Below are 41,656 nucleotides of genomic sequence, written 5' to 3'. Positions count from 1 at the left end.
CTCTCCCCCTTGTGGGGAGAGGTCAGGAGTGGGGGTGGTGCCGCGTGCCTCCGTAAGCTGAGGGTCGCCCAACCACCCCCACCTCCGGCTCCTCCCCGCAAGGGGGAGGAGAGACCCGCGATACGACGACGAAGAGATATCCCGTGCCCCATACCCACGTCACGCAGGCCATCGAGGCCTATGCCCGCGGCGAGATCGTCGTCGTCACCGATGACGACGATCGCGAGAACGAGGGCGACCTCGTCGTCGCGGCCTCGCTCTGCACGCCGGAGAAGATGGCTTTCATCGTCCGCAACACCTGCGGCATCGTCTGCGCGCCTCTCACCCGCGCCGAAGCACGGCGTCTGCGGCTCGACCCGATGGTGGCTTCCAACGATGCGCCGCTCGGCACCGCCTTCACGGTGACGGTGGATGTGAAGCATGGGCTGACCACCGGCATCTCGGCCGAGCAGCGCTGCAACACGGTTCGGGCGCTCGCCAACGGCAATATGGGTGAGTCCGATTTCGTCCGCCCCGGCCACGTCTTCCCGCTCATCGCCAAGGATGGCGGCGTTCTCATGCGCTCCGGCCACACGGAAGCGGCGGTGGACCTGTGCAAGCTCGCCGGGCTGCCGCCCGTGGGCGTGATCTGCGAACTGGCCAACGATGACGGCACGGTGATGAAGGGGCCGCAGATCACGGCCTTTTCGGAACTGCACGGCCTCAAGCGCGTCTCGGTGGCCGACCTCATCGCCTACCGCCAGGCGCGCGAGAAGCTGGTGGAGCGGGTCGGGACCTTCCCGGTGAAGTCGGAATTCGGCGAGCTCACCGGCTTCGCCTACACGACCCCGTTCGAGACGGTTCAGCAATTCGCCTTCGTCCAGGGCGATATCGGCGACGGACGCGACGTGCTCGTCCGCCTGCATCGCTCCAACGTGGTGGCCGACGTGATCGGCGGGGGCAAGTCGATCGACTGCGTCCTGCGCCGTTTCGCCAAGGAAGGACGCGGCGTCCTCGTCTACCTGCGCGACGGCACCGCCGGCGTGCCGCTCTCGTCCTATGCGGAGGAGGGGGCGGAGGCCCAGCGTGTGCGGCAATGGCGCGAGGTCGGGCTCGGCGCCCAGATCCTACGCGACCTCGGCATCGTCTCGATCCGCAACCTCTCGACCTCGTCCCGCTCCTATGTCGGCCTGTCGGGCTTCGGCATCGAACTGCTGGGCGAGGTGCCGCTGGACGGGTGAGGCATCCTCACCGTCCCATCAGCGCATCCATATGGGCGGTGACCGAACGGGCGAGACCGTCCAGGCTGTAGCCGCCCTCCAGCACGGAAACGATCCGGCCGCCGGCATGCTTGTCGGCGATCTCCATGAGCTTCCGGGTGGCCCAGCCGAAATCCGCCTCGTCGAGTTCGACGCTGGCCAGCGGATCGAGGCGGTGGGCGTCGAAGCCAGCAGAAATCACGATCAGGTCGGGGGCGAAGGCGGAGAGGCGGGAGAGAACCCCCTTCTCGAACTTCTCGCGGAAGATTGCGCTGTCGTCGCCGGCCCGTAACGGCACGTTGACGATGGTGTCGTGGGTGCCACGCTCGCCCACCGCGCCCGTGCCGGGAAACAGCGGCATCTCGTGGGTCGAGGCGTACATCACCGCCGCATCGTCCCAGAAGATGTCCTGCGAACCGTTGCCGTGGTGGACGTCCCAATCCACCAGTGCCACGCGGCTGGCTCCGTGGCGTTCCCTGGCGTGGCGGACGGCGATGGCGGCGGAGTTGAACAGGCAGAAGCCCATCGCCTGCATACGCTCGGCATGGTGGCCGGGCGGTCGCATGGCGACGAACGCGTTCGAACAGGCCCCGCTCATCACCGCGTCCACGGCATGGACGGCGCCGCCGACGCCGCGCAGGGCCGCGTCGAGGGTGCCTGGGGACATCAGCGTATCCGAATCGATCTGGATATAGCCGGACCGCGGGGAGGCCGCGATGATCGCCTCCACATAGGGAACGGGATGGGCCAGGGCGACGGTTTCCGTCTCGGCGCGGGGCGCCGATTCGCGCAGCAGACCGGAGAACCGCTCCTTCTCCAGGGCGGCCTCCACGGCGCGGATCCGGTCCGATCGTTCCGGGTGCCCCTCGGGCATCTGGTGATCCAGCGCGGCGGGGTGGCTTACGTACAGGGTCGTCACGCTCATCCCTCCGAACGATCCTGGTCGTTCCACCCGACCCGACTGTGCTTTCCGCACAACATACGATGCAAATGCGCCACGGTTCAGGGTAGCGAGATTACGCGCCGATCAGTCTGCGAGTTAGATGGCGACATAATCCATCAACCACATTCTTCGAAGCCCTTTGGCTTCGAGACAGGCTCACTCTCACATGTCGCCCACGACCCGGTCGCCCATCCTCTCCCATTACGGCGTCCTGCGCCGCTCGCTCGGCGCCGCGACGATCCTGTCCGCCCTCGCTCTCGGCGCCTGCAACACGCAGACGGCGACCACCCCGCTCAGCCCGCCCACCGCGCATACGGCCCTGGCCCAGCCCGCCGCCCTCACCGGTGAGGCCCGCGACAAGGAATGGCTGAAACAGGCACCGCAAGGCAATGTCGATCCCAAGATCGCCCGCACCACCGTCGACTACAAGACGAACGAGCCCCCCGGCACCGTCATCGTCGTGACGAAGGAGCGCCGCCTCTATTACGTTCTGCCGGACGGGAAGGCGATGCGCTATCCCGTGGCCGTGGGCCATGCGGGCATGGCCTGGGCCGGCACCGCCAATGTCGACCGCAAGGGCGAGTGGCCGGATTGGAACCCGCCGCCCGAGATGATCGCCCGCCGCCCGGAACTGCCCAAGCGCCTCGAGGGCGGTCCCACCAGCCCGATCGGAGCCCGCGCGCTCTACCTCGCCGAGGGCAAGAAGGACACGCTGTTCCGCATCCACGGCACCAACGAGCCGGAGAAGATCGGCCAGGCGGTGTCGTCCGGCTGCATCCGCATGCTCAACGCGGACGTGGTCGATCTCTACGAGCGCGTTCCGATCGGCGCCAAGGTGGTGGTCCGCTGAGGCGAAACTGGACCCAGGCTCCGTCGCCGAGGCAGCGGAGCCTGGGTCCAATGATACGATTCGGAAAGGCTCATTCGTGAGCAGGCTTTAACCTGAACGTTGATTCAGATTTGACTGTTAACTTCTTGAACGGGTGCCTCCTGCATAGTCATCGACATGCAGAAACACAGACCGGCGCAAATAAAGCCGGGGAGGCACCAACCAATGATCAACCATTCGCTTCAGCTTTTCTGTAACCGTGTCGTCGCCGCCGGCCGCATCAGCGCCGCGGACGTCGTGATCCTCGGCCGCGACATCCTCCCGGACGGCATCTCGCATGCAGACGAGGCCGACATGCTCATCGCCCTCGACCGGGCCGTGCCGCAGAGCGACGCCTCCTATGCCGACCTGGTCAGCGCCGCAGTGGTGAATTTCGCCGTCTGGGGCGAGCGCCCGACCGGCTACGTCGATATCGAGATCGCCCGCTGGCTCGTCGGCTCCCTGCGCAGCGATGCCGGCCCGACCCCGCTCGCTGCCCGCATCGCCTTCGAGATCGTGCGTGAAGCCGAGACCAGCCACGAGATCCTCGTGGCCTTCGCCATCGGCAGCGCACACCGTCGCGTCCATGCGGAGGATTCCGCCTCGGCCCCCGTCGCAGAACTGCTCGAAGCCGCCTGAGCTCGGGCTGTCAGAACTTGTCTGCGGGCCGACGACGCGCTCTCTCGGGCCAAGGAGAACGGGCGCAACCGCTGCGCGGCCGTGTGGTCGCCATCCCCCGTGATTTTGAATACACATGCGCCCCGGCGCAGCGCATGAACAATCCTTCATTGGCCCAGCTTTGCGAAGCCGCACAACTGCTTTAACGGGAACGAGCTTGAGCGCGACGGCGCTCGTGACCTTTCCTGCTTCACCAGAGTGCCTGGACCGATGTTCGAGAAAATCCTGATTGCGAACCGCGGCGAGATTGCGTGCCGCATCATCAAGACCGCGCGCAGGATGGGCATCAAGACGGTCGCCGTCTATTCCGATGCCGACAGGGACGCCGTACACGTGGCGATGGCCGACGAGGCGGTCCATATCGGCCCCGCTCCGGCCGCACAGTCCTACCTGATCATCGACAAGATCATTGAGGCCTGCAAGCAGACCGGCGCCCAGGCGGTCCACCCCGGCTATGGCTTCCTGTCCGAGCGCGAGGCGTTCCCGCGCGCGCTGGCCGAGGCCGGCATCGTCTTCATCGGCCCCAATCCCGGCGCCATCGCCGCCATGGGCGACAAGATCGAGTCGAAAAAGGCCGCGTCGGCCGCCAACGTCTCCACCGTGCCGGGCTTCCTCGGCGTCATCGAGAGTCCTGAACACGCCGTCACCATCGCCGACGAGATCGGCTATCCGGTGATGATCAAGGCCTCCGCCGGCGGTGGCGGCAAGGGCATGCGCATCGCCTATTACTCCGACGAGGTCGCGGAGGGCTTCGCCCGCGCCAAGTCCGAGGCCGCGTCCTCGTTCGGCGACGACCGCGTGTTCGTGGAGAAGTTCATCACCGACCCGCGCCACATCGAGATCCAGGTGATCGGCGACAAGCACGGCAACGTCATCTATCTCGGCGAGCGCGAATGCTCGATCCAGCGCCGCAACCAGAAAGTCATCGAGGAGGCGCCGTCGCCGCTCCTCGACGAGGCGACCCGGAAGAAGATGGGCGAGCAGGCCGTGGCTTTGGCCAAGGCCGTCTCCTACGATTCAGCCGGTACCGTCGAGTTCGTCGCCGGCCAGGACAAGTCGTTCTACTTCCTCGAGATGAACACCCGTCTCCAGGTCGAGCATCCGGTCACCGAGATGATCACCGGCCTCGATCTCGTGGAGATGATGATCCGCTCGGCCTATGGCGAGGCGCTGCCGCTGACGCAGGATCAGGTGAAGCTCAACGGCTGGGCCGTGGAGAGCCGCGTCTATGCCGAGGACCCGACCCGCAACTTCCTGCCCTCCATCGGCCGCCTGACCACCTACCGGCCGCCGGAAGAGGGGCCGTTCGGCTCGGCCATCGTGCGCAACGATACCGGCGTGGAGGAGGGCGGCGAGATCGCGATCCACTACGATCCGATGATCGCCAAGCTGGTGACCTGGGCACCGACACGCGCCGAGGCGATCGAATCGCAGGGAGAGGCGCTGGATTCCTTCGCCATCGACGGCATCCGCCACAACATTCCGTTCCTGTCGGCCCTGATGGCGCATCCGCGCTGGCGCTCGGGCAACATCTCCACCGGCTTCATCGCCGAGGAATTTCCGGAGGGCTTCTCGGCGCCCGAGCCGACGGGCGAGATCGCCCAGCGCATGGCCGCCGCCGCTGCCGCGATCGACCACAAGCTCAACACCCGCAAGCGCGGCATCTCGGGCCAGATGCGCGATCCGGCCCTGCTCCATTTCGAGCGCGACCGCGTCGTGATCCTCGCCGGTCAATCCTACCCGGTGACGGTGGACGATCTCGGCGACCAGATCGTCGTCACGGCCGAGGACGGCAAGACCTGGACGGTGGAGAGCGACTGGCGTCCGGGCGAGCCGGTCTGGTCGGGTGAGATCAGCGGCACCCGCGTCGCCATCCAGGTCCGCGGCCTCCTCAACGGCGTGGCGCTCCAGCACGGCGGCGCAGCGGCCGAGGCTCGGGTCTTCACCCGGCGCGAGGCGGAGCTCGCCGCCCTGATGCCGGTCAAGGAGAATGCCGGCTCCGGCAAGCAGGTGCTCTGCCCGATGCCCGGTCTGGTGAAGGCTATCCTGGTCAAGGAAGGCCAGGAAGTGAAGAACGGCGAACCCCTCGCCATCGTCGAGGCGATGAAGATGGAGAACGTCCTGCGCGCCGAGCGTGACGGCACGATCTCCAAGATCGCCGCGAAGGAAGGCGACAGCCTGGCGGTCGACGCGGTCATCATCGAATTCGCCTGAGGGCGACTTCCTCCGGACCGGCGGGTTGGGCATCGTCTCACCCAGCCGGTCCGTGCGCTTCACCGTTCCGGGACAGGGGACTGGAGGCGGGGCGCTCGACAACACCCACCCGGTCACCCAGCCCATGCCCCTCTATTTTTCCTACGGCGCCAACATGGATGCCGCCGCCATGGCGGCGCGCTGCCCCGGCTCGACCTCCCTCGGCACCGCACGGCTGAACCGGCACCGCTTCATCATCATGCGGGAGGGCTACGCCTCGGTGGTGCGGGCCCCCGCATCCACCGTCTGGGGCGTCCTCTGGGATCTGGCGCTGGCCGATGTGCCGGCCCTCGACCGCTACGAGGGTGTCGCCGGGCGGCTCTATACCAAAGCCTATCAGCCGGTGACGACCTCGACCGGGGTGAAACGCGCTCTGATCTATCTCGGATGCAGTTCCGTTCCGGGAGCTCCGAGACCCGATTATCTTCAGCCGGTCCTGGCCGCCGCCGAAGCCGCCTCGCTCCCGCCCGCCTATATCGCGGAGATGCGCCGCTGGCTGCGGGCGCCGCGCGGCTGAGGAGACCCCATACCAAGCCTCTGCGGCGGCAGACGATCCGGCCGTCGTGAAGCAGATCGCCCCGCACCCGCGCGCCGGCGCCTACCACTACGTCGGGGTGTCGATGTCGTCCCACGCGGTCTCGTGCCCATTCTGGAACCGGGTGAGCCAGTTCAGGGCGATGTGACGCTCCGCGACGACGTCGCCATTGAGGCTCTCAAGGCGAAGGTCCTTCTGCCGGGCCTGCCGCACGATCCAATGCTCCCGCCACACTCGGTCGAGGGCGTCGAGAATCTCTCCGGACGGGCGAAGACGCAATTCCCCCGAAGCGCTTCCGTCGCTGGCGAGAGCCGCGACGGACCGCCAGAGGGCGTCGACATCGATCAGCCGATCGCTTTCGGCGATCCGGGCGGCATCGATGCCCAAAGCCCAGAACAGGGTGTTGGCCGCCTCGTAGCGCCACGTCATGGCGAAGGCGTCCTCAGCCGCGACGGCTCGGACCTGACCCGTCTCGCGGGGCGTCAGGGCATCGAGGCCCACCGGATTGCAGGCCGGCTGACCCGCCGCTATCGGCACGCCGCCGGTTGCGTGTGCCTGGCCGTGGGCGGCGACATACAGCAGCGCGAGGGCACGCCGGAGCACGTCTCCCGGGCGTCGCAGGACGAGTTCGGCCTCCCCGATGGCGGGCGGCATGGCGGCCGGTGGTTTCGGCTCCATCCCTTTAAGGCGGTCGAGTGTCCGCGCGCGGCGCGCAACGGCGTCGGGCGGATAGGGCAGGACGGCGGCCGGGTCGGATTCACCCTCGGCCGAGATGACGACCTTCATGTCGGGCGCTCGCACGGACCCGTCCGGGAGGAACAGGACCGCATTGGCGGCGTTCGCCCAGGCTTCCACGTCGTCGAGATCAACGGTCACCACCTCGAAACTCACGTGGTTTCGAACGCGTTGCAGATGACGCCAGAGATGGTAGCGAGACGCCGTCATCTGGCCGTCTCCGCGTCCCATCACGTAGCCGATGAACCCTTCGAGATGCGGCGCGAGTTCGGGATCGGACAGATCGCGCCGTCCGAACAATTCATGCGGAAAATCGAGCGGCGGCAGGTCGCGGACGGTGGCATAGGCATTGATGATGAGCGTCTCGACAGGGGCTGCCTCGGACCGCTCCCGGCTTCGCCCGAACAGTCGCCTGAGAATGTCCATCGTCGCTCCTTATCGACACTTCGCGCGTGTCCCGACCGCGCCGGAGGGGGCCGGGACCTTCGCGTCGCCGCGATCGCCCCATGACGGCGGCCGGATATCTCGCGTCCATCTTCGACTCAAGCGCCCACCGCGATGCCGTCGATGGCGGACCCGGCAGGACGTGCTTGCCTGATGTCCCGCACCCATCATGTTCGGACGAAAGTCATCGCAAAACCATTTGCTTGTTGAGTCGAGCCGAGTTTCCGGCCACGAGATCGCCCCGGTTCGGGCGCGCGGACCTGAGAGGAGCGTTTCCCTGGATACGATCAGAACCGTCGACGTGGTGATCCGCGGCCGGGTGCAGGGCGTCGGCTACCGGTACTGGACCTCACGCGAAGCGGAACGTCGCGGCCTGAACGGGCATGTCCGCAACCGCGCGGATGGCGGTGTGGAAGCCAGGTTCAGCGGAGCGTCCGAGGCGGTCGCCGCCATGCTCGATGCCTGCCGGCTGGGGCCCGCCGGCGCCGCCGTGTCCTCGGTCGAGGCGATCGATGCGGCCGATCCGCCCGATGCGGGATTTCGCATCCTGCGAGACTGATCTCCCTCCGCCGTCGTCCATGACAGCGGGTTACTCCGATCCGTCACCGTCAGAGATTCGTTTCCCACGGATCGGGCCGATGCCCTATGGTCCGCGCCGCAGGCGGACAGGTGAGACCGGGTTCCGGTCGGCCACAAGCCGGGAAGCGATCAGAGCCCATGCAGCACCCGTTCACCCTCGCGGATTTCTCGCCGCTCGACATTGCCGGCCTCCTCTACTTCGTCACCGCATGGGCCGGCTACGGCATAGCCGTTGCGCGGATGCGCGGGCGGCGCACGAGTCTGAGCCAGATCATGAACCGCCAGCGGGAGGAATGGTCGCGCCAGCTCACCGTCCGCGACAACCGCGTGGTCGACACCACGATCAACGCCTCCCTCCAGAACGGGACGGCCTTCTTCGCCTCGACCTCCCTCATCGCGCTCGGCGGCGTGCTGACCCTGTCCCGCTCCGGCAACGACGTGCTCACCCTGTTCGGCGCGCTGCCCTTCGGCGCCATCGCCACCCGCGTCACCTGGGAGATCAAAGTGGCGGGCCTCGCCATGGTCTTCGTCTACGCGTTCTTCAAATTCGCCTGGGCCTACCGCCTGTTCAATTACGGCGCGATCCTCATCGGGGCGGTGCCTCCCAAGGGCACAGGCGCCCCGAAAGCCGACATGGACCGCGCCGCCAGACGGGCCGCCGCCATGAACATCGCCGCCGGCAGCCATTTCGCGAAAGGGCAACGCGCCTTTCTCTTCGCGCTGGCCTATCTCGGCTGGTTCGTGAATGCCTGGTTCCTGATGATCGCCACCACGGCCGTCATCTGTGTCATGTGGCGCCGGCAATTCACCTCCGACATCCGCGCCATCCTCCTCAACGAGGACGACGAGGCCACCCTGCAGGACACCGAGTCATGAGCACAGAGCGCAAATCCGTGAGCGAGGAGGAGATCGGCGAATCGATCCTCCGCCTCGTCGCCGAGCGGGGCGAAGGCAAGACCGTCTGCCCCTCGGAAGTCGCGCGTCATCTCGGCGGGCCGCATCCGGACGCCTGGAGCCCGCTGATGCAGCCGGTTCGCCGCATGGCCGTGCGCCTCACCAAGGAAGGCCGCATCGCCATCCTGCGCAAGGGCAAGCCCGTGGCCGACCCGGACGACTTTCGCGGGATCTACCGCCTCGGAATGCCTGCCCCGGACACCGGGGAAGCCTGAGCCGCGCCGCCGCGAAGGGGTCAGTCGGACTTCGCCTGCGGCGCCGGCAGCAGCGCGTCGGTGTAGCCGGCGAGCCGGTAGACGATCAGCCCGATCCATTCCTTGACCACGAGGTCGAGGACCAGCAGCCCATCGGAGGCGAAGCTCTTCGGCTTCCACGCGTCGCTCCATCCCACCGTGCGGTAATCGACCGGATAGGCCGTCACGTCGAAACCGGCCTGGCGGAAGCAGCCGATGGCGCGCGGCATGTGCCAGGCGGAGGTGACGAGCAGCCAGCGTTCACCCGTCACCGGCTTGACCAGATCGGCCGAGAAGCGCGCGTTCTCGTGGGTGTTGCGCGAGCGGTCTTCCAGGATCAGGCGCGTGCGCGGCAGCCCGAGCGTATCGGCGAAGCGGCTGACGATCGCGGCCTCGGACGTCCCGTCGTTGCCGAGCAATCCGCTCCCCCCGGAGAAGAGGAGCCGCGCCTGCGGGTAGAGGCGGGCGAGATCCGCGAAGGCGATCTGGCGCTCGCCGGCATCGTTCACCGAGAGCTGGCCGCGCGCCAGCGTCGTCTGGGTCTCCACCGCGCCACCCAGCACGATCACGCCCGTGATCGGTGCACCGTCCTCCGCGAAGCGTGGGAACCGGTTTTCGAGGGGCAGGGCGATCCAGGCGGAGAGAGGCAGGAGACCGCCGAGGAAGAGCCCGGCGAAGCCGAGGAGGGCCAGCCCGCGCCCGAGGCGCGGCGTCCAGCCGCCGAACATCAGGACGCAGCCGAGAAGCCCGATCAGGATGAAGAAGTTCGACGGCGTGATCACGAAATAGATCAGTTTCGAGAGCGGAAAGAACATGTCTGGACCCTGAAGCCTCGTATCTGCCGGACGATTCCGCGTGTGTGGGTCAGTCCCGATCCGGTCCGTCCGCATCCGGCGGGTAGGGATGCTCCTGCCCCTGCGGGTCGGTGACCCGCCAGCCGGATTCGTCGGCCCCGAGATAGGACGGCCCCACCGGCACCTTGCCGTGGCCGCCGGGAATATCGAGGACGTAGAGCGGCTGGGCGAGGCCGGACAGGCGCCCGCGCAGGCGCCCCATGAGATCGCGCCCCGCCGCCAATCCGGTGCGCAGGTGGCCGGTGCCCGGAGCGAGATCACCGTGATGGAGGTAGTAGGGCTTCACCCGGTTCTCGACGAATCTCCGCATCAGGCTCGCGAGGGTCTCCGGGTCGTCGTTGACCCCGGCGAGGAGCACCGTCTGGCTCACCATCGGGATGCCGGCATCGACGAGACGGGCGATGGCGGCTGTCGCGGCCGGCGTGAATTCGCGCGGATGATTGGCGTGGAGCGCGACATAGACCGCGCCGCCGAAGCGCTTCAGGGCAACGACGAGATCGTCGTCCACGCGGGCGGGCTCGACCACCGGCACGCGGGTATGGATGCGCAGGACCTTGACGTGCGGAATGACGGCGAGGGCCTCGGCGATCTGCCCGAGCCGGCGGGCCGAGAGGGCGAAGGGGTCGCCGCCGGTGAGGATCACCTCCCAGATGTCGGGCCGGTCGGCGATATAGGCGAAAGCGGCGGCGAGTTCGTCCTCGCTCAGGGTGCCGAGCCCATCCGGCCCCACCATCTCGCGGCGGAAGCAGAAGCGGCAATAGACCGGGCAGACATGCAGCGGCTTCAGCAGCACCCGGTCGGGATAGCGATGGACGAGGCCTGGAAGCGGCGAATGCGCGGCATCGCCGATCGGGTCCGAATCCTCCTCCGGACGTGTCGCCAGTTCCTCCGCGCGGGGCAGGAACTGGCGGGCGATGGGGTCGGCGGAATCGGTGGGGTCGATGAGTTCGGCCATGTCGGGCGTCACCGAGACAGCGTATCGCGCCGCCACGGCTTCGAGCGCGGGAAGATCGGAGGCCGCGACGAGCCCGGCTTCGACGAGTTGCGCGGGGTTGCGGAGGGAGCGGGGAAGGGAATGGGGAAGCGGCCTGTTCACGCGTTGCCATCCATCGCCGCCGGCGTCTCCGCGACCGGCGTCCAGATCACGTCGTCGATGCGCGGCGCGCCGACCGCGAGCATGACCAGCCTGTCGAGGCCCAGCGCGATGCCGCTCGCTTCCGGCATGATGGCCAGGGCCGAGAGGAAATCCTCGTCGATCGGGTAGGTCTCACCGTAGATCCGCGCCTTCTCCGCCATCTCGATCTCGAACCGGCGCCGCTGCTCGTGCGGGTCGGTGAGCTCGCCGAAGGCGTTGGCAAGCTCGACGCCGCAGGCGTAGAGCTCGAACCGCTCCGCCACGCGGGGATCGCGGGCGCTGGGACGAGCCAGGGCCGCCTCGCTCACGGGATATTCGTAGAGCAGGGTCGGCCGCCCGTCGCCGAGCTTCGGCTCGATCAGGGCGACAAGGACGCGGCTGAACAGGTCGGCCCAGGAATCGTCGGCCGCCACCCGCAGGCCACAGGCGGCCACCGCTGCGGCGAGGCCGTCCCTGTCCGTGCCGCCGCCGGGCTCGATCGTCGCCAGGAGGTCGATGCCGGCATGGCGCTCGAACGCCTCGGCGAGGGTGAGGCGCTCGAAATCCGCGAAGGGATCGGATTCCCGGCCGCGAAAGCGGAAGGAGCGTGCCTTCGCCTCGTCGGCAGCCAGCGCCAGGATGTCGGCGCAGTCGCGCATCAACACCTCGTAGTCCTCGCCGGCCCGGTACCATTCGAGCATGGTGAATTCCGGATGGTGCAGGGGACCGCGCTCGCGGTTGCGGAACACCCGCGCCAGACTGAACAGCCGCGTCTCACCCGCCGCCAGCAGCTTCTTGCAGGCGAATTCCGGTGACGTGTGGAGATAGAGCGGGGAGGCGGCGCCATCATGGCCGATGGCCGAGGTGGCGAAGGCCGAGAGATGGGCCTCGTTGCCCGGCGAGACCTGGAGGGCGGCGGCTTCGACCTCGACGAAGTCGCGGGCCGCGAAATGCCGGCGCAGGGCCGCGACGATGCGGTTTCGCGCGAGGAGAGCCGGGCGGCGGTCGGCATGGCGGTGCGGTGCCCACCAGGGCGAGGGAGAACCGGTCACGCCCGCGCGTCCCGTAGCCGGCACGCCAAATGCGCATGCCGGCGCCGTGCTGCTGGCAACAGGCCGCCGGATAGGGTAGTGGCGAGGCACAGATGTCGCTCCCGCGGGCCGAATCCGCGCCGGGGCATCGCATATATTGTCTCGAACAGGATCTGACCCCGTGAAGGTGATCGCCTCTACGCTCCGCAAGGGCAACGTCGTCGACAAGGACGGCAAGCTCTACGTCATCCTGACGGTGGAGAACATCCACCCCGGCAAGGGCACTCCCGTGACGCAGCTCGACATGCGCCGCATCACCGACGGGGTGAAGGTGTCCGAGCGCTACCGCACCACCGAATCGGTGGAACGCGCCTTCGTCGAGGACCGCGAGCACACCTTCCTGTACGAGGACAGCGAGGGCTACCACTTCATGAATCCTGAGAACTACGATCAGGTGGCGGTGCCCAAGGACGTCGTCGGCAGCGCCGCGCCGTACCTGCAGGAAGGCATGAAGGTGATGCTGGCCTCGCATAACGACGTGCCGCTCACCGTCGAACTGCCCCAGCGCGTCACCCTCGAGATCACCGAGACCGAGCCGGCGATGAAGGGCCAGACGGCCTCCTCCTCCTACAAGCCGGCGATCCTGTCCAACGGCGTGCGCACCGCCGTACCGCCGCATGTGGCGGTGGGCACCCGCGTGGTGATCCTGACGGAAGACGGTTCCTACGTGGAACGCGCCAAGGATTGAGGATCGAGGATCCCCGATCACCGTGGATCCTCTAGGCTCGTGTTCATCGAAGGCTTGGGCACCCGCCTCCCTCGTGAGGCGGGTGCCTTTCGTTCAAGACGGCCTCACGGCGATACCGCTGGACCATCGGCCGTTTCGTAACAGGATTGGGACAGAGCCTGGGCCTTCGCCCGCTCCTCCGCGTTGAAACTCCGCCCCTTGATCGCCCACAGATTCTCGCGCTGGAGGGCATCGGCGACGCAGCGGGCGGCCACTCGGCATGTCTGCGCATTGCCCCCGGTCGCCTCACACTGCGTGCGGTAATCCTGACGGAATGCAACGAGACCGGCCTTCGGATGCGGACCGGTCACGGTCACGACGCCCGTCAGCAGGGCGAGCAGAAGCGGCTGGTGCACGAGATACACCGCGAGGCTGTGGCGCCCGGCCAGGGCCAGCCCCCGCGAGGGGAGCGATCTCGGCCGCCACTGTGACAGGCGACTGCGCATGAAGGCCGGCAGCCCGAGCCGGGCCAGTGCGAGCCCCAAGAGAACCAGCCCGAACCAGGGAAACAGGGGCACGTAATCGTTGGTGCGGGGCGGCAGCATGCCGAGGCCGAGGAAACTCAGGATCGGATCGTCGAAGACGGCGAGGTGATAATCCGGGTTCGCCATGACGGCGGGCGTTGCCAGCACGACGATGCCGACCACCAGTGCCGCCACCGGCGAGACCCGCAGGAACGGCACGGCGAGCACGCTCGATACGGCGATGCAGTGCAGGATTCCGAAGAAGATGTAGCTGTCGGGAAAGGTGTAGAATGTCGCCGCCGTAGTGAGGAGGGCGGCGATGCCGATCCGCGCGAGCCGCAGGAGAAACGCGCGGGGCCGGAGACCGTCCCGGTTCATCAGGACGAGGCCGATGCCGACGAGCACGAGGAACGTGCCGGCGATGAGATGGGCCGCGACCTTGCCCAGCGGCGCCAGGGCGTAGTTCTCCGGCGTGAGCCTCAGATCTCCGAGATCCCAGGTGGTGTGGTAGACGGCCATCGCCAGGAGAGCGATGCCGCGCGCGACGTCGATGAGATCGAACCGCCGGGCCTCGCGGAACCGGGTGGTGGATTGTGGCGCTTCGGCACCCGTGACGGGGCTCGCCGTCGAGGCGCTCATGCGCCCGGCCTCGGATGGGGCTGCCGTTCGGGCCGGGCGCATGAGCGCGGGCAGGGCGAAGGCTTCGCCACGGAAAGGAAGGTCTGGATCATCCGCGTTGGCTATCGCCGGTGGTGAGTCCGACGCAAGGGCACCGCCGATCGCGGGATCATCCGTTCGCTCCGGCGCGATGAACAAATGCAGGGCTTCTCCCGACATGATGGCGACCGATCGTGATCGGCCCGAACCCGCCCCGCCACTCGGCAGAGAGGATCTGCGATAGAGGCCTCGGGAAAGATTCGGCGCAAATGCCGCGTCCCGGACGGCCTGTTGCGCCCGAGCCGATATGCTGAAGAATGTATCAATCGCCGCAGTCGTTGTCGGTCAAACGGGCTTCCGCCGGGTTGTGACTTTGTTAATCTGTGGTGCGGATCGCGACGCGTGATTCGGTGTGGGTTGCTTACATGTCGGACGATGTCGGATCAGGCGCGCATGGGCTTCACGCCTCGGGGGAATCGGTCAACGGGCGAAGCACCGATCTCGCCGACGGAGAGGTGCTGCGCCCCCTCGACCTCGTCGAGGTATCAGGCCGCATCAAGTGGTTCGACGTCTCGAAAGGGTTCGGCTTCATCCTGCCGGACGACGGCTCCGCCGACGTGCTGGTTCATATCACCTGCCTTCGCCGCGATGGACATCAGGCGGCGAGCGAGGGCGCACGGATCGTGGTGGAAGCCACCGAGCGGCCGCGTGGCTGGCAGGCTTTCCGGGTGATCTCCCTCGATCAGTCGACGGCGACGCATCCGTCCGAACTCCCCATGCCCCGCACACATGTGAGCGTGACGGCGACGAGCGGGCTCGAGACGGCGGTGGTGAAGTGGTTCAACCGTCTGCGCGGATTCGGCTTCCTCAGCCGTGGCGACGGCTCTCCCGACATCTTCGTCCATATGGAAACGTTGCGTCGCTACGGCATCGCCGAACTGAAGCCCGGTGAGACCGTTCTCGTTCGGTATGGCGACGGTTCGAAGGGCAAGATGGCGGCCGAGGTTCGGCTTCTGGACGGCGCGCTGCCCGCCTCCCACTGACGGAATGACCACGTGACATCGTTCAACGCCGCCCGCTCGTTCGCGCCCTTGCGCGCGCTCCTGATCCTCGTCGCCATCCTGGCGGGCCTCGGCGCCGCCACCGCTCAGGAGGTCGCGGCGACGGAACCTCTGGAAATCGCCAGCAGGGGTACCCGGCACAGCTTTTCCGTCGAGGTGATGCGGGACGACGAATCGCGCTCGCGCGGCCTGATGTTTCGCCGCTCGATGCCGCCCGAGCACGGCATGCTGTTCGACTTCCAGAAAATCGAACGCGTCGCCATGTGGATGAAGAACACCTACCTGCCCCTCGACATGCTCTTCATCCGGCCCGACGGAAGCATCGCCCGGATTGCGACGAATACCGAGCCCCTGTCGACCAAGGTCATCCCATCGGGCGAACCCGTGGTGGCGGTGTTGGAGCTCAACGCCGGCACGACGGCCAAGCTCGGCATCAAGGCGGGCGACCGGGTCGAGCACACGATGTTCGGATCGCGCTGAAAACTGAGTATCGGTCGTCCTCGACCGGCGGTCTTAAGCGAACGCAGCGTGAACAAGCGTCTTGACGCCCGCTCGGTTTCCCACCAATGTTCCCTCATTGTTCCATGAGTGAGTGAGCCTGCGTCAGTGCGCTCCTCGACGATGGCAGGGGAACGCGATGATCGATCTTGAGGCTTCGAGCGAAGAAGTGGTCCTGTTCGAGAACGCCGACTGGCGCGTGATCGCGGATGGTCTGGAGCATCGCGGGACCGGATATTTCATCGCGCGCGACGGGTTGGGGCGGCGCTCCGAGACGGGCCTTTGGGAATGGCCGCTCCATCTTGCGGAGAAGAGCTGGTGCTCCCTGCGCCCGTTCCGTGAGGCGTTCCAGGCGGCCGCCGATCTGTTCGATGTGGAGCGCGACGAGGCTTTGGCGCAGTCCTTCGTCACCGGCTTCGGTCTCCGGATGGGGCAGGGCGGTCAGCCCGGCAGCGAAGGCTTCACCAAGCTGGCGGAACTGGTGCGTCCGAAATCCATAGCCCGGCGGCGGCCCGCCGCGTCGGATAACCGTCCGTCCCCGCATCGCAATGGTGCCGGCCGGAAGGACGAGGTCGAGATGGTGCGCGCGGCCCTGTCCTGACGTGACCTCGGCCGGTGATACTCTAGTTGTCTGAAGACGCGTCGTACGGCGCCGGGCAGGAGAGCATCCCATGGACGATCACGGGACGGACAAGGACCAGCGGAGCAAGGGACTGGGCGGCCTCGACGGGCTCGTGGTCCCGCCCTTCTCGCGGCGGGGCTTCGTCATGACGAGCCTCATCGCCGGGTTCACCCTGGCCGAGGCGAATGCGCAGGCGCAGGTGGTCACGACGGATTCGGCCGGTCTCGTTGCCGGTGAGGTGAAGATTCCGGCGGCCGACGGGCCGATGCCGGGTTATCGGGCGATGCCCGAAGGGGCGGGTCCGTTTCCCCTGATTCTCGTCATCGAAGAGATTTTCGGGGTTCACGAATACATCAAGGATGTTTGCCGTCGGCTGGCCAAGGTCGGCTATTGCGCGGTCGCGCCCGAACTTTACGCGCGGCAAGGCGATCTCTCGAAGATGACGCACGTGAAGGCGATCGTCCGTGATGTCATCCTGAAGACCCCGGACGCCCAGTGGATCGCGGATCTCGACGCCGCTTCATCCTGGGCCATCGCCGATTCGAAAGCCGATGCCGGGCGGATCGGCACGATGGGTTGGTGTCGCGGAGGACGCGGAGCATGGCTCTACGCGGCGCACAGACGCGACCTGAAGGCAGCGGTGGCGTGGTACGGCCCGCTCGGCGGTGACCGCACGGAGCTTCAGCCCAAAACGGCGGGGGACGTGGCGACCGATCTCCATGCACCACTCCTCGCGATCTACGGCGGCGCCGATACGGGCATTCCCGTGGCCAGCGTCGAAGACGCCCGCGACCGGGCGAACGCCGCGGGGCGCAGCGTCGAGCTCGTCGTGTTCCCGGAGGCGCCGCACGGGTTTCACGCCGATTACCGGCCGAGCTATCGCAAGGACAGCGCCGAGCAGGGTTGGGCTCGCGCTCTGGCGTTTCTCAAAAGCCACGGGGTCGGGTAAATCGTACCGCAGTGCACCGGCGCGAAGAATGGCTCGACGGGGGGATCAGCCACCTCCCGTGAGAGCGTTCCCTCTGCAAGAATTGAGAAACCGGCACCTTGATCATGATTTTGCGGCGCGAACCCGTCGAAATTCATGATCCGAGCGCTGGATCGACACATTGACGGGCAGGACTACATAGCGTTGCTGGGATGGCGGCCGATGCGGCCGTCAGCCCTGAAGAGCGTTCCGGACCCATGAGTGCTGTGAATCCATCGGGCGCGAAACCGGTGATCCTCGTCGTCGAGGACGAGCCCGACGAGCGATTTCTCGCGGCCGCTTTACTGGAAGAGACCGGCTTCAGCGTCATCGAGGCGGAAACCGCCGAGCGAGCCTTGGCAATCCTGAACGAGAAGGACGGTGCGGTGAGCGTCGTCTTCTCCGATGTGCGCACCCCCGGTCCCATCGGCGGTTTCGAACTCGCCCGGATCATCGGCGTCACCTGGCCCCGCGTGCGGGTTCTGCTGACCTCCGGCGATGCCGGCGATCAGCCGAGTGACCTGCGGGTTTCCGCGACCTTCATCCCGAAGCCGTGGCGGGCATCGGATATCCTGGCCTGGGTCGAAGAGGCTTCAGGCCGCACGCCCGAGCAAGGGCCGGGCATCGACAGGATCGGCGGCAACACCGCCTGATGGTCGTTCGGCCGGCAGCCACAATTATCCCAGTTTAAAAGGAAACTTCTTCGGCGCCAGCCGTTGGTCCATGGGTTCATGATTGATGGAACCAGACTGCACGAGCTTCAAATGAGCACCACCGCCACGATGACCATGGCCAATATCAGTCGATCAGGACAATCGTATACCGTCTACTCGGAGTCGAGGATGATGCAGAATGTCGGCGACAATCTGCGCACGATGTACAGCGAGATCATCGACCATTCCGTGCCCGAGGAATTGCTTCGTCTGGCGAAGCTCATCGACGACAGATGCAATCCGGGAGCGGAGACGCGATAGGGCGATGTCTCTCTTGCCGCGATCCTGATCCTACCATTGGTGCGGCCCGAATGACGCAATCCGTCAGGACTTGGCGGGAGACCGGGATCGTCTCGCCTTCATCGCTGAAAACCTGATATTCCGGGCGCGCCCCTCCGGATCGATCTGACGAGCCCGTCATGCGTTTGAAAGCCTGCCTCGTTCTCGGCGCCTCGCTTGTCGTCGCGTCGTTGTGCGAACCGGTCCTCGGCGCGACACCGCCCAATCAGCCCGCCCAAGGCCCGGGCGGGATTGGAGATCGCTCCGTATCCATCGTGAAACGGGCGCTCGGGCGCCCCAGTGCGGCGACCTTCGTCTTCCACGCGGCCGGTGCGGCACCGGCGGAAGGGCGACCCGTCGTCGTTTTCCTGCACGCCTGGGGTTCGCCCAACCCGTTGCCTTACGGAGCATGGATCGATCACCTCGCCAGAGCCGGGTATCTCGTCGTGTTTCCCCGCTTCCAGGAGATCAACCGGACGAGGCCGGCGGATGCCACCGGCAACGCCGAGAAACTGGTGAAGGCCGCCCTCGCGGATCTCGAGACCGATCCCGATGCCAAGCCCGACCTGAAGCGCGTCGCCCTGATCGGCCACCTCGCGGGTGCACCGATCGCCGCCAACCTCGCTGCCGATGCCGGGGAGGCGGGCCTGCCGGTGCCCCGTCTCGTCTTCGCGATCATGCCGGGCGGGATCGCGAGCGATGCCAAATCCCGGGGGGTCGTTTTGCGCGACCTGTCGAAGATCGATCCCGAGACCCTGGTCATCACCGTGATCGGCGACCGGGATGCCCGCGCCGCCGACCTTGCCGCCAGACGCCTCCTGCGCGAAGCGAGTGCCGTCGCGCCCGAGCGTAAGCTCTTCATCCGCGCGCTCTCCGACGATCACGGTTTCCCGTCGCTCACGGCGACATTGACCTCGCCGGGCGCCGTGGACACCGCCTATGACGGGGGTGCCATCAAGCTGCCGCCGGAGCCCCCGAAGGATCCCAAGCAGCCGCCGGCCCCATTCAAATGGTCGGCCGACATGTCGCTGACCGGCGAACAGACGACGCTGCTGGCTCAACTCAACAATTCCCGCGCGGACAGTCTCGACTATCTCGCCTACTGGAAGACGTTCGATCTGGCCGCGGCCGCGGCGTTCGGCGGGGATCCGACGAGCCTCAAGGCCAATCCGCGTTTCAGCGACATGGAGCGCTGGAGCGACGGCTGGCCGGTGAAACGTCTCGCCGTGGAAACGCCCCGCCCCGCGCGGGTGGCCGCGCCGGTGGCCCCGGTGCCTGCGTCCGTCGCACCGCCCAAGCCGAAGCCCGCCCGCCGGCCCTGATCGCGGCCCCTTCGCGCACGATCGGCAGGTCGCCGGGGCTTGCCTTTGCGACGGCTTTTGCCGAAAGCGGGCCGGTTCCCCCTCATGCCGACGAACCGAGCCCGGAAGGTCCCGATGAAGCTGTTCCATTCGCACTTCTCGCCCTTCGCGCGGAAGGTCATGGCCTGCGCTCATGTCCTGGGCCTCGTCGACCGTATCGAGTTGCTGCCGAGCGCCGCGCATCCGGTGAAGCGCGACGGCACCATCCTCGCCCATCACCCCATGGCGCAGGTGCCGACCCTCCTCGATGACGAGGGCCACGCCTTGGCCGACAGCCGGGTGATCTGCGAATATCTCGATGCCCGCGCCGGCGGAGCGCTGTTCCCGCCGGCCGGCCCCTCCCGCTGGACGGCGCTCAACGAGCAATCCATCGCCGACGGCATCCTCGATGCGGCCCTGCTGATCCGCTACGAACTCACGGCCCGCGACGCTTCCGAACGCTCCGTCGCCTGGATGGACGGCCAGGAGGCCAAGATACGAAGCGCGCTGGCAGCCCTCGACGACCGGGCGCGAGGCTTTGCCGACCGGGTCGATATCGGGACGATCAGCATCGCCTGCGCCCTCGGATATCTCGACCTGCGCTTCACCGAACTCGGCTGGAAGCAGGAGTACCCGGATCTGGCGGCCTGGTTCACGAGCTTTGCCGCCCACCCCGCCATGGAGGCGACGAAGCCGCCGGCGGCCTGAACCGGACATCGTTGGTGGGGAAAGGCTGGCGCGCGCCTTGCTAGTTCGAAATCCGGTTCTCCGGAGGTCGTGCCATGCCCGATTTCGTCGCCGCCCTGATCACCGCCGCCGCCTTCTGCGCCGGGCTCATCCTGCTCAATGTCCTGACGCGCTGGGCGATCCAGGCACAGATCGCGCCGGCAGACCTCGCCGAGAACGGATTGCTCCAATACGGGCTCGCCCTTGCCCTCGCCGGATGCACATGGCAACGGGCACTGGCCACGCCGCCGGTTCCGGGCGGAAGAGTCCGGCCCCGTGTCGCCGGGTGAAACAGCGGCCGGACGACCCGTCTCGGACGTTGTTTTCTAGAACCAGGGCTGCGTGGTGAAACTGTAATTCACCTTCACACCGAACGTGTACTGGTTCTGCGACCCGAACTGGCGGCGCACCAGCGGGCTGTCGGCGGATGAACCGACGATGCGATTATAGCCGACATATCCCGTCGCGGCCCACCGCTCGTCGAACGTGTAGGTCACAGCGCCCAAGGCGCCGACCGTGACGTAGCTGTCGGGTCGGAACGGGGTCAGCGTTCCGTTGAGCGCCGCCTCGAATGGCTGAACACCGAAATAGCGCCGGGCGAAGCTGGCATCGCCGAAGTTGAAGCGCGGGCCCACCGAGACCTGCCAGCGGTCGAAGGGCTGGATCACGTCCGCGCCGAGCGAGCCGACGAAGCCGTGATGCCCGAAGATCCCATGGCGCAACTCGGCCCGGGCGCGAAGCCATTGCGTGGGGTAATACTCGACGAAGACACCCGGCTCGATGGCGAACTGGGCATCGCGCAGACCGAACAGGTCCCGCCGGTTGTCGCCGTAATAGCGGCCGGGCACGTACTCCGCCGTCAGACCGGCATTGAAGAGCGGCGAATCGTAGAGTGAGACGCTGATCCCGTCATCGGGCGACGAGAACCGGCGTGGCGTACCGGCCTTGGCGATGCTGATCGATGGGTAGCCGATGGCGGTATACTCGTTCGACCCCGGAAAACTCGGCGTCGCCTGCACCGTCGCCGTCACCGTCACGACCCAGAGGTTCTGGTCGAGGGCGAGGAACGTCGGCGGCCGCTCAATCTCCATGAGGTCGGCCGCTCCCGCCGCACCCGCCGCCATGAGCGAGCCCGCGAGAGCCAGGGCCGGCATGGCGGCAAGCCCCGTCCGTTGCGCAGGGCGCGAGGATGGGTTGGGAAACATCGTGTCCATGAGCGATGTCATAGACACAAATCCCTAACGCATCACGACAAACCCGACGTGACGACAGACCTATGTTGGCACTGTCGGAAAGACGCTTCGGCACGACAGGCGCGCCGAAGCGATCTCGAGGCTAGAAATAGGACTTCAGAGCACCGCGACGGCGCACATCGAGGGTCGCGCAGTGGAACGAGCCGCCGAACGGACCGTAGGACAGGAACGGCGCCGGGATCGGATCGAAGCCCCAATCCTTCAGGGCCTTGATCAAGGTCGGCTGGCTCGCGTCGACGACGATCTTCTTCTCGTCGATGGCGAGCACGTTGATCGAAGTCCAGGGCGAGCACATCGAGATCTTGCTCATGAAGCCCTCCACCGGATCGGGGCGGGGCGCGATCAGCACGTCCCACTTCTTGAGCACGGCTGGCAGCTTCTCGACGTCGATATAATCCGGGTTCACCAGCACCTTGCCCGGGGCCAGCGGCATGAAGGACGAGTCGATATGCATCGGCTGCGGGCAGCGGCTCTCGATCTCGTGGACGCGGAAGCCCGAGCCGAGGTGGCGGCGCAGCCACTCGATGCCCATGAGGTTCGTCACGTTGGACCGGGTGACGAAGAGGTCGCGGCCGCAGCGGACGAAATCGGCCGCGTCGAAGACCGGCTCGAACTCGTTGACCGTGAACTGCATCGGCTCGCCGGCCTTCAGGTTCGGCACGCGGTAATCGTAATTGTAGAGCTCGTCCGTCAATTGCGGCCGGGGCGCCGAGGTCCATCGTGCGCCGTTGCGAAAATATTCCTTGAACAGCGAGCGGTAGGCATCGCCCTCGAAATAGCGCGAGCGCCAGCACATCGGGCTCTCGATGATCTCGTCGCCGATCACGAGGTACGGGTCGCGCGGGCAGGCGACGCAGAAGCCGCGGGACGACCAGCGGGGTGCGTTGTACTTGCGCGAGAAATCCACCGTGTCGGGACGGCGGACTTTCACGCCCTCGCCGGCGAGGATCGTGATGAAGTTGTCGAGCTCGGCCTGGGCGAGCTTCTTCATGAACTTCGGATAGCGGAAGCCCGCGGCGAACCGGTAGAACGGCTGCGCGGCACGCGGCAGGTTGAAGATCACCGTGAGGTGGTGGGACGGAATGGTCGCGCCGTCGAGGCTGCCGACGATCACCTCCTCAAGAGGGTCCCACTCGTTCCATGCCATGACCGGAGATTTCGGGGCGGGGGTGCCGCGATAGTCGGCCGGGGCGGTGTCATAAGCATCGATCTGCGCGTCGGCGAGCACGGCGTCCCGGGCCGTGGTGAAAGCTTCGCGGTCCATCATTCGTCCCTTGGTCGCGCCTTAAAATGCGGCTGTTTCTTCGAGGCTCAGGCCCCATCGCCGCTTTGGCCCGCACTGTGTCTATCGGGTGATAGACAACGAAATCCAAAGCTGCAACTTCCGATGATGCCAACGTTTTCCGGAAGGTTTTTCGTCCGGGGGGTCGGTGAATTTCTCTAAAAAATCGTCCGCGCCGACGGTCGAAGGGGGATCATGAAGCGTCTGACGACATTGGCCCTCATCGTCGGCCTCTGCACGGTTGCAGGCCTGTTCTTGTCATCGGGACTGGATGATGTCGCCGCCGCTTTGGTGAGCGCCGGCTGGGGCGCCGCCATCGTCGTGGTTGTACGCGCCGTCGCCGTGGGCTGGGCCGGACTCGGCTGGTTCGCCGTGTTCCCGCGGGCCGACCGCCCGGGCCTGTGGAACTGCGTCTCCCTGCGCTTCGTCCGCGAGGGCATCAACACGCTCCTTCCCGTGGCCACCGTCGGCGGCGATTTCGTCGGCGCCCGGCTCCTGGCGCAGCGCGGCGTCTCCGGGGGGCTCGCCGGCGCCAGCATGTTCGTCGACCTGATGACGCAGGCGGTCACCCAGTTCCTCTTCACGGTCGGCGGCGTCGCCCTGCTCGCCTGGCTGCACGGCGACGGCCCGGTGGTGCGCACGGTCGCCGGAGGTCTCGCCATCGCGGCCCCGGCCCTCGGCGCCTTCTTCCTGATCCAGCGCCGCAGCGGTCACCGCGTCATCCAGGCCATGCTGAACCGCTTCGCCGCCGCCCGCGAATGGCGGGCACTCGGCGCGGTCGACGTACTCTATGACGGCCTGCGCAGACTTTATTCCTCGCCCAAGCGGGTCATCGGCGCCATGGGCGTGCACATGATCGGCTGGATCATCGGTGCGGCCGAGGTCTACGTGGCGCTGCACTTCATGGGCTATCCGGTGACCGTGGCCGAGGCCATCGTGATCGAGAGCCTGGCCCAGGCGGTCCGTGGCGCGGCGTTCGCGGTGCCGGGGGCGCTGGGCGCCCAGGAAGGCGGCCTCATCGCCCTCTGCGCGATCTTCGGCATCCCCGCCGAGGCCGCCCTAGCGCTCTCCCTGGTGAAGCGCCTGGCCGATCTCATGGTCGGCGTGCCCGGCCTGGTGGCCTGGCACTTCATGGAAGGCAAGAAGGACGCGCCGGACACGGAAGACCGGACCTCTCCGGCCCCGGTGTCCGTGGAGCAGGGAACGGTGAAAGCCGGGGGTGACATCGCCCGGGCGGTGAGCCTGGACGCCATGCCGGTGTCGCGTGTGCCCGCCAACCTCGTGGGAAACCACACCGTGTTGCGATCGATGGAGAGCGATATGGGGACGCTGCGGAAATGCGCGTGAGCGGCTTCGCATCGGGGCTCGCCGCCTCGACCCTCCTCGCCGTCACCCTCCTGTCGGGAACGGCTGCCCGCGCCGCCGAGGATGCGGCGGTGCAGACCGTGCGCGGTCTCTATGCCAGCTTCGAGGGCGCTCTCAAGGCGCCCGAGGCCGACGTGAAGAGCCGCGCGCTCGTCATCGGCCCGGTCCTCGACCAGAGCATGGACTTCGCCACCATGGCGCGGGTCGCCGTGGGCGCGAAGTGGAAGGGCTTCACGCCCGAGCAGCAGGGCGCGCTGACGGAAGCCTTCAAACAGTATTTCACCGCGACTTATGCCACCCGCCTGTCCCAGGCCGCCGGCGGCAAGTTCGACATCAAGCCCGAGAGCGAGGCGCGCGGGCAGAACCGCGTGGTCCAGACCGAGGTCGCCAATGCGGATGGCGACGCCTCGCAGATCGATTACCTCGTCGGCTCGGGCAACCGCATCCAGGACGTCTACCTCAACGGCAACGTCAGCGAGATCGCCGCCATGCGCGGCAGCTTCGCCGATCCGCTGAAGGCGGGCGGGGCGGAAAGCCTGCTGAAATTCCTTCGCGATCGGACGGCGGCGATGCTCGCCGCCAAACCAAAGCCTTAGACGCAGGCCAGACGCCCCTCGCCGGGCCTGGCCGGACGAACCCACCCGTGCCGTCGTCCCGACCCAGCGGCACCCTCATCCAAACCGTGACCGAGCTTCGCCCATCATGGACCTCACCTTGACGGATCTGCCTTCGGCGAGCCTGAGCTGGCTCTCACTCGTGTTCCAGCTCATGGCCCTGGCCGGCTGCGTCTACGGGTTGACGGCTGCCTTCCTGGCCGGCCGCTACGCACGCCGCCCCCTCCCGGTCCTGACGGCGAACGCCGCGCGTCCCTCGGTGACCATCCTGAAGCCGCTCTGCGGCATGGAGCCCAATCTCTACGAGAATCTCGAGACTTTCTGCCGCCAGGATTACACCGGCCCGATGCAGGTGGTGTTCGGCGTGCAGAACGCCACGGACCCGGCGATCGCCGTGGTGCGCCGCCTCGCGGAAACCTATCCCGACCTGAAGCTCGATCTCGTCATCGATGCGCGCCAGCACGGCTCGAACCGCAAGGTCTCCAACCTCATCAACATGTCGGCCCAGATCGCCCATGACGTGATCGTGCTGGCCGACAGCGACATGGTGGCGAGGCCCGACTACCTCGAACGGATCGTCGCCGAGCTCGGGCAGCCGGGCGTGAACGGCGTCACCTGCCTCTATCACGGCGTACCGGCCCATCGCGGAATCTGGGCGCATCTCTCGGCGCTGGCCATCGACGTACAGTTCCTGCCCAACGTCGTGATGGGCACCTCGCTCGGCCTCGCCAAGCCCTGCTTCGGCTCGACCATCGCCTTCACCACCACGGCCTTGGCCGAGATGGGCGGCTTCGAGGCCTTCCGCGACGATCTCGCCGACGACTACGCCGTGGGCGAGGCCCTCCGCGCCAGGGGCGGCCTCGTGGCGATCCCGACCTTCACCATCGGGCATACCTGCGTCGACACCGATCTCGCCGGCCTGTGGAAGCACGAGCTGCGCTGGAACCGGACCATCCGCAACGTCGATCCGGCCGGCTATGCCGGCTCCATCGTCACCCACGCCTTCCCGCTGGCCCTCATCGGTGCCCTGATCCCCGGCGCCGATACGAGCGGCCTCGTGGTGGCGGCCCTGGCGCTCGCCTGCCGCATCATCCTCTGCGTCCGCCTGGAGCGCGCCTTCGGCCTCGCTCCGCACCCCTACTGGCTGTTGCCGATTCGCGACATCCTCTCCTTCATGAACTTCTCCTGGAGCTTCGTCTCGGGGGCGGTGACATGGAAAGGTCACGATTATCGGGTGGTTGCAGATGGCACACTGATCCCCGAGCGAAGCCTCGGCCACGATGCTGGTGCATCCTCGCTCTGATCTTCGCTTTTAGCGTCCCGTCCGCCCTTTTTCCTTTCTCGCTGAGGCCTTGAACCCCATGCGCACGCTTTTCCTCCAGGCTCCCACCTTCGACGGTTTCGACGGCGGCGCGGGCTCCCGCTACCAGGCCAAGCGCGAGATCAAGTCGTTCTGGTACCCGACCTGGCTCGCCCAGCCGGCGGCCCTGGTGCCGAACTCGAAGCTGATCGACGCGCCTCCGCACAACATTAAGCTTCCCGAGATCGTGGCTCAGGCCAATGATTTCGACCTCGTGGTGCTCCACACATCGGTGCCGTCGTTCAAGTCCGACGTGAAGACCGTCGAGGCGCTCAAGGCCGCCAACCCGAAGCTCATCGCCGGGCTCATCGGCGCCAAGGTCGCGGTCGACGCGGCCGGCGCCATGGCCCAGGCCCCGTGCATCGATTTCTGCGCCCGCAACGAGTTCGACTTCACCGTCAAGGAAGTCGCCGACGGCACTCCGATGTCCGAGATCAAGGGCCTGTCCTACCGGGACGCCAACGGTGTCGTGATCCACAACGTGGACCGCGAGATCATGACCGACATGGACCAGCTTCCGTTCGTGACGAGCGTCTACAAGCGCGATCTCCAGATGGAGAAGTACTTCATCGGGTACCTCAAGCACCCCTACATCTCGTTCTATTCCGGCCGCGGCTGCAAGAGCCGCTGCACCTTCTGCCTCTGGCCCCAGACGGTGGGCGGCCACACCTACCGCACCCGCTCGGTCGCGCACGTGATCGAAGAGATCAAGTACTGCCTGAAGGAGTTCCCGCAGACGAAGGAGTTCTTCTTCGACGACGACACCTTCACCGACAACCTGCCGCGCGCCGAGGAAATCGCCCGCGAACTCGGCAAGCTCGGCGTCACCTGGTCGTGCAACGCCAAGGCGAACGTTCCGCGCGACACCCTGAAGGTGCTCAAGGAGAACGGCCTGCGCCTGCTTCTGGTCGGTTACGAATCCGGCAACCAGCAGATCCTCAACAACATCAAGAAGGGCATGCGCGTCGAGGTGGCCGAGCGGTTCACCAAGGATTGCCACGACCTCGGCATCGCCATCCACGGCACCTTCATCGTCGGCCTGCCCGGCGAGACCCGTGAGACGATCCAGGAGACGATCGCCTTCGCCAAGCGCATCAACCCGCACACGATCCAGGCATCGCTGGCGGCCCCCTATCCGGGCACCTTCCTCTACAAGCAGGCCGTGGAGAACGGCTGGCTCGACATCGCGAACGCAGAGCTCGTCGACGAGAACGGCGTGCAGATCGCGCCGCTGCATTACCCGCACCTGTCGCATTCCGAGATCTTCGCGGCGGTGGAGGAGTTCTACCGGAAGTTCTATTTCCGCGCTCCGAAGATCGCCTCCATCGTCTCCGAAATGGTCCGTTCGCCCGACATGATGAAGCGCCGCCTGCGCGAAGGCGTGGAGTTCTACCGCTTCCTCAAGGAGCGCCAGGGCACCGCCAAGGCCGCCTGAGCCTCGGCTCTCGCATCGACGCATGACGGCCGGGCTCGCTGCCCGGCCGTTTTCGTTTCCGGCAGGGACCCAGTCGTTCGCAGAGCCGCGGGCGAGAGGCGAAAAAGCCGGTTCCCCCTTTCCGCATCATGCTCTAGACGCTTTCCCCGACGGAACCGGTCGCGCGACGCCTTCCGGCGCGGTCAGCGATGAGAGGATTCGTCGTTCCGCTGTTTCGGCAGCCTCGAAAGCTCTCCGGCGCCGGCCCTCGGGCAGGCGGGATCGGGCCCTGCAGGCCACGCGCCTCCGCCCCGTCCCCGCGGCGCCGGAGGGTGACCGGCCAAGGGGAAGGGTGCGATGTCCGAGCTGTCCGTCCTTTTCGTCGTCGGCGCGTTCGCCTTCGTGGGCGGCCTCGCGATCACGCGGACGCACCGCGCGTTCCGCGGCCCCCTGTCCCGCATCGTGCACGAATGGGAGCACGGGCTGCTCTATCGCGACGGACGCTTTGCCGGAGATCTGCCGCCCGGGCGCTACCGGACCCTCGGGTGGGGCGACCGTCTCGTGGTGACCTTGCCGAACGTCCCAACGTTCGAAGGCCTGCACGGCGTCGAGGTCACCAGCGGGGACCGGCTTTCCTTCCGCCTGTCGGCCACGCTGGTCTTCGAGGTGATGGAACCGCGCGTCGCCTATGAAAACCGCTACCGGGACAGCCTGCAGCGCGCAGGAACCGATGCCCTGATCCGGCTCGCGGCGGCCCGTACGCTCGAAACCCTGCTGTCCGAGCGCCCCACCCTCGACGCCGCACTTCTCGCCTTCCTCGACAGGCCCGTCGCTGGTTGCCGGATCACCGGTGCGACCGTCAGCGCCGTGACCCTGCCACCCGAGGTTCGCCGACTTTATGCCGAGGTCGAACGGGCGCGGCTCGAGGGCCAGGCCTCCCTGGAGCGGGCGCGCGCCGAGCAGGCCGCCCTTCGCTCCCTGGCCAATTCGGCCCGGATGCTGAAGGGCAATCCGGAACTCATGAACCTGCGCCTGCTCCAGGCGCTCTCGACGTCGGGCGGCAAGGGCGGAGCGACCCTGGTGCTCGGCCGCGAGGCCTTCGCCGCATCGGCGCCCGGTGGCGGAGCAGCTTACTCTGACGAGGACTGAGCGTGGCCCATAAGAAACGCCTGATCGTCACCGCCGACGATTTCGGCCTGAGCCTGGCGGTCAACGAGGCGGTGGAGCAGGCCCATCGCGAGGGCATCCTCACGGCCGCCAGCCTGATGGTGGGCGCGCCCGCCGCCGCGGATGCGGTCGCTCGCGCACGGCGCCTGCCGTCCCTGCGCGTCGGCCTCCACCTCGTCATGGTGGAGGCGTGGCCGACCCTGCCCGCCGCCGACCTGCCCGACCTCGTCGGACCGGACGGCTTGATCCGCAGCGACATGGGCCGCCTCGGCCTCGACCTCGCGGTGAAGCCATCGGCGCGCCGTCAGCTCTCGGCGGAGATCACGGCGCAGTTCGAGGCGTACAAGGCGACGGGCCTCCCCCTCGACCACGTCAACGCCCACAAGCATTTCCACGTGCACCCCCTCATCGCCGGGCGAGTCCTGGCGATCGGCCGCGGCTACGGCATGCGGGCGATCCGGGTGCCGCGCGAGCCTCGCGCCGTGCTGCGCGCCGCCGAGCCGGGGGCCAATCCGAAACCCGCCCTCGACATCGCCCCCTGGGCCGGCCTCCTCGCCGTCCGCGCCCGTCAGGCAGGCCTGCTGATCCCCGATCGCACGTTGGGGCTGGCATGGTCCGGCGCGATGACACCGCGGCGCGTGGCGGGGCTCCTCCGCCACCTGCCCGACGGCCTGACCGAGCTCTATACCCATCCCGCCACCGGCGGCGGCTTTCCGGGCGAGGCACCCGGCTATGCTTATGCCGCCGAGCGTGACGCCCTGATCGCGCCGGAGACGATCGCGGCCCTGGCGGCATCCGGGGCGGTGAGGGGCGGGTTTTCCGATTTCGCGTAGGCGGTCGACCGCGACCGGATCCCCATCAAAGAAAAAGCGGCCGTCGCTTCACGCGACGGCCGCTTTTTTACGGACCGGTCCCTGGCCCTACTTCACGGCCACGGGCTCGGGCTTTGCCGCCCTGAACCCTGCCACGGCGTCCTCGCCCTCGGGGCGCTTCGGGTCCGGCTTTTTCGGCGGCGGGCCGAGGAAGGCCGGGACCACGAAGAACGCGGCGATGAGGGTGAAGAACAGCGACAGGGCGAGGAGCTTGCCCATGCTGGCCGTGCCGGGATGACTCGACAGAACCAGGGAGCCGAAGGCCGTGCCGGTGGTCAGGGCGGAGAAGAAGATCGCCCGCGTCAGGCTGGAGGCCAGCATGTCGGTGACGCCCGCCCGCCAGGCGATGACGTAGTAGATGTGGAAGGCCACACCCACGGCGAGCATCAGCGGCAGGGCGATGATGTTGGCGAAGTTGAGCGGCATGCCGACCACATGCAGCGCCATCAGCGTCCATAGCGTGGCGAGCACCAGCGGGCCGAGGGTCATCGCCACGTCCCAGGGCTTCCGCAGGGCCACCGACAGGATGATGAAGATCGCCACCAGCGCCGTCAGCGCCGCCTGCACGAAGGCGCCCAGGATGGTGTAGCTCGACGAGGTCGTCGCCACTGGCGCGCCGGTCGCGTGCGGGGCAACGGTCTGCACCTCCTTGGCGAAACGGCGCAACACGACATTGTCGTTGGCGTCACCACTCGGATGCACCTCGATCCGGGCGCGGCCGTCGGCGGCGATCCACTCGGCCTTCAGCTTCGGCGGAATGTTGGCGAGGGTGACCTTCTCGGGGGCCAGCATGCCGCGCAGGCGGTTGAGCAGGGTGGCGAGATCGGTGGTGACCGCCACGTTCGCGGCCTGACGCAGCTGCGGCGTGGCCGAAGCGAGGGAATCGAGGGTGCCGGAGAGCGCACCCGCGGCCTTGGCTCCGGCGGCGTCACCGGTGGCGATGCCCTTGAGCGCAGTGGCCGCCTCCTTCAGCGCCTTCACCGTGTCGGCGTCGGTGGGCGGCGGCGGCTTCCTCGCCGGGTTGAGGATGGGGCCGAGGAGCTCGGCCGTCTCGGCGATGGTCGCGAGCTTCTGATCCTGATCCGGGGGGACGAACGTGTCGATGTCGATCACCCGGGCGACCGAGGGCAGGGCCTTCAGCTTGGCCGCGAGCTCGGGCACCGCCTGTACGTTCGGCGCGATCACGTCGATGAGGTTGGGGCTCGTCTCCGGGTCCTTGATTAGGTCGAGATAGGTCGAGATCGATTCCACCTTGGTGCTGCGCAGGTGCATCGGGTTGGAATCGAAGGGCAGCTTGAACAGCAGCGGAATGCCCGCCACCGTGATCACGCCGACGATGATGAGCACGATCTTGCGGTTCTGGATGATCCAGTGGTCGACGCCGGCGAGCCATGTCGTCTCCACGGCCCGCGCCTCGCCCTTCGGCTTGAACACCGCGATGAGGGCAGGGAGCAGGGTGAGAGAGAAGAGATAGGCGACGATCATACCGACGCCGGCGATGAGGCCGAGCTCGGACACGCCGCGGAACGCCGTGGGCAGGAACGCGAAGAACCCCGCCACAAGGGAGATGGCGGCGAGACTCAAGGACCAGCCGACGCCCCGCGCGGCGGCACGGATGGCGTTCGCCAGATCCGGTTGCTCGAACCGGTCGGCCCGGTATCGCACCGCGAACTGGATCCCGAAATCGATCCCGAGCCCCACGAACAGGGCGGCGAAGGCCACGGAGATCGGGTTCAGCTCGCCCACCATCAGCAGGCCGAGGGCCGCGGTGACGATGAGTCCGGCGAAGGTGGTGATCAGGACGGCGCCGACGAGGGAGGCCGAACGCAGGGCCAGCCAGACGAACAGGATGATGGCGCCGGCCGTGACGCTGTAGTTGAGGAACGCGTCCTCGGCGAGGGTGGCGAATTCGTCATCCGCCACGGCCACCGGGCCGGTGAGGCGCATGCGCGGGTTGTCCGCCGCGTCGAGGCCGCCGAGGGTGTTGATCTTCAGGTCGGTGGCGATGCGCCGGACCAGGGCGGAGGCTTCGGCGCCCGGCTGGAGCGCCGCGTAATCCAGCTTGGGCTGGATCATAATGAACTTGCGGAGTTCCGTACCCTGGGCCTTGCCGTTGGAGAGAAGCAGCTGCCAGGACAGGCGGGCCGGCTCTCCCGCCAGCACCTTGCGCAGCACCTCGTCGATCCGTGTCATCGGACCGTCGAGATCCTCGAGCTTGGCGTCGCCGCTTTTGATGCCCCGGGCGCCGAGGCCGAGCACCCGCATGAGGCCGCGGAGGGACGGGTCGGCGGCGAGCGGACCGAGCAGTCCCTGCTGCTGGACGAGCTGGTCCATGGTCTTGGTGAGCTCTTCCTGCGGCATCAGCAGGAAGCCGTTCTTGTCGTAGAACGGGCCGCCATCCGGGCGGTAGACCGTCTCGATCTGATTCGGATGGTCCAGGAGGGCCTGGGCCAACGTGGCCGCGGCCTGTTCGGCGACCTCGGGCGTCTTGCCGTCGATGACGGCGACGAGGGTGCCCGTCCGTTGCGGAAACGCCTTCTCGTAGTTGATCTCGTCCTGGCGCCAGGGCACATCCGTGTCGATGAGACGCTCGACGTCGGTGTTGATCCGGAAGAGATGGGCGGCGAGCGCCGCGCTTCCGACAGTGAGGAGCGCCACCAGGCCGATGACCAACCAGCGGCGTTGGACGGAAAACGCAACGAGACGTTCGATCACAAGTATCCTGCCTGACTAGCGACGCGGGCCCCACCTGAACGAGACCGGCCGGTCTCGCGGATGCGAGCGACAGGCGACGATCTCGGCGCGGAACCGGTCTTGGTCCAAGGGTCGGTTACCACCTGTCGAGGCAATCCACGAGTCCCGGCGGTATATCGAGATGTGTCATGCCTCTGCGACGGCCAGCCTCGAACGAGGGTGTCCGTACTCATCGGCAGGGGGAAATGCAACGCGGCCCCATGCTCTTGTCCTGCAGTCGAAGTCATGTGCGCCCGCGCACCGCACCATGTCGACGCCTCGACGGAACGTCGTCCAAGGCCGTGGGAGGGACACCCGTCGCTGTGAGGGCGCGCAGTTCTGACATTCGCTGGCCGAATAGGAAAAAGCACCACGGTTCGGCATAAGGACAGGATATCGCCAGTATCGGAAGCGCGACGACATGCGCCTCCCCTGTGGCCGTATTGCCCCATCACCGCTCAAACACGCATCGTGCGCTGGCCGCGCGGGCGGATCAAGATCTGTTCCAGCCTAGTGCGCTGGAATTTCGCCGCTTTTCGCGGTAATGCACCGGTTCATATCGGGGCCAAAAACAAGGAGCCGCGTCTTGGGTATTCCCCTCCGTTACGTCGCGAAGATTGGCGGCTACATTCTCAAGCAGCACCTCACCGGTCGCAAGCGCTACCCGCTCGTGATGATGATGGAGCCGCTGTTCCGCTGCAATCTCGCCTGCGCCGGCTGCGGGAAGATCGACTATCCGGACGAGATCCTGAACAAGCGTCTGCCGGTGGCCGACGCCCTGGAATCCGTGCGTGAGTGCGGCGCACCCATGGTCGTGATCGCCGGCGGCGAGCCGCTTCTGCACAAGGATCTGCCGCAGATCGTCGAAGGCATCATCGCGCAGAAGAAATTCGCGATCGTGTGCACGAACGCGCTGCTGCTCGAGAAGAAGATCAAGGACTACAAGCCCAGCCCGTACTTCACTTGGTCGATCCATCTCGATGGCGACAAGGAGATGCACGACCAGTCGGTGTGCCAGCGCGGCGTCTACGACAAGGCCGTCTCCGCCATTGCGAAAGCCAAGGAGATGGGCTTCCGCGTCACCATCAACTGCACCTTCTTCAACAATTCCTCGGCGGACAAGATTGCCGACTTCTTCGACACGGTGACGAAGCTCGGGATCGACGGCATCACCGTTTCCCCCGGCTACGCCTACGAGCGCGCTCCCGACCAGCAGCACTTCCTCAACCGCAAGGCGACGAAGGACCTGTTCCGCGGCGTGTTCCGGCACGGCAAGGAGAAGGGCCGCCAGAACTGGACCTTCCAGCAGTCGGGCCTGTTCCTCGACTTCCTGGCCGGCAACCAGACCTACCATTGCACCCCGTGGGGCAACCCGACCCGCACCGTGTTCGGCTGGCAGAAGCCCTGCTACCTTCTCGGCGAGGGCTACGCGGCCACCTTCAAGGAGCTGATGGAGGAGACCGACTGGGATTCCTACGGCACCGGCAATTACGAGAAGTGCGCCGACTGCATGGTCCATTCCGGCTACGAGGCGTCCTCGGTGGTCGATTCCGTGAAGAAGCCGTGGAAGCCGCTGATCCACGCCATCCGCGGCATCAAGACCGAGGGCGAGATGGCTCCCGAGGTCAGCCTCGAGAACCAGCGCCCGGCCGAGTTCGTGTTCTCGCGCAACGTCGCGCAGAAGCTGTCCGAGATCAAAGCTTCGGGCGTCGACACCAAGCGCGAGGCGCGCAACCGCACGGCGGCCTGAACCCGCCGCACGCGATGCGTGCCTCAAACGAAAGCCCCGCGCTGCCGATGCAGCGCGGGGCTTTTTCGTGTGCGCCGAGATGAAGTCCGGGCGCGTCAGGCGTCCGGAAGGCCGAGTCCAGGGCCGAGAGTGGCCCGGCACCGGGAGAGCGCCGCGAAGGCTTTTCCCGAATCCCTCGCCAGCCGGATCAGCGCGGGCAGATGGGTCGGGTTCCGGCCGAGGGCAGTGAGCACCGCGAGGATGTCGGGGTCGCCGTTCGGCTTCAGCGCCGTCGTGACAAAGGCGGGCAGGGCGCGCTCGGCCGGGTCGCAGACCACGCGGATCGCCGCGAACGGAATGCCGTGGCGGGCCGCGAAGTCCGCAGCGACGTGGGATTCCATATCGACCGCCGCCGCTCCGGTGCGGGCATGGAGTTCGGCCTTCGCCGTCACGCTCACGACCGCCGCGTCGACACCGGCGAGATCGGCGGACAATGTCGTCAGATCGGCTCTCGACAGGGCGGAGTGAATCGCGTCGCGCAAGACGACATCGGTCTCGCGGCGTCCCGTGTCACCGACGATGCCGGTGGCGATCACCACGTCGCCGGGGAGCAGGGATGGATCGAGTCCTCCCGCTATGCCGAAACTCACCACGGCCCGGCAGCCTGCCGTCACGCGCGCGTCGAGCAGCGCACGCAGGCGCGCGGGCGACCCGCCGGCCCCCACGGCTTCGATTCCGGGACCGGCGGCGAGCCGGGCCTCCTTGGAGAGGCCGGTGACGGCGAGAATGGGAAGCATGGGATGTCCAGCCAGCACACCCTCCCCCCTCTGCGGGGGAGGGTGGCCCTCGCGTCGGCGAAGGTCGGGAGATTTCTGGAGAGGTCGCCCCCTCTCCCGCTGCTCTGCAGGCACCCTCTCCCGCAGAGGGGAGAGGGTTGAGGAGAACCTACATCCCGTAGGCGACGGACCGCGTATTGCTCCGCTTGAGGTTGCGGTAGCGCGCCATGGCCCAGAGCGGGAAGAACTTCGGGTAGCCGTGGTAGCGCAGGTAGAAGACCCGCGGGAATCCGGTCGCCGTGTAGCGCTCCTCCGACCAGAAGCCGTCAGCTCCCTGCGTGCGCGTGAGGTAGTTGATGCCCCGCGTCACGGCCGGATCGTCGGCCTCGCCGGCCGCCATCAGCGCCAGCAGCGCCCAGGCGGTCTGGGAGGCGGTGGAGTAGCCGGGCTCGAAGGCCGGATCGATCTTGTAGGACGAGGCGTCCTCGCCCCAGCCGCCATCCGGGTTCTGGATACGGATGAGCCACGCCACCGACCGGCGGATCTCCGGCGAGGCCGGGTCGACACCGGCGGCGTTGAGGGCGCACAGCACCGACCAGGTGCCGTAGATGAAGTTCATGCCCCAGCGACCGTACCAGGAGCCGTCCTCCTCCTGATCGTCGAGGAGGTATTTCACCCCGCGATCGAGCGCCTTCGAGGTCTCACGGGTCTCGCCCAGCTGCGAGAGCATCGAGACGACGCGCGCCGTGACGTCGGCGGTGGGCGGATCGAGCAGGGCGCCGTGATCCGAGAACGGGATGTTGTTGAGGTAATGGTGGTTGTTGTCGGCGTCGAACGCCGCCCAGCCGCCATCGCTCGATTGCAGACCCTCGACCCATTCGCGGGCGCGGGCGATGGAGACGGCGTAATCCGGCACGTCGGCGACGAGACCGTGCTGGCGCGTCGCCCGGTCCATCGCCATCACCACCACTGCGGTGTCGTCGAGGTCGGGGAAGTGCGGGTTGGCGTATTGGAACGCCCAGCCGCCGGGGCGGACATTGGGGCGGCCGGCCGCCCAATCGCCCTTGATGTCGAGCACCTGGAGCGGACGCAGCCAGTCGAGCCCGCGCCGTGCCTGATGCTCGGCATCGGGTCCGCCGGCTTCCAGCAGGGCATGGCCGGCAAGGGCCGTGTCCCAGACCGGCGAGAGGCAGGGCTGGACGTAGGCTTCGTGCTCCTTGACCACCACGAGCTTCTCGACCGCCTCGCAGGCGATCCGAACCTGCGGGTGATCGGCCGGATAGCCGAGCACCTCGTACATGAGCACGGTGTTGACCATGGCCGGGAAGATGGCGCCGAGACCGTCCTCGCCGTTGAGGCGCTCGCTGGTCCAGGCCACGGCCTTGTCGATGCCGCGCTGACGCCGCTTCTTCGGGAAATAATCCTGCGTGACCTGCAGCAGGCGGTCGATGGCGCCGAAGATCGGCGTCCACGGCCAGGTCGCGTGCGGGCTGCCGGGCCAGGACCGGACGTGGTCGGGCGGCGTCACGAACAATTCGGAGACGCCGAGCCCGAGGGGGTTCTTGGCCAGCGGCTTCTTGGCCTGCAGCACCAGCAGGGGCACGATCACGCAGCGCGCCCAGTACGAGATCTTGTCGAGGTGGAAGGGAAACCACTTCGGCAGATGCATGATCTCGACGGGCATCACCGGCACGGCGCGCCACGGCACCTCGCCGAACAGAGCCAGCAGGAAGCGCGTGAACACGTTGGAATTGGCCGCACCGCCGCGCGACAGGATGGCCTCGCGGGCACGCCGCATATGCGGGGCCTCGATCGAGTCGCCGACGAACTTCAGCGCGTAATAGGCCTTCACGCTGGCGCTCATGTCGAACGGCCCATCGTGGACCAGCGACCAGCCACCATGCTTGCCCTGCGTGCGGCGCAGATAGTTTCCGATCTTGGCCATCAGGTCGGGCGGAATGGTCGTCGCCCGGAACTGGTGGAACATGATGTATTCGGACGGGATCGTCGCATCCGCTTCGAGCTCGAAGCACAGATGCCCGTCCGCATGGACGAGATTCGTCAGGGCCTGCGTCGCCCGCATGACTCCATGCTCGACGTCGTCCAGGGAAATCTCCTGGGTCTTGGGACGCTGGAGCGTCTCGACCTTCTTGAATGCCTCTCGCATCGTCCTCGCCTCAAGCGCCGCCTGACGCGGCCCCTCTCTCACGCCGCGCCGCGCGTCATAGCTTCACCGCGTCCACGCGCTCCCTTGAGAAGCGCCTGTGCGGCCGTCGTTCCCGAACGGATCGCTCCCTCGATCGTCGATGGCAGGCCGGTCGCGGTCCAGTCGCCTGCCAGGACGAGGTTGTCGTGGGCCGTCACGGCGCTCGCGCGCCGTGCGGCCTCTTTGGGCGTTGCCGCAAAGGTCGCCCGTTTCTCCTTGACGATCTGCCAGCTTGGCAGTTCCGGTGCAAGTCCGGTCAAAGTCGAGAGCTCGGCCCAGATCTGCTTCGCCAAGTCTTCGCGCGGCACGTCCAGCAGGCGGTCGGCCCCGCTGATGGTCACCGACAGTCGGTCCGGATAGGCGAACAGCCATTCCGTCAGACCATTCACCACGCCGAGCAATAATGGCGAGCCCTGTGGAGGAAGGATCGCGAAGTGAGCATTGACGATCGAGCGGTAGGATTGCGGAACGGCCAGGCCCGGCAGGAGATCGGACGCCACCCAGGGCGGCAGGGCCAGAACCACCGAATCGTCGGGACCGAGTGTGATCGATTCGTCGCTGAACAGCAGCGTATCGACACGGCCCGCATCGGCACCGAGTCCGCGCAGGCGACGGCCGAAACGCATCTCGGCGCCGTGCTTGGCCAGATAGGCCAAAGCGGGGTCGATGAAAGCGACAGAGAGACCGCCCACGGCGATGAGCGGCCGGCAGGCGGCGCCGCCCGCGCCCAGGGTCTCGCGCAGGATCGTGGCGGCGAGGCCGACATCGCTTTCCTGCGGATCGGTGTTGAGGGCGGCGAGCAGCACCGGATGCCAAAGGCGCTCGTAGAGCGGTCCGGAACATTCCATGCGCTCGCCGATCGTGCCCGCCCGGCCGGGGGCCTTGCCCGAGGCGGCCCTGAGGATGCTCAGGGGCGCGAGGTAATCCATGGCGCGGCTGCCGGGCACGCGGCGCGAGGCCTGCAGCACCCACCACGGCACACGGCCGGCATTCGGCCGCAGGGTCCAGCGCTCGCCGGTCTTCAGGTCGGCGAAGGGAAACTCGGCCTCGTCCGGCCCGGTCAGGGCATCGGCGGGGGCGCCCACCAGCTTCAGGAAGTCGAGGGACGAGCGGTTGCCCGACAGCAGCAGGTGGTTGCCGTTGTCGATGGTCAGGCCGAGCGTCGAATCGAAATAGGAACGACAGCGCCCGCCCGCCTGCTTGGCGGCCTCGTGCACGATGACGCGGCGCCCCTGCTCGGCGAGCGACACGGCGGCCGAAAGGCCCGCCAGCCCCGCGCCGACGACGTGAACCGTTCCGGTCTGTTGTCCCGTCATCACAGGATCCCGTGACGAAGCGCGACGCCCAGCAGGGCGAGCTTCGAGGGTTTCACGCGCGCGCGGGGCATGGCCCAGCCGCGCTTCAGCACCGCGTCGAGATAGAGCCGGTAGGCCGCCGCCATCAGGCGAGGGGCCTTCGTCTCCTTGCGGGGATTGCGGTCGATGATCGTCCAGGTGTCGCGGTAATGGGCCTCCGCCTCCCTCGCCACAGCGATGCAGACTTCACCGATGCGGGGATGAGCGATGGCGGCCTGGGGCGTCGGATCGGTCAGGCCGATGGCGGCGAGCTTCTCGCGGGGCAGGTAGAGGCGGCCGCGCTCGGCATCCTCGTCGATGTCGCGCAGGATGTTGGTGAGCTGCAGGGCGCGACCCTCGTGATGGGCGAGGCGGATGCCATCGGCCTCGGGCAGGCCGAAGATGCGCACGGACAGTCGCCCGACCGCGCTGGCGACCCGGTCGCAATAGAGATCGAGGGTGGCCTCGTCGGGGGCGACGATGTCCTCGAACGCATCCATCGCCATGCCGTCGATGACCGCCTGGAAATCCTCACGCAACAATCCGTAGCGCCGAATGGGCACCACGAGGTCGCGCACGCGCGGAGCCGGATTGTCGGCATAGAGGGCATCGATATCGGCGCGCCAGCGGTCGAGTTCGGCCGCGCGGACGGGCGCCGGGCCACCGTCGTCGGCGACGTCGTCCACCGAACGGCAGAAGGCGTAGACCGCGTACATCGCCTCGCGGCGATCCTTCGGCAGCAGCCGCATGGCGGTGTAGAACGAGGATCCGGCGGCCGGCAGGGCGGCGTCCTGCGCCATCGCGGGTTCCTGGGCGGGTGATGCGGTGGCGCTCATGACTGCGCTCCCTGACTCGCGACGCGCGTGGACTGTCGGCGCAGGATGCGCGAGCGGAACGGACGCCGCGCCAGGGTCGAGGCGATTCCGCCCAGAGCCGTCAGGGCGAAGCCCGCCTTGCCGTGATGGACGTTCTCGGAGAGCGGGTCGCGCGTGAGCAGCCCCTTCGTGAGCACCACGGCGAGGCGGTGGATCGCCGCGATCTCGAGGCTCAGGCGCAGGTCGTCGATCAGGTCGGGCAGCACCGCGCCCTCGTCGAGGAGGACCATGGTCCGCTCGGCGAGTTCACGGATGGCCGCGCGCAGGCCAGGGGACGCCTTGTCGGCGGCGAGCGCGTCCACGGAGACGCCGTGGCGCTCCAGCACGTCCCGCGGCAGGTAGACCCGGTCGTTGCGGCGATAGTCCTTCGCGCAATCCTGCAGGTGGTTGATGATCTGGAGCGCGGCGCAGATCGCGTCCGACGGCCCCCAGACCACAGCCGGGTCCTCGCCGTGGATGTCGAGGACGAAGCGGCCCACGGGCATCGCGGACAGACGGCAATAGGCGATGAGGTCGTCCCAATCCTCATACCGGTTCTTCCGCGCGTCGAGGCGGAAGGCGTCGAGGAGTTCGAGGGCATGCGTCGCCGGAAGGCCGCGCGCGGCGAGTTCCCGCTTCAGCGGCTCCGCCTCGCGGTCGGAGGGCCCCTTGCCGGTCAAGGCGTCGGCGAGGTCGTCGAGGAGCTCGACCTTGCGCTCGGACGACAGTTCGGCATGGTCGGCGACGTCGTCGCCCGCACGCACGAAATCGTAGAAGGCCAGGATCGCGCCGCGATTCTTCGGATGGATCAGGTGGGAGGCGACGGGAAAGTTCTCGTCCTTGTGCCCCTTGCCCGAACGCGCGTCCGTCGCGCTGTCGAGGGTTGCGGTCACTTCAGATACCCCGATTGGCGGAACCAGCCGAGGGCGTCCGACAGCCCCTCGCGGTAGGGCCGCGCGGAATAGCCGAGTTCGGCCCGTGCCTTGGCATCGGTGAAGAACATGCGGTAGCGCGACATCTTGATGCCGTCGATGGTCGCGAAGGGCGTCTTCCCGGTGATCCGGGCCATCTGTTCGGAGATGAACGCGATCGGGTAGACCACGGCGCGCGGCAGGTTGATGGTCGGCGCCTTGCGGCCAACCATGCCGGCGATGTCGGCGAGCATCTGCGACAGCAGGACGTTCTCGCCGCCCAGGATATAGCGCTCGCCGGTGCGGCCATGGCGCAGGGCCAGGAGATGGCCGTAGGCGACGTCGTCCACATGGGCGAGGTTGAGGCCGGTATCGACGAAGGCCGGCATCCGGCCGAGGGCCGCTTCCACGATGATCCGGCCCGTCGGGGTCGGCTTGACGTCGCGGGGGCCGATGGGCGTCGACGGGTTGACGATGACCACGGGCAGGCCGTTGCGGGCCGCCATCTCCTCGACCACGCGCTCGGAGACGACCTTGCTGCGCTTGTAGGCGCCGATGGCCGTGCCGGGGGTGAGGGGCCGCATCTCGTCGGCAGGCGTGCCGTCGTCATGCGGCTTGATGGTCGCGACGCTCGACGTGTAGACGATCCGCTCGATACCGGCCCGGAGGGCTTCCTCCATGAGGATGACGGCGCCGTCGCGGTTGGTGCGGACGATCTCTTCCGGGTCCGGCGCCCAGAGCCGGTAATCGGCGGCGGCATGGACGAGGTAACGCTGGCCGGCGAGCGCGGCGGCGACCGACGCGCGGTCACGCATGTCGCCCTCGACGATCTCGACGTCGTTCCACACGAGGTTGGTGCGCGGCGACGAGGCCCGCACCATGATCCGCACGGAGAAGCCGGCCTTGCGGAACACGTCCACGAGGGCGGCACCGAGGAACCCACTCGCTCCGGTAATGAGAACCGGGCCGGCATCGTAACGGCTCTCGTCGAACCTGCCGGAAGGGGTGGCCTCTGTCATTTCTCTCGTAGGGTCAGGGGATTGGACAAGGAGACGCGCCGGTGCGAACCGGCATCATGCCCGGCCTTTTCTCATCGTTAGGCGGGGCGAACAAGCGCAGCGCGGCCACACACGGAGACTTCCGTGCGCGGCCACACGCCGGGGGCCTCAGGTCAGGCGAGACGCAGGCGTCCGGCCTTCTGCTCAGGCAGAGC

Annotated in this window: 40 protein-coding genes; 25 read left to right on the top strand and 15 right to left on the bottom strand. The window is 67.4% G+C overall.

Annotation, left to right across the window (positions count from 1 at the left end; genetic code table 11):
- The first annotated feature begins 143 nt into the window (after positions 1-143).
- Positions 144-1,220 carry a 3,4-dihydroxy-2-butanone-4-phosphate synthase gene (ribB, locus tag MBTS_RS17760; protein ID WP_018044426.1) on the top strand — a complete coding sequence of 359 codons (1,077 nt, stop codon included), beginning with the start codon at positions 144-146 and terminating at the stop codon, positions 1,218-1,220.
- Positions 1,221-1,227: 7 nt separating this feature from the next.
- On the opposite strand, the gene MBTS_RS17755 is transcribed toward ribB, so the two are convergent.
- Positions 1,228-2,163 (bottom strand): histone deacetylase family protein, encoded by a 936-nt coding sequence (locus MBTS_RS17755; RefSeq protein WP_018044425.1) that lies wholly within the window; start codon positions 2,161-2,163, stop codon positions 1,228-1,230.
- A gap of 184 nt (positions 2,164-2,347) precedes the next feature.
- Here MBTS_RS17755 and MBTS_RS17750 point away from each other — a divergent pair, with 184 nt between their 5' ends.
- From MBTS_RS17750 to MBTS_RS17735, 4 genes are all read left to right on the top strand, one after another.
- The gene (locus tag MBTS_RS17750) at positions 2,348-3,031 is read left to right on the top strand and encodes a L,D-transpeptidase (RefSeq protein WP_056146459.1); all 684 of its coding nucleotides are present in this window, start codon (positions 2,348-2,350) and stop codon (positions 3,029-3,031) included.
- A 204-nt stretch (positions 3,032-3,235) separates the two neighbouring features.
- Positions 3,236-3,688 carry a hypothetical protein gene (locus tag MBTS_RS17745; protein WP_018044423.1) on the top strand — a complete coding sequence of 151 codons (453 nt, stop codon included), beginning with the start codon at positions 3,236-3,238 and terminating at the stop codon, positions 3,686-3,688.
- 249 nt (positions 3,689-3,937) lie between these two features.
- On the top strand, positions 3,938-5,941 hold the full coding sequence (locus MBTS_RS17740; RefSeq protein ID WP_192216138.1) for an acetyl-CoA carboxylase biotin carboxylase subunit: 2,004 nt from the start codon (positions 3,938-3,940) through the stop codon (positions 5,939-5,941).
- A 124-nt stretch (positions 5,942-6,065) separates the two neighbouring features.
- On the top strand, positions 6,066-6,497 hold the full coding sequence (locus MBTS_RS17735; RefSeq protein WP_192216140.1) for a gamma-glutamylcyclotransferase: 432 nt from the start codon (positions 6,066-6,068) through the stop codon (positions 6,495-6,497).
- Between the two features lie 87 nt (positions 6,498-6,584).
- Here MBTS_RS17735 and MBTS_RS17730 read toward each other — a convergent pair whose 3' ends face one another.
- Positions 6,585-7,676: a DUF4272 domain-containing protein gene (locus MBTS_RS17730; RefSeq protein ID WP_192216137.1), complete on the bottom strand. Its 1,092-nt coding sequence runs from the start codon at positions 7,674-7,676 to the stop codon at positions 6,585-6,587.
- A 319-nt stretch (positions 7,677-7,995) separates the two neighbouring features.
- Between MBTS_RS17730 and MBTS_RS17725 the strand changes: the two genes are divergently transcribed.
- The 3 genes from MBTS_RS17725 (at position 7,996) to MBTS_RS17715 (ending at position 9,442) form a co-directional block, all read left to right on the top strand.
- Positions 7,996-8,253, top strand: a complete 258-nt coding sequence (locus MBTS_RS17725) for an acylphosphatase (protein ID WP_082494208.1) — start codon at positions 7,996-7,998, stop codon at positions 8,251-8,253.
- 158 nt (positions 8,254-8,411) lie between these two features.
- Positions 8,412-9,149: a DUF599 domain-containing protein gene (locus tag MBTS_RS17720; RefSeq protein ID WP_192216136.1), complete on the top strand. Its 738-nt coding sequence runs from the start codon at positions 8,412-8,414 to the stop codon at positions 9,147-9,149.
- Positions 9,146-9,442 (top strand): DUF3253 domain-containing protein, encoded by a 297-nt coding sequence (locus MBTS_RS17715; protein ID WP_018044417.1) that lies wholly within the window; start codon positions 9,146-9,148, stop codon positions 9,440-9,442. The genes MBTS_RS17720 and MBTS_RS17715 overlap by 4 nt, the downstream gene beginning before the upstream one ends.
- A gap of 20 nt (positions 9,443-9,462) precedes the next feature.
- Here MBTS_RS17715 and MBTS_RS17710 read toward each other — a convergent pair whose 3' ends face one another.
- Genes MBTS_RS17710 through epmA form a run of 3 tightly spaced genes read right to left on the bottom strand, consistent with a single transcriptional unit; the run spans position 9,463 to position 12,480 of the window.
- Entirely contained in the window at positions 9,463-10,275 is an 813-nt protein-coding gene (locus tag MBTS_RS17710; protein WP_018044416.1) for a YdcF family protein, read from the bottom strand.
- A 49-nt stretch (positions 10,276-10,324) separates the two neighbouring features.
- The gene (locus MBTS_RS17705) at positions 10,325-11,410 is read right to left on the bottom strand and encodes a lysine-2,3-aminomutase-like protein (protein WP_056146466.1); all 1,086 of its coding nucleotides are present in this window, start codon (positions 11,408-11,410) and stop codon (positions 10,325-10,327) included.
- On the bottom strand, positions 11,407-12,480 hold the full coding sequence (epmA, locus tag MBTS_RS17700; protein ID WP_192216135.1) for an EF-P lysine aminoacylase EpmA: 1,074 nt from the start codon (positions 12,478-12,480) through the stop codon (positions 11,407-11,409). The genes MBTS_RS17705 and epmA overlap by 4 nt, the downstream gene beginning before the upstream one ends.
- A 160-nt stretch (positions 12,481-12,640) precedes the next feature.
- Between epmA and efp the strand changes: the two genes are divergently transcribed.
- Entirely contained in the window at positions 12,641-13,207 is a 567-nt protein-coding gene (efp, locus tag MBTS_RS17695) for an elongation factor P (protein ID WP_018044413.1), read from the top strand.
- A 104-nt stretch (positions 13,208-13,311) separates the two neighbouring features.
- Here the strand turns inward: efp and MBTS_RS17690 are convergent, their stop codons facing one another.
- Entirely contained in the window at positions 13,312-14,349 is a 1,038-nt protein-coding gene (locus MBTS_RS17690; RefSeq protein WP_373321257.1) for a heparan-alpha-glucosaminide N-acetyltransferase, read from the bottom strand.
- Positions 14,350-14,792: 443 nt separating this feature from the next.
- Between MBTS_RS17690 and MBTS_RS17685 the strand changes: the two genes are divergently transcribed.
- The 9 genes from MBTS_RS17685 (at position 14,793) to MBTS_RS17645 (ending at position 20,863) form a co-directional block, all read left to right on the top strand.
- Positions 14,793-15,410 (top strand): cold-shock protein, encoded by a 618-nt coding sequence (locus MBTS_RS17685; protein WP_056146470.1) that lies wholly within the window; start codon positions 14,793-14,795, stop codon positions 15,408-15,410.
- 12 nt (positions 15,411-15,422) lie between these two features.
- A complete protein-coding gene (locus MBTS_RS17680) occupies positions 15,423-15,908 on the top strand; it encodes a DUF192 domain-containing protein (protein WP_056146472.1) in 486 nt (161 codons plus the stop codon).
- A 157-nt stretch (positions 15,909-16,065) separates the two neighbouring features.
- Complete coding sequence (locus MBTS_RS17675) at positions 16,066-16,527, top strand: hypothetical protein (protein WP_056146474.1); 462 nt, start codon at positions 16,066-16,068, stop codon at positions 16,525-16,527.
- 70 nt (positions 16,528-16,597) lie between these two features.
- The gene (locus MBTS_RS17670; protein WP_238253783.1) at positions 16,598-17,497 is read left to right on the top strand and encodes a dienelactone hydrolase family protein; all 900 of its coding nucleotides are present in this window, start codon (positions 16,598-16,600) and stop codon (positions 17,495-17,497) included.
- A 236-nt stretch (positions 17,498-17,733) separates the two neighbouring features.
- A complete protein-coding gene (locus MBTS_RS17665; RefSeq protein ID WP_192216134.1) occupies positions 17,734-18,168 on the top strand; it encodes a response regulator in 435 nt (144 codons plus the stop codon).
- Between the two features lie 111 nt (positions 18,169-18,279).
- Positions 18,280-18,489: a hypothetical protein gene (locus tag MBTS_RS17660; RefSeq protein ID WP_238253782.1), complete on the top strand. Its 210-nt coding sequence runs from the start codon at positions 18,280-18,282 to the stop codon at positions 18,487-18,489.
- 158 nt (positions 18,490-18,647) lie between these two features.
- The gene (locus MBTS_RS17655) at positions 18,648-19,829 is read left to right on the top strand and encodes a dienelactone hydrolase family protein (RefSeq protein WP_147830123.1); all 1,182 of its coding nucleotides are present in this window, start codon (positions 18,648-18,650) and stop codon (positions 19,827-19,829) included.
- A gap of 114 nt (positions 19,830-19,943) precedes the next feature.
- On the top strand, positions 19,944-20,555 hold the full coding sequence (locus MBTS_RS17650) for a glutathione S-transferase family protein (RefSeq protein ID WP_147830121.1): 612 nt from the start codon (positions 19,944-19,946) through the stop codon (positions 20,553-20,555).
- 74 nt (positions 20,556-20,629) lie between these two features.
- Complete coding sequence (locus MBTS_RS17645; protein WP_192216132.1) at positions 20,630-20,863, top strand: hypothetical protein; 234 nt, start codon at positions 20,630-20,632, stop codon at positions 20,861-20,863.
- Between the two features lie 36 nt (positions 20,864-20,899).
- Here MBTS_RS17645 and MBTS_RS17640 read toward each other — a convergent pair whose 3' ends face one another.
- Positions 20,900-21,787: a MipA/OmpV family protein gene (locus MBTS_RS17640; RefSeq protein WP_244973583.1), complete on the bottom strand. Its 888-nt coding sequence runs from the start codon at positions 21,785-21,787 to the stop codon at positions 20,900-20,902.
- 121 nt (positions 21,788-21,908) lie between these two features.
- A complete protein-coding gene (locus tag MBTS_RS17635) occupies positions 21,909-23,090 on the bottom strand; it encodes a hypothetical protein (protein ID WP_056146623.1) in 1,182 nt (393 codons plus the stop codon).
- Positions 23,091-23,303: 213 nt separating this feature from the next.
- Between MBTS_RS17635 and MBTS_RS17630 the strand changes: the two genes are divergently transcribed.
- The 6 genes from MBTS_RS17630 to hpnK all read left to right on the top strand — a co-directional run bounded on the left by MBTS_RS17630 (position 23,304) and on the right by hpnK (position 29,861).
- Complete coding sequence (locus MBTS_RS17630) at positions 23,304-24,455, top strand: flippase-like domain-containing protein (protein ID WP_056146483.1); 1,152 nt, start codon at positions 23,304-23,306, stop codon at positions 24,453-24,455.
- Positions 24,446-25,069 (top strand): MlaC/ttg2D family ABC transporter substrate-binding protein, encoded by a 624-nt coding sequence (locus MBTS_RS17625; RefSeq protein ID WP_056162567.1) that lies wholly within the window; start codon positions 24,446-24,448, stop codon positions 25,067-25,069. Before MBTS_RS17630 ends, MBTS_RS17625 begins: the two co-directional genes overlap by 10 nt.
- A gap of 106 nt (positions 25,070-25,175) precedes the next feature.
- Positions 25,176-26,390, top strand: a complete 1,215-nt coding sequence (hpnI, locus tag MBTS_RS17620) for a bacteriohopanetetrol glucosamine biosynthesis glycosyltransferase HpnI (RefSeq protein WP_056162570.1) — start codon at positions 25,176-25,178, stop codon at positions 26,388-26,390.
- Between the two features lie 58 nt (positions 26,391-26,448).
- Entirely contained in the window at positions 26,449-27,882 is a 1,434-nt protein-coding gene (gene hpnJ / locus MBTS_RS17615; protein ID WP_018044397.1) for a hopanoid biosynthesis associated radical SAM protein HpnJ, read from the top strand.
- A gap of 336 nt (positions 27,883-28,218) precedes the next feature.
- Positions 28,219-29,010 carry an SPFH domain-containing protein gene (locus MBTS_RS17610; protein ID WP_147830119.1) on the top strand — a complete coding sequence of 264 codons (792 nt, stop codon included), beginning with the start codon at positions 28,219-28,221 and terminating at the stop codon, positions 29,008-29,010.
- Between the two features lie 2 nt (positions 29,011-29,012).
- Complete coding sequence (gene hpnK, locus MBTS_RS17605; RefSeq protein ID WP_192216131.1) at positions 29,013-29,861, top strand: hopanoid biosynthesis-associated protein HpnK; 849 nt, start codon at positions 29,013-29,015, stop codon at positions 29,859-29,861.
- Between the two features lie 87 nt (positions 29,862-29,948).
- On the opposite strand, the gene MBTS_RS17600 is transcribed toward hpnK, so the two are convergent.
- On the bottom strand, positions 29,949-32,615 hold the full coding sequence (locus MBTS_RS17600; RefSeq protein ID WP_192216130.1) for an MMPL family transporter: 2,667 nt from the start codon (positions 32,613-32,615) through the stop codon (positions 29,949-29,951).
- Positions 32,616-33,219: 604 nt separating this feature from the next.
- Here MBTS_RS17600 and hpnH point away from each other — a divergent pair.
- On the top strand, positions 33,220-34,383 hold the full coding sequence (gene hpnH / locus MBTS_RS17595; RefSeq protein WP_018044393.1) for an adenosyl-hopene transferase HpnH: 1,164 nt from the start codon (positions 33,220-33,222) through the stop codon (positions 34,381-34,383).
- 95 nt (positions 34,384-34,478) lie between these two features.
- Here hpnH and MBTS_RS17590 read toward each other — a convergent pair whose 3' ends face one another.
- From MBTS_RS17590 to hpnA, 6 genes are all read right to left on the bottom strand, one after another.
- On the bottom strand, positions 34,479-35,159 hold the full coding sequence (locus MBTS_RS17590) for a phosphorylase (protein WP_056146493.1): 681 nt from the start codon (positions 35,157-35,159) through the stop codon (positions 34,479-34,481).
- 148 nt (positions 35,160-35,307) lie between these two features.
- Positions 35,308-37,305, bottom strand: a complete 1,998-nt coding sequence (gene shc / locus MBTS_RS17585; protein WP_056146495.1) for a squalene--hopene cyclase — start codon at positions 37,303-37,305, stop codon at positions 35,308-35,310.
- 38 nt (positions 37,306-37,343) lie between these two features.
- The gene (gene hpnE / locus MBTS_RS17580) at positions 37,344-38,660 is read right to left on the bottom strand and encodes a hydroxysqualene dehydroxylase HpnE (protein ID WP_147833142.1); all 1,317 of its coding nucleotides are present in this window, start codon (positions 38,658-38,660) and stop codon (positions 37,344-37,346) included.
- Entirely contained in the window at positions 38,660-39,514 is an 855-nt protein-coding gene (hpnD, locus tag MBTS_RS17575; protein WP_192216129.1) for a presqualene diphosphate synthase HpnD, read from the bottom strand. The genes hpnE and hpnD overlap by 1 nt, the downstream gene beginning before the upstream one ends.
- Positions 39,511-40,425, bottom strand: a complete 915-nt coding sequence (gene hpnC, locus MBTS_RS17570; RefSeq protein WP_192216128.1) for a squalene synthase HpnC — start codon at positions 40,423-40,425, stop codon at positions 39,511-39,513. Before hpnC ends, hpnD begins: the two co-directional genes overlap by 4 nt.
- Complete coding sequence (hpnA, locus tag MBTS_RS17565) at positions 40,422-41,462, bottom strand: hopanoid-associated sugar epimerase (RefSeq protein ID WP_192216127.1); 1,041 nt, start codon at positions 41,460-41,462, stop codon at positions 40,422-40,424. The genes hpnC and hpnA overlap by 4 nt, the downstream gene beginning before the upstream one ends.
- Between the last annotated feature and the right edge of the window lie 194 nt (positions 41,463-41,656).

It is taken from the genome of Methylobacterium bullatum (assembly GCF_014845095.1).
In the GTDB taxonomy this organism is placed as follows: domain Bacteria; phylum Pseudomonadota; class Alphaproteobacteria; order Rhizobiales; family Beijerinckiaceae; genus Methylobacterium; species Methylobacterium bullatum.
Note: the sequence above shows the minus strand (reverse complement) of the source record. Positions and strands in the feature narration are given on the sequence as shown.

Excerpts from the sequence above, each read along its gene's own strand:
- hpnJ (WP_018044397.1), top strand. The coding sequence starts at position 26,449 with ATGCGCACGCTTTTCCTCCAGGCTCCCACCTTCGACGGTTTCGACGGC.
- hpnI (WP_056162570.1), top strand. The coding sequence starts at position 25,176 with ATGGACCTCACCTTGACGGATCTGCCTTCGGCGAGCCTGAGCTGGCTC.
- MBTS_RS17660 (WP_238253782.1), top strand. The coding sequence starts at position 18,280 with ATGAGCACCACCGCCACGATGACCATGGCCAATATCAGTCGATCAGGA.
- MBTS_RS17685 (WP_056146470.1), top strand. The coding sequence starts at position 14,793 with ATGTCGGACGATGTCGGATCAGGCGCGCATGGGCTTCACGCCTCGGGG.
- MBTS_RS17590 (WP_056146493.1), bottom strand. The coding sequence starts at position 35,159 with ATGCTTCCCATTCTCGCCGTCACCGGCCTCTCCAAGGAGGCCCGGCTC.
- MBTS_RS17750 (WP_056146459.1), top strand. The coding sequence starts at position 2,348 with ATGTCGCCCACGACCCGGTCGCCCATCCTCTCCCATTACGGCGTCCTG.
- MBTS_RS17735 (WP_192216140.1), top strand. The coding sequence starts at position 6,066 with ATGCCCCTCTATTTTTCCTACGGCGCCAACATGGATGCCGCCGCCATG.
- hpnE (WP_147833142.1), bottom strand. The coding sequence starts at position 38,660 with ATGACGGGACAACAGACCGGAACGGTTCACGTCGTCGGCGCGGGGCTG.
- MBTS_RS17645 (WP_192216132.1), top strand. The coding sequence starts at position 20,630 with ATGCCCGATTTCGTCGCCGCCCTGATCACCGCCGCCGCCTTCTGCGCC.
- MBTS_RS17710 (WP_018044416.1), bottom strand. The coding sequence starts at position 10,275 with ATGTTCTTTCCGCTCTCGAAACTGATCTATTTCGTGATCACGCCGTCG.
- MBTS_RS17690 (WP_373321257.1), bottom strand. The coding sequence starts at position 14,349 with ATGAGCGCCTCGACGGCGAGCCCCGTCACGGGTGCCGAAGCGCCACAA.
- MBTS_RS17755 (WP_018044425.1), bottom strand. The coding sequence starts at position 2,163 with ATGAGCGTGACGACCCTGTACGTAAGCCACCCCGCCGCGCTGGATCAC.
- MBTS_RS17730 (WP_192216137.1), bottom strand. The coding sequence starts at position 7,676 with ATGGACATTCTCAGGCGACTGTTCGGGCGAAGCCGGGAGCGGTCCGAG.
- MBTS_RS17665 (WP_192216134.1), top strand. The coding sequence starts at position 17,734 with ATGAGTGCTGTGAATCCATCGGGCGCGAAACCGGTGATCCTCGTCGTC.
- MBTS_RS17640 (WP_244973583.1), bottom strand. The coding sequence starts at position 21,787 with ATGGACACGATGTTTCCCAACCCATCCTCGCGCCCTGCGCAACGGACG.
- MBTS_RS17630 (WP_056146483.1), top strand. The coding sequence starts at position 23,304 with ATGAAGCGTCTGACGACATTGGCCCTCATCGTCGGCCTCTGCACGGTT.
- MBTS_RS17610 (WP_147830119.1), top strand. The coding sequence starts at position 28,219 with ATGTCCGAGCTGTCCGTCCTTTTCGTCGTCGGCGCGTTCGCCTTCGTG.
- MBTS_RS17635 (WP_056146623.1), bottom strand. The coding sequence starts at position 23,090 with ATGGACCGCGAAGCTTTCACCACGGCCCGGGACGCCGTGCTCGCCGAC.
- hpnD (WP_192216129.1), bottom strand. The coding sequence starts at position 39,514 with ATGAGCGCCACCGCATCACCCGCCCAGGAACCCGCGATGGCGCAGGAC.
- MBTS_RS17625 (WP_056162567.1), top strand. The coding sequence starts at position 24,446 with ATGCGCGTGAGCGGCTTCGCATCGGGGCTCGCCGCCTCGACCCTCCTC.
- MBTS_RS17720 (WP_192216136.1), top strand. The coding sequence starts at position 8,412 with ATGCAGCACCCGTTCACCCTCGCGGATTTCTCGCCGCTCGACATTGCC.
- hpnA (WP_192216127.1), bottom strand. The coding sequence starts at position 41,462 with ATGACAGAGGCCACCCCTTCCGGCAGGTTCGACGAGAGCCGTTACGAT.
- shc (WP_056146495.1), bottom strand. The coding sequence starts at position 37,305 with ATGCGAGAGGCATTCAAGAAGGTCGAGACGCTCCAGCGTCCCAAGACC.
- MBTS_RS17655 (WP_147830123.1), top strand. The coding sequence starts at position 18,648 with ATGCGTTTGAAAGCCTGCCTCGTTCTCGGCGCCTCGCTTGTCGTCGCG.
- MBTS_RS17675 (WP_056146474.1), top strand. The coding sequence starts at position 16,066 with ATGATCGATCTTGAGGCTTCGAGCGAAGAAGTGGTCCTGTTCGAGAAC.
- MBTS_RS17745 (WP_018044423.1), top strand. The coding sequence starts at position 3,236 with ATGATCAACCATTCGCTTCAGCTTTTCTGTAACCGTGTCGTCGCCGCC.
- MBTS_RS17650 (WP_147830121.1), top strand. The coding sequence starts at position 19,944 with ATGAAGCTGTTCCATTCGCACTTCTCGCCCTTCGCGCGGAAGGTCATG.
- MBTS_RS17670 (WP_238253783.1), top strand. The coding sequence starts at position 16,598 with ATGGACGATCACGGGACGGACAAGGACCAGCGGAGCAAGGGACTGGGC.
- MBTS_RS17740 (WP_192216138.1), top strand. The coding sequence starts at position 3,938 with ATGTTCGAGAAAATCCTGATTGCGAACCGCGGCGAGATTGCGTGCCGC.
- MBTS_RS17715 (WP_018044417.1), top strand. The coding sequence starts at position 9,146 with ATGAGCACAGAGCGCAAATCCGTGAGCGAGGAGGAGATCGGCGAATCG.